General features: G+C 66.8%; 40 protein-coding genes and 5 pseudogenes. 15 read left to right on the top strand and 30 right to left on the bottom strand.

What is annotated here, in order from left to right:
- Positions 1–342 (top strand): transposase (locus IE277_RS42465; RefSeq protein ID WP_189959052.1); only part of this gene is annotated, 342 nt, incomplete at its 5' end.
- Between the two features lie 268 nt (positions 343–610).
- Here IE277_RS42465 and IE277_RS42460 read toward each other — a convergent pair.
- The 5 genes and pseudogenes from IE277_RS42460 to IE277_RS42440 all read right to left on the bottom strand — a co-directional run.
- Positions 611–1,852 (bottom strand): annotated as a pseudogene (locus tag IE277_RS42460) (IS1380 family transposase); the annotation flags it as partial.
- Positions 1,853–1,981: 129 nt separating this feature from the next.
- Positions 1,982–3,007 (bottom strand): hypothetical protein, encoded by a 1,026-nt coding sequence (locus IE277_RS42455; protein WP_189959051.1) that lies wholly within the window; start codon positions 3,005–3,007, stop codon positions 1,982–1,984.
- Between the two features lie 190 nt (positions 3,008–3,197).
- Positions 3,198–4,463, bottom strand: coding sequence for an ATP-grasp domain-containing protein (locus IE277_RS42450; RefSeq protein ID WP_189959050.1), 1,266 nt, complete (start codon positions 4,461–4,463; stop codon positions 3,198–3,200).
- A gap of 167 nt (positions 4,464–4,630) precedes the next feature.
- On the bottom strand, positions 4,631–4,969 hold the full coding sequence (locus tag IE277_RS42445) for a hypothetical protein (RefSeq protein WP_229882438.1): 339 nt from the start codon (positions 4,967–4,969) through the stop codon (positions 4,631–4,633).
- Positions 4,970–5,535: 566 nt separating this feature from the next.
- On the bottom strand, positions 5,536–6,261 hold the full coding sequence (locus tag IE277_RS42440; protein WP_189959058.1) for a transposase family protein: 726 nt from the start codon (positions 6,259–6,261) through the stop codon (positions 5,536–5,538).
- 2 nt (positions 6,262–6,263) lie between these two features.
- Between IE277_RS42440 and IE277_RS42435 the strand changes: the two are divergent.
- Positions 6,264–6,746 (top strand): annotated as a pseudogene (locus IE277_RS42435) (transposase); the annotation flags it as partial.
- Entirely contained in the window at positions 6,743–7,147 is a 405-nt protein-coding gene (locus tag IE277_RS42430; RefSeq protein WP_189959049.1) for a type IV toxin-antitoxin system AbiEi family antitoxin domain-containing protein, read from the top strand. The pseudogene IE277_RS42435 and the gene IE277_RS42430, both read left to right, overlap by 4 nt.
- 8 nt (positions 7,148–7,155) lie before the next feature.
- Here IE277_RS42430 and IE277_RS42425 read toward each other — a convergent pair whose 3' ends face one another.
- The gene (locus tag IE277_RS42425; RefSeq protein ID WP_189959057.1) at positions 7,156–7,728 is read right to left on the bottom strand and encodes a GNAT family N-acetyltransferase; all 573 of its coding nucleotides are present in this window, start codon (positions 7,726–7,728) and stop codon (positions 7,156–7,158) included.
- A 135-nt stretch (positions 7,729–7,863) separates the two neighbouring features.
- Between IE277_RS42425 and IE277_RS42420 the strand changes: the two genes are divergently transcribed.
- The 4 genes from IE277_RS42420 (at position 7,864) to IE277_RS42405 (ending at position 11,288) form a co-directional block, all read left to right on the top strand.
- A complete protein-coding gene (locus IE277_RS42420) occupies positions 7,864–8,613 on the top strand; it encodes a transposase family protein (RefSeq protein WP_189959048.1) in 750 nt (249 codons plus the stop codon).
- 586 nt (positions 8,614–9,199) lie between these two features.
- Complete coding sequence (locus tag IE277_RS42415) at positions 9,200–9,805, top strand: hypothetical protein (protein ID WP_189959047.1); 606 nt, start codon at positions 9,200–9,202, stop codon at positions 9,803–9,805.
- Complete coding sequence (locus IE277_RS42410) at positions 9,802–10,104, top strand: hypothetical protein (RefSeq protein WP_189959046.1); 303 nt, start codon at positions 9,802–9,804, stop codon at positions 10,102–10,104. Before IE277_RS42415 ends, IE277_RS42410 begins: the two co-directional genes overlap by 4 nt.
- Positions 10,101–11,288 (top strand): DUF6545 domain-containing protein, encoded by a 1,188-nt coding sequence (locus IE277_RS42405; protein WP_189959045.1) that lies wholly within the window; start codon positions 10,101–10,103, stop codon positions 11,286–11,288. Before IE277_RS42410 ends, IE277_RS42405 begins: the two co-directional genes overlap by 4 nt.
- 162 nt (positions 11,289–11,450) lie before the next feature.
- On the opposite strand, the pseudogene IE277_RS42400 reads toward IE277_RS42405, so the two are convergent.
- The 5 genes and pseudogenes from IE277_RS42400 to IE277_RS42380 form a co-directional block, all read right to left on the bottom strand.
- A pseudogene (locus IE277_RS42400) lies at positions 11,451–12,645 on the bottom strand (IS256 family transposase).
- A gap of 158 nt (positions 12,646–12,803) precedes the next feature.
- Positions 12,804–14,204 (bottom strand): FAD-dependent monooxygenase, encoded by a 1,401-nt coding sequence (locus IE277_RS42395; RefSeq protein WP_189959044.1) that lies wholly within the window; start codon positions 14,202–14,204, stop codon positions 12,804–12,806.
- Positions 14,197–15,405 carry an MAB_1171c family putative transporter gene (locus tag IE277_RS42390; protein WP_189959043.1) on the bottom strand — a complete coding sequence of 403 codons (1,209 nt, stop codon included), beginning with the start codon at positions 15,403–15,405 and terminating at the stop codon, positions 14,197–14,199. Before IE277_RS42390 ends, IE277_RS42395 begins: the two co-directional genes overlap by 8 nt.
- Entirely contained in the window at positions 15,406–16,014 is a 609-nt protein-coding gene (locus tag IE277_RS42385; protein WP_189959042.1) for a toxin, read from the bottom strand.
- Positions 16,014–16,577 (bottom strand): hypothetical protein, encoded by a 564-nt coding sequence (locus IE277_RS42380; protein WP_229882440.1) that lies wholly within the window; start codon positions 16,575–16,577, stop codon positions 16,014–16,016. Before IE277_RS42380 ends, IE277_RS42385 begins: the two co-directional genes overlap by 1 nt.
- A 432-nt stretch (positions 16,578–17,009) precedes the next feature.
- Here IE277_RS42380 and IE277_RS42375 point away from each other — a divergent pair, with 432 nt between their 5' ends.
- The 3 genes from IE277_RS42375 (at position 17,010) to IE277_RS42365 (ending at position 20,561) form a co-directional block, all read left to right on the top strand.
- A complete protein-coding gene (locus IE277_RS42375; RefSeq protein WP_189959040.1) occupies positions 17,010–18,431 on the top strand; it encodes an NAD(P)/FAD-dependent oxidoreductase in 1,422 nt (473 codons plus the stop codon).
- Between the two features lie 710 nt (positions 18,432–19,141).
- On the top strand, positions 19,142–19,762 hold the full coding sequence (locus IE277_RS42370) for a YceI family protein (protein ID WP_229882437.1): 621 nt from the start codon (positions 19,142–19,144) through the stop codon (positions 19,760–19,762).
- A gap of 118 nt (positions 19,763–19,880) precedes the next feature.
- Positions 19,881–20,561, top strand: coding sequence for an alpha/beta fold hydrolase (locus tag IE277_RS42365; protein WP_189959039.1), 681 nt, complete (start codon positions 19,881–19,883; stop codon positions 20,559–20,561).
- Here IE277_RS42365 and IE277_RS50220 read toward each other — a convergent pair.
- The 16 genes and pseudogenes from IE277_RS50220 to IE277_RS42285 form a co-directional block, all read right to left on the bottom strand.
- Entirely contained in the window at positions 20,536–20,769 is a 234-nt protein-coding gene (locus tag IE277_RS50220; protein WP_189959038.1) for a hypothetical protein, read from the bottom strand. The two genes, IE277_RS42365 and IE277_RS50220, sit on opposite strands and share 26 nt — an antisense overlap.
- Positions 20,769–20,996, bottom strand: a complete 228-nt coding sequence (locus IE277_RS42355) for a hypothetical protein (RefSeq protein WP_189959037.1) — start codon at positions 20,994–20,996, stop codon at positions 20,769–20,771. Before IE277_RS42355 ends, IE277_RS50220 begins: the two co-directional genes overlap by 1 nt.
- Positions 20,993–22,405 carry a nitrosuccinate lyase gene (locus IE277_RS42350; protein ID WP_189959036.1) on the bottom strand — a complete coding sequence of 471 codons (1,413 nt, stop codon included), beginning with the start codon at positions 22,403–22,405 and terminating at the stop codon, positions 20,993–20,995. Before IE277_RS42350 ends, IE277_RS42355 begins: the two co-directional genes overlap by 4 nt.
- The gene (locus IE277_RS42345; RefSeq protein ID WP_189959035.1) at positions 22,402–24,360 is read right to left on the bottom strand and encodes an FAD/NAD(P)-binding protein; all 1,959 of its coding nucleotides are present in this window, start codon (positions 24,358–24,360) and stop codon (positions 22,402–22,404) included. Before IE277_RS42345 ends, IE277_RS42350 begins: the two co-directional genes overlap by 4 nt.
- 196 nt (positions 24,361–24,556) lie before the next feature.
- Positions 24,557–25,090 (bottom strand): NADPH-dependent FMN reductase, encoded by a 534-nt coding sequence (gene ssuE, locus IE277_RS42340; protein WP_189959055.1) that lies wholly within the window; start codon positions 25,088–25,090, stop codon positions 24,557–24,559.
- A 79-nt stretch (positions 25,091–25,169) separates the two neighbouring features.
- Complete coding sequence (locus IE277_RS42335; RefSeq protein WP_189959034.1) at positions 25,170–26,030, bottom strand: nitrogen regulation protein NR(II); 861 nt, start codon at positions 26,028–26,030, stop codon at positions 25,170–25,172.
- Positions 26,031–26,077: 47 nt separating this feature from the next.
- Positions 26,078–26,791 (bottom strand): thioesterase II family protein, encoded by a 714-nt coding sequence (locus IE277_RS42330; protein WP_189959033.1) that lies wholly within the window; start codon positions 26,789–26,791, stop codon positions 26,078–26,080.
- A 34-nt stretch (positions 26,792–26,825) separates the two neighbouring features.
- The gene (locus IE277_RS42325) at positions 26,826–27,065 is read right to left on the bottom strand and encodes an acyl carrier protein (RefSeq protein ID WP_189959032.1); all 240 of its coding nucleotides are present in this window, start codon (positions 27,063–27,065) and stop codon (positions 26,826–26,828) included.
- Positions 27,065–27,637 (bottom strand): GAF domain-containing protein, encoded by a 573-nt coding sequence (locus IE277_RS42320; protein WP_189959031.1) that lies wholly within the window; start codon positions 27,635–27,637, stop codon positions 27,065–27,067. The genes IE277_RS42325 and IE277_RS42320 overlap by 1 nt, the downstream gene beginning before the upstream one ends.
- A gap of 177 nt (positions 27,638–27,814) precedes the next feature.
- Complete coding sequence (locus IE277_RS42315; protein WP_229882435.1) at positions 27,815–29,029, bottom strand: acyl-CoA dehydrogenase family protein; 1,215 nt, start codon at positions 29,027–29,029, stop codon at positions 27,815–27,817.
- Positions 29,026–30,699, bottom strand: coding sequence for an amino acid adenylation domain-containing protein (locus IE277_RS42310; protein WP_189959030.1), 1,674 nt, complete (start codon positions 30,697–30,699; stop codon positions 29,026–29,028). The genes IE277_RS42315 and IE277_RS42310 overlap by 4 nt, the downstream gene beginning before the upstream one ends.
- Positions 30,696–31,757, bottom strand: coding sequence for a 2,3-diaminopropionate biosynthesis protein SbnB (sbnB, locus tag IE277_RS42305; protein ID WP_189959029.1), 1,062 nt, complete (start codon positions 31,755–31,757; stop codon positions 30,696–30,698). Before sbnB ends, IE277_RS42310 begins: the two co-directional genes overlap by 4 nt.
- Positions 31,754–32,728: a 2,3-diaminopropionate biosynthesis protein SbnA gene (sbnA, locus tag IE277_RS42300; protein WP_189959028.1), complete on the bottom strand. Its 975-nt coding sequence runs from the start codon at positions 32,726–32,728 to the stop codon at positions 31,754–31,756. Before sbnA ends, sbnB begins: the two co-directional genes overlap by 4 nt.
- 559 nt (positions 32,729–33,287) lie before the next feature.
- Positions 33,288–33,515: pseudogene (locus tag IE277_RS42295) on the bottom strand (IS5/IS1182 family transposase); the annotation flags it as partial.
- Positions 33,516–33,564: 49 nt separating this feature from the next.
- Positions 33,565–34,437, bottom strand: a complete 873-nt coding sequence (locus tag IE277_RS42290) for an AfsR/SARP family transcriptional regulator (RefSeq protein WP_189959027.1) — start codon at positions 34,435–34,437, stop codon at positions 33,565–33,567.
- Positions 34,438–35,030: 593 nt separating this feature from the next.
- On the bottom strand, positions 35,031–36,239 hold the full coding sequence (locus tag IE277_RS42285) for an MFS transporter (RefSeq protein ID WP_189959053.1): 1,209 nt from the start codon (positions 36,237–36,239) through the stop codon (positions 35,031–35,033).
- A 54-nt stretch (positions 36,240–36,293) separates the two neighbouring features.
- Here IE277_RS42285 and IE277_RS42280 point away from each other — a divergent pair, with 54 nt between their 5' ends.
- Complete coding sequence (locus tag IE277_RS42280; protein ID WP_189959026.1) at positions 36,294–37,031, top strand: AraC family transcriptional regulator; 738 nt, start codon at positions 36,294–36,296, stop codon at positions 37,029–37,031.
- Positions 37,032–37,431: 400 nt separating this feature from the next.
- Positions 37,432–37,683 (top strand): hypothetical protein, encoded by a 252-nt coding sequence (locus IE277_RS42275; protein ID WP_189959025.1) that lies wholly within the window; start codon positions 37,432–37,434, stop codon positions 37,681–37,683.
- Between the two features lie 33 nt (positions 37,684–37,716).
- Here the strand turns inward: IE277_RS42275 and IE277_RS49935 are convergent.
- The 3 genes and pseudogenes from IE277_RS49935 to IE277_RS42260 all read right to left on the bottom strand — a co-directional run.
- Positions 37,717–37,962: pseudogene (locus IE277_RS49935) on the bottom strand (ISKra4 family transposase); the annotation flags it as partial.
- A gap of 368 nt (positions 37,963–38,330) precedes the next feature.
- On the bottom strand, positions 38,331–38,717 hold the full coding sequence (locus tag IE277_RS42265; protein WP_189959023.1) for a DUF6009 family protein: 387 nt from the start codon (positions 38,715–38,717) through the stop codon (positions 38,331–38,333).
- Positions 38,718–38,847: 130 nt separating this feature from the next.
- Complete coding sequence (locus tag IE277_RS42260; protein WP_189959022.1) at positions 38,848–40,401, bottom strand: DNA primase family protein; 1,554 nt, start codon at positions 40,399–40,401, stop codon at positions 38,848–38,850.
- 1,793 nt (positions 40,402–42,194) lie between these two features.
- Here IE277_RS42260 and IE277_RS42255 point away from each other — a divergent pair.
- The 3 genes from IE277_RS42255 to IE277_RS42245 all read left to right on the top strand — a co-directional run.
- Entirely contained in the window at positions 42,195–43,079 is an 885-nt protein-coding gene (locus IE277_RS42255; RefSeq protein ID WP_189959021.1) for an aromatic prenyltransferase, read from the top strand.
- 239 nt (positions 43,080–43,318) lie between these two features.
- Entirely contained in the window at positions 43,319–43,804 is a 486-nt protein-coding gene (locus IE277_RS42250; protein ID WP_189959020.1) for a hypothetical protein, read from the top strand.
- Between the two features lie 115 nt (positions 43,805–43,919).
- A partial coding sequence (locus IE277_RS42245; protein WP_189959019.1) for a hypothetical protein occupies positions 43,920–44,114 on the top strand: 195 nt, incomplete at its 3' end.

Raw genomic sequence — 44,114 nt, 5'->3', positions numbered from 1 at the left:
ATCCGGCCCGCCGGACGCGAGATCCGCAAGGCCGCCGACGGCCCGGAACTGCCGGTGCGCCGGCTGCTGGCCGAATGGCCCGCCACCGAGCCCGAACCCGTCCAGTTCTGGCTGTCCAACCTGCCCGCCGACACCCCGCTGGCCACCCTCGTACGCACCGCGAAACTGCGCTGGCGCATCGAGCACGACTACCGCGAGATGAAACAGGCCCTGGGCCTGACGCACTTCGAAGGCCGCACCTGGCGAGGCTGGCACCACCACGTCACCCTCGTCTCCGTCGCACACGCCTTCTGCACCCTCCAGCGACTGACCCGATCCCCAAAAGAGACGGCGCTGGCCTGAGCCTCTACGGAGTCGCCCGCGAACTCCAGACACTCCTCGCGGTCTGGACCGGCGCCTGCCCCACCTGTCACCGCAACATGCCAGAGCCGATACGAACCTGACCAAGCCCTACTAGCCTCGCTGTTTCGGTTGCGATGACGAGACGTCTCTGATCATCAACTGCTGGACGTTCGAGGCGCCTTCTGTCTCTTGGGCATGGCGAAGTCCCGGCGCGGTGGTCGGGTTCTCCGTGGTCCGTCAGGTCGTGGGTGGATAGGAGGGGTAGCCGTCAGCTGGCTGGGCGGGGCAGGGCGGCGAGCCGGTGGAAGGCCGTGGTCAGTTCGTGTCTCCAGGGCCAGGTCGCGGAGATTCGCAGTCGTAGGCGGCGGCCGCCGCGGGTGAGGCGAGCTGCGACATGCAGGATCCGGTAGCGCAGTTTTCTAGGCTCGGCGCCGGCCAGTTCACCGTCCAGCAGCAGGATCCTCGTCCAGGCGAGCAGGTCGGTCGCGGTCAGCGACAGTTCTAGCCAGGCGGCGTTGATCTGGAAGCGACGAGAGGGGAAGCGGTCGAAGCCGGTGGTCTTGCCTGTCCGAATGTGGTCCTCGACGGTGGCGTGTCCACGGTGGCGGACCTCCAGGAACTGGGCCGAGCCGCCGCTGGAGAACAGGGTGTCGGTGAGGAGGACCTGGTGACGCAGTCCCTCGTCCTGGTCGAACAGGGACAGTTGAGCGCCGGGATGCGGGCGCTCGCGTCGCACGATCATGCGGGTGCCCGTCGGGTAGCCCGGCAGGTCGACCATGCCGGTCAGCTCGGCGACCTCGGCCCCTGGCCGCAGACTGCCGTCCTGGTCGAGGGCCGGGTGCCATAGCCGGTCGGGGATGGCCCGGATCGCGCGGCGGACCGGTTCGGTAATCGCGTAGCCGACAGAGAAGTACGTTCTCATTCCTCTGTCGCGCAGGCTGCGGACGTGGGCGAGGAAGGTCTTGGCGCATCCGGCGCTGTCCGCGCGGATGAGGAGGTCGGTGCCGTACCGGTGGGCGTCAGGGACCTGGGTGAGGGCATCGTCCAGGACCGCTATGTGATCACTGGCGGTGTTCGCTCCGGCGTTCCCGGGCCGGAGTCGCCCCGCCAGGGCTTCGCCGGCATTGGCCAGGAAGCACAGCAGCGGATGGTAGCCGAAGCCGCCCTGGTAGGTCGGCGCGGCCTGCTCCTTTTCGGAGTGGCAGGTGATCAGCGTGGCGTCGATGTCCAGGACCAGACCGGGCAGTTCGCGTCCTCCAGCCCGTGCGGTGGGTATGCCCCCGCTCGTCTCGACGGCCTGCAGCCACGCGGTCTCCCGGGCACGAGAACGTGCCGATCGCAGCCGGGCCAGCACCCTCTCGTCGGCGTCGGCGAGCAGTCGCCACGCGGTGGGCGTGGAGGCCACTGGCCCGAACACCTCGCCCTGGTCCCGCAGCACGGCCAAGTCGGTGATGGTCTCGCCGCCGTTGGCGAGCGTCACCGCCAGATCGACGGCGACCCGGCCGGGGTCGCCTCAGATCTCGAGCCAGATCTTGTTCTGTGCGGTGTGGTGCAGGGGGAGGTTGCGCAGGCCGGTGGACCGGGCGGCCCGGATCCGGTCCTCCGCCCGGGCCCGCAGCCGGTGACAGCCAGGGGCGGCTCACAGGCCTGTCTGGACGACGTGCGGGTGGCAGCGCGGGCACTTCTGCCCCGAGCCCACGGAACCAAGAGTACGGAACCGCGGATTGAGACGCGCGGCCGGAGTACTCTCGCCGCACTGGCCGCACCACTCCGGCAAGCCGGGGCGGGACATCGGCCGGTGCCCATTGATCGGGACGGTAGACCGCTCGACATGCTGGACGAGATCAGACCAGCCGCGCCATGCCAGTTCTCGCGCTCGGTCGCACAGCCACCCCTCCGGCAGGCCCTGCGCCAGTAGCTCGGCGGCCTGACGCTTCAGCTTGGCCTGGGTGCCGTTCAGTACTGGTCGCGCGAGAGCAGCCGCGTACGCGTCCACGATCCGCTCCTCTGCTGCTGGCTGTTCTGACGGCTCTCGCTGTCTGTGCACCTCGGCCATTGAGGTCATCCGGCTTGGCTGGAGCGCAGCGATCGTGTCTCTCTCTCCAGCCGTGCCGACCTTGTCCAGAGCGGGCGCACCCTCCCTGTTCTGAGAGAGAGAGTCTTCTTCACCCCCGGAGGGGGAGGAACCCCCTCCGGGGGTGTTGTTCTTATGCGGGCGATTTTCGAACGTTGGCTCGTCCAACCTAGGAGAACCGCATGTTGGCTCTGAGCTGGGAGTTCGTCCGTCGGCGTCCAGAGTGCGATTTTCGCATGTTGGCTCTGGCCTGCGGTCTTCCTTCAGGACGTCCCAGCCTGGAGACAGGATGATCGACAGCCCCTCCGGCATGTCGGTGATGTAGTACTCGGACTCGCCGAGACGACCGCGTTGGTCACGCTCACGCCGGCGCTGAAGGTAGCCGAGGGCGATCAACTCCTTCAGGCCAGTCCGGACGGCTGACAGCCCGTCCGTGGCGCACGCCGTGATCGACTCCTCTGAAACTCCGTATCCGTCCACGTGAGTGCTGATGAGCCCGAAGATTCCTTTGGCTTTAAAGCTCATTCGCGGATCGCGGAACACTGCGTTGTGGATCTGGGTGAACTGCCGCTGCAGGACGTCGGCGGCCATTGGGCCACGCTTGATCCGTCCGGGGAAGCTCATCGTGTCCCCCCTCGGATGACGTGCAGCGGCTCGACGTCACCTTCGCTCCCACCCCTGCTAAATGTTCTCTCGTTGACCGACACTGACTGCGAACATTGACATCTCCCCCAAGCGAAACACCTGTTCAACCCCTCTGACCGGCGAGTGGGCCAGCTTCTTATTTCGGCCGGCATGTCGCCTCGGCGCGTATAGGGGATGACGGCGCAACTGCAGTGTCTATGCACTGCCCGATCCGGTCCAACGTTCTGTGACAGCTCGGCCCATCGGGCCCACGTACCACGACGTGTCCGGTCTGGTCTTCCGCAGTCGCGTTCGGACCACGCGTGACGCGATTGCCGAGTTTTTGGGTGAAAACGATACGCTTGAGGAGCGATTGACTGTCTACTTGAGGGTTCACGGCCAGGCGGCGCACGTAGCCCGCCACCGGTGGATAGAGGAACTGAATAGCAGCTGCCTGTTGTCGGGTGGGCACGACATTTGTGGTACGGCCGGTTGACAAGTCAGCGGCGATGCCCGGCAGATCGATTCCAGTGGCCTCCAGCACCAACAGCGGAATGAGGTCGTCTGCGAGATGTGCGCTGACGTCGGTGATGCGCGGTCCTCCCGGCGTCAGCGTCATTTGAACGTGGAGCACGCCGCGTGTGACGCCGAGTGCCCGGACGGTACGCATGACGATCTGTCTTAGCACAGGGTTGTGCAGCAGCGGATCGTGCGCAAAGATGCAATGTCGTTTCACCTGGCCAGAAAGCGCACCAGCTGCAGTGCGGGTGATGGCAGCGATTCGTATGTCTGCTTCATCGAGAACGACCGTTTCGGCGGAGACTTGGTGTCCGTGTGAATTTTCCTCAATCAAAACGTCTTCGCGCTGAGCAACGGTGCACCCTGCGACTTGTTGGGTGACCAGTTCATATGCTGCGCTGACTTCTTCACGGTTGTGTGCCAGTAAGGCGAGCTCGCGTGCCTTCCTGGTCGGCTTGATCAGGATGGGGTATCCGAGTGACTCTGCATTAGCAACTGCCGATTTGGGATCGCATGCTACTGCCCAGCGAGGCTGTGGCACTCTGTGTCGTGTAAGTTGCCGGCGGAGCAGGGCAAGGTCGACACAGGGGAGTAGGGATTCCAGCGGGGCACTTGGTGTTTGGAGCAGTTCGGCGATCCGAGCCGTGGTACCGAGGTACTGCGGGACATAGGTGAGCGCTCCACGCAATTCATGACGGGACCAGTATCCTTTCACTGCCGCCAGGGCACTTGCAGGGTCTGCAAGGTCGGCCGCTATGTGGCTGGCCAGATATGGGCGCGCCCACACTGGCGCAACGGCATCAAGCAGTATTACCGGATGCGACGCAGCAATTTGCCCCAGGCGAAACTCGTTTCCGACGGCATTGAAATCTCCGGCCCCAACAAGGCACACTGGTTCAGGCATCCCTACCTCTGAGGAGACGTTCGTGCGATCCTGCTCTCGCGACTAAAGGGAAGCGGCCGCACTCCCTCAGTAACCCCGATACGTAACGTCAGCGGCTGCGAAGTGCAGAGATGTCACTAAAGCCCTGAAATCCTGAAGCTGGAACGCGACCCAACCACCCGCAATGACTAATGCGGCTGGCGCCGGGAGTGCTGGTACAAACGTTCACGTGCACGACCGGTGATCCTGCGCATGCCAGTGCGCGTCTGGTTGAGCTGTCGGGAAATGTGCGCGATCACCTGCATGGACTCCCCAAATTGCTCATGGAGTCCGATGTTGGACGGCACCCAATTCCCTTCGGGTGCATGTCGCTCCCCAACCGTCTTGCATGCGGTGAGGAGCGCCGTCATTAAGCGGTGGAACTCTGCCACCTCCTCCTTCGAGAAGTCACTCTCGGTCAGCTGAGGCGTATCCCGCATGGTCGGCACGCACATACTCAGGCCTCCAATCAACTGCTTGGCATCCACACCGATGGCTTGGAACTGACAACACGCGTGACAGCGGCTGTCTGGACAGCCGTATCGCAGGATCGTGCTACGACCGAACATCGCTGTCAACGATCATTTTCAGCAAAGAAACGATCGTTATGGTGAGCAAGTACGTGCCAGGAGCGGTGCTGGGAGATCTGGCCCAACTGCGCTCGGAGGGCACGAAACGGTGGAGCACCAGGTCGGCCCGATGGAGGCGCCGGCCGCCAAGAATCAGCGCACCGCCGGGCGGCCGACAGCCGCCGCACGCACCTTCGCGAGGGGCCGAGGGGCGACAGCACCGGCAGACGAGACACAGGTCAGGGTGTGGCTGAACACAAGCCTGCCCCTTGAGTTCAGGCAAAGCACAGCGGCACGCCACGCCGTTCGAAGATTGAGTCCAAGGGCCCCTGCGGAGACGGCACGGGGCGTAGGAAACCAGCCTCTCTGTCATTGATATCGATCGTTGCTGGCCGGAAAACGATCGTTGAACATCGCTCTTACTGGTTGGATGCCGCCGTCCGCGCTGACGGAACGGACGGATGTTGACAGTCACTGAGCCTCTTTCATCCTGAGTATTGGCAGGTCAAGAGGGTGTGCACGGCTGCCACAGTCCTGCCGATGCGGTTGGTTGAGCAGCGCGCTCGCCGTAGCAGTCGCCAGGATTTGAGGCGGGCGAAGGCGCGTTCGCCAGGAGCGCGTAGGCCGGCGTGGTCGCGGTTGTACTGCTGGTAGTGCTCGGGCAGGTCGCGGTGGCCGTAGTACGGGGTGCGGACAGTGGCGCCGGCGCCCTGGTAGGCGCGGTCGGCCAGGACGAGGATCTGGCGAGTGAGGCAGGCCTGGACGATGCCGTGGCCGCGGGCTGCGGTCAGGTCGTGGTTTCGGCCCGGCGTTGCCCGTGAGAACCACAGCGGTGTGCCGTCGGGACGTGCGATGACCTGGACGTTCATGCCGTGCTTCTTGTGTTTCTGCGAGTAGTACGGCTCGTCCGCCTTGATGCGGTCGGTGGGGATGAGCGTGCCGTCGAGGATGACGAAGTCGCCTTCGCCCAGACCGACGAGGGCCTCGTGCAGTCCCGGTGCCCACGAGGCGAGGACCTCGACGGTCTCGTGCACATACCGCCACGCGGTGGCCTCGGAAACTCCGAACCCGGCACCGACCTGCGTCAACGTCTCGTTCTTCCGCAGGTGTGCCAGAACCAGCAGGGCCTGCTTGAAGCAGCTCAACCTCCGCCAGACGGAGCGAAGTTCACGCCTTCGGGCGTAGATGAGCCATGAGACATGCTCGACCAGCTCGTGAGACGACGGGACTGGACGCGAACAAGAAGACGCCTGGCAGGAAGCGCGGGCTCGCCGTGGACGTTTTGGGCCTGATCATCGGTGTGGTGGTGCTGCCCGCGAGCACACACGACAACGAGGCCGGCATCGCCCTGCTGGACCAGGCGGCGGAGCGGTGCGGGATGCGTCTGGAGAAGGTCCTGGTCGACCAGGGCTTCAAGGACGCCGTGATCATTCACGGGGCGGTGAACGACATCACCGTCGAGGTGGTCCGCCGCAACCCCGACGACCAGGGCAAAGGCTTCGTTCCGCAACGGAAACGGTGGGTGGTCGAGCAGGTCAACGGCACCCTCATGCTGCACCGGCGCCTCGCCCGCGACTACGACCACCGGCCCGACAACGCTGCCTCCCGCATCTACTGGGCCGCCACTGCCGGCATGCTCCGCCGTCTCACCGCCCCCAGCCCCGCCTGGCGCGACGAGATGGAGCTGGCCGCGTGAACGTCTCTGAACTCCTGCGGCTGCTGCAGGCCGAACACGACGAGACCGCCGCCCGCACCGATCAACTGCGCGAACCGATCGAGCAGTTCACCACCGCCCTCGCCGAAACCGAGGCCCGCCTGGCCGAACTCATCGCCACACGCAAGGTCATCGACAGCCTCGCCCCGCCCGACCACGCACCGACCGTCGCGGATCCCGCCACCGCCACCGTCTATCAGCGCATCGTGACGGCGTTCAACGAGCACCCCGGAAAGGTGTTCCGCGTCCGCGATCTACACGAGCAACTGGGCCTGCCCACCGACAAGCCCTCGATCAACGTCACCCGCTCCCGCCTGGGACGACTCGTCCGCCAGGGACTCCTCGAGCAACCCGGACGCGGCCAATACCAGAAACGGATGTAACACCGCTTTTAGCGGGCTGGCATCGGCATGGTCGACGGCCGCCACTCTCGCCTGAGCAACCCGAATACCCACGAGTCGGATACCTCACCGTTCACGACGCAATCTTCCCGCAACGTCCCTTCCCGCACGAATCCGATCTTCTCCAGAACCCGGCCAGATGCCGCGTTACGCGTATCCGCCTCGGCCTGAACTCGATTCAGATCCAATGTGTCGAATGCCCACTGCAGCAAGGCACGCGCGGCTTCCGTCGCGTAGCCGTGGCCCCACATGGCAGGGTCGAGGCAATAGCCCAGCGACGCGCTGCGGTTGTCCGGGTCCCAATTGGTCAGACCACACCAACCGACGAAGGCCCCGTCAGAAGCACGGTCGATGGCCACCCGCGCCCCCGTGCCTTCGTCGGCGATCCTTCCGCACATCGCGATGAAGCGTTCAGCACGAGCCCGGTCCTTCCACGGCGCGGAGTCCCAGTAGCGCATCACATGGGTGCTGCTGTGCAGCGCGAAGAGGAGGTCCGCGTCGGCCTCGGTGAACGGCCGCAGTCGCAGGCGAGTGGTGCGCAGGATGGGAGTAGCCAAGGTCATGCGAACCATCTTGTGTCCTCATGGGGTGGGCAGAACACCGAATATCCCGTCCCGGACCGCTCCTGGCCCACCTGAACAAGTCCACTACCAGAAGCGGGCTTAACGCCCTCTCAACCCACAGGCACAGGAGCCGCGTTGGTTCCGTATCCTGCCGCACTCGGCCTGCCGCACGCCCTGGTCGAGTGGGTAACCATGCTCATCGTCACGCGCGAGGGTGACCGACGCTGCAAACTCCCGCCGCACCAGCGTGCGTTGGTCGGCCTGATGTACCTGCGCCGCCATGACACCCTGGCCCAACTCGCGGCAGGCTTCGGTATCTCCGTCGGAACCGCGCACGCCTACACTGCAGCCGTCATCAGCCTGCTCGCCGACCGCGCACCCGGGCTCCTGCGGAGCCTGCGCGAAGCCGACCCCGACTACGTCCTGCTGGACGGCACACTCGCGGAGTGCGACCGGGTAGGTGACAGTCGGGCCGATTTCTCCCAAAAACACCGACGTCACGGCGTGAACGTGCAGGTGGCGACCGATCGGGCCGGACGACTGCTGTGGATCTCGCCCGCACTGCCCGGCCGCGCGCACGACCTGACCGCGGCCCGCACTCACCGGATCATCCGAATCTGCGAACGCCAGGGCATCCCGATCCTCGCCGACCGCGCCTACATCGGAGCCGGCCCATGGGTGACAACACCACGCAGACGCCCACCAGGCCGCGGCCTCACACCAACCCAGCAAACCGTCAACCGCGCGCTGTCGGCAGCACGCGCCCCGGTCGAGCGCGGCGTCGCACAACTGAAGTCCTGGCGGATCTTCCGCAAAGCCCGGTGCAGTCCCAACCGCATGTCGTCAGTCGCAGCCGCCATCCTCACCCTGGAACGGCACCGCTGAAAAGGCTCACTCGCCGCGTGGCCCCTGGCGCCCTGTCGTTCGCGGTCGACGGACTGGGGTGACGTTCGGTGCCTTCACGCCATCCCCCTGGGAGGAATCGGCCATCGCCCGCGCCCGGTCCCTCTTGCCTGCCGACCGCAGCTTTTTCCGCAGCACCGGCTGCAGTTGGTGTCCTACGCGCCTGCCTCGTTCCTGGCGGCCAGGCGCCGCTGGCATGTCATCACCAGGCCAAAGCCCAGTCCCCGAGCCAGGTGCCCCTCTGGATCCCGGTCTGCCGCACGTACAGGAGACCGCACAGAGCCTGCCGGTCCGGACCCGTGGCCGGCCGCGCCAGCCGCTCCGGTTCGGGCTGCCGCTCGACAAGCAAGCACAGTTCGTCCGATGCAATCTACGGCCGCGACTGATGCTTTTCCTCGACCATGCCAGGCTCGAACCAGCCGGCAGTCGCGCGGCCAACGACTTCCATCAGGACCAGCAACTGCAGCCGCTTGCGGCTGGCCGGCGCAGAAAACGATCGTTGTGCAGCAGGTCAGCTCCCCGTAGGGTGCGGTGCACTAGTGGTCTCGACGTGCCCGGAGGTACAGCGGTGGGGAGCCCTCTCCAGGGGACACTTGAGCGCGTCAACAGATGCATCGAGGAGCAGAATCTCAGCAGAGCCGACCTGCTGGACCCAGGGAGCCTTGCGGTCAGGTCAGCGCTGCCGGAGTCGACAGTCGTTGCGCTCTTACGGGGCGAAGACGTGGCTGCTGGAACCATCGAAGAACGCGTCACCACGCGGATAAAGACCCTGGCTTTCGCCCGTCACAGAGGAGACAAGGCAAGGTTGGCCGACCTGGCCGACGAGATGGTCAACACGTTAGGCCTCTCAGCCCCGTGGGCACGCAGCGTTCTCAAAGGGGACAAGATGCCCGACGTGCGCCTGCTCCACGACTTGGCCGATTTCTTCGATGTCGATGGGGGTGAGGAATTCTTTACGGGGACTCCGGAAGAGTCTCTCGACCGTGTCCTTGTACCCATCTTGGAGAGGTGGGAAAAGCCACATTCACAGGACCCGACCCTGGAACTCATGAAGCGATACGGCATAGTTGGCACGGACCTTCGCCGTCACGGCACCATGACGCCTGAACAGCTTGATCGGCTCATTCGCGGCGCCCTGAAGCCCCTGGCTTCGGAGGAGGATGAGCAATCGTGAGCAGGATCGTCATGAAGATACACCTAACCGAACTTAGTAACGAGACGAAGAAGCAGATCACTCTGCCGATAGCCCCTCAAACCGTTATGAAGACGTTCTGCGGTTCACTTTTCACCTTCGATGCTCACGCCGACTCCCCCGACACCCAACACGTCGAGATGGACTCGCTCGACTTGGTCTTCGGCAGCAAGGCAAACATTTGGATGACTGGCCCGTACGCACAAATGCCAGCCATTACTGAGAGCCTCAGGTGCCGCAACAGCCTCTCCATGACCAGCTGGGGCGGTCACTCACTATGAATCTCACGGTCCTGTACCTGCCCTACGCCGTTCCCATCGCACTGCTCGTAGTTGCGCTGGTCCTCAAGTCGCCGACGATCGTGCGGTCGTGGAAAGATCCCAATGCGCGGGCAACATGGTTCGTCTTGCTGTTCGCCTTAGCAGTTTTCGTCTCCGTCACACACATCCACGGGATCAACGTCATCACCGGCATGCCGAACTTCGCGGCGCCGTGGACCTATTCCATGATCGAGGCGTTCTGTGGTGCATGTCTGACCATGATCATCACGTGGCTGGAAGGACCTTCGTTACGACGCCGCCGCAGGATCTGCTGGGTATGGCGCATCTATGCTGGTGGCGTTGCTGCCCTGTGGGTGACGTTCCTCTTGGCCGACGTACCCGTCGAGCGGGTCTACGATTTCGATACCTACTACGCCAACTCTCCCTGGGTACGCGGGCACATCCTTCTCTACCTGCTCGGTTACCTGACATCAACACTCATCTCCGCCTGGATGATCTGGTCCTGGATCTCCCACGTCAGCGCCCGATGGCTGAAGGCCGGCCTCATCTGCCTTCAGGTCGGACACGCACTCGGACTGGTCTTCGTCTGCGCCAAGCTGACCGCGATCGGCGCGCGGTGGGCAGGGATGAACTGGGACTATCTGAACGTTACCGTTGCTCCTGCGTTCGCGATCCTGGGCGGGACTCTCGTCGCCACGGGCTTTCTCTTGCCTGTGTGTGGCCCGTTTTTGCAAACCTGGCCTCGCGAGCAAGCCGCGTACTGGACCCTTCGGCCGCTCACCCGAGCGATCCGGCACGTGGCGCCCTCCGCAGCGAAGGCACGCATCGGCCGCTTCGCACCTCTTGACCTCCGGCTGATGCAACGGCAGCAGCAAGTCCTGGACGCGCTCTTGCGGCTCGCTCCGTACTACGACCGGACCTTGTATCTGCAAGCCTACGAGGCAGCCGCCACCTGCCGTAGCGAGACGAGGGCCCGCGGAATCGCAGGAGCTGTCGCGATCCGCGCCGCTCTCGACGCATACACCCGCCAGATCCCGCAAGCCGCCGGCGCCATGCCCCCGCAGATCGGCCGGGAAGTCACTGACCACATCCAGCCCATCTCAAGGGCCCTGCGCCGGCCTCGAAGCATCGACAGCCTCCTGCGAGCACTGAACAGCCCTGAGAATGCGACTGCACATGCCTGACGGCCTGCCATCACCAACCGGCTGAAGCGGTTCCTCGCTGCCGCGCAGCCGCTGGGCTGTGTCCGCGCTCGCCGAGTCACGGACGCCACGATGCCTGGCGAGCGACATCGTCCCCATGGGTCGGGTGTGTAAACTTAACGGCTGATCTTGGTTGTTGAGGTGTCAGTTGTTGCTCGGGGTCAGGCGGCCCTCGAAGGCGATCTGGAAGGCGTTGAGGGGTGCCTTCCAGCGCATGGTCCACCGCTTGCGGCCCTTCCCGGTCGGGTCCAGGCTCATCAGCGCCATGTAGACGCACTTGAGGGCGGCCGCCTCATTCGGGAAATGTCCGCGGGCGCGGACGGCCCTGCGGATGCGGGCGTTGACGCTCTCGATGGCGTTCGTGCTGCAGATGACCTTGCGTATCTCGACGTCGAAGGAGAGGAAGGGCACGAACTCGGCCCAGGCGTCCGACCACAGCTTCACGATCGCCGGATACTTGGTGCCCCAGGACTCCTGAACCGCTCCGTGGCCGCGTCCTCGCTGGGCGCGGTGTAGACGGGCTTGAGGGCCTTGGCGACCTTGTCCCAGTCCTGGCGGGCGGCATAGCGAAAGCTGTTCCGCAGGAGGTGAACCACGCACGTCTGGACGATCGTGCGAGGCCAGACGGTCTCCACCGCTTCGGGAAGGCCCTTGAGCCCGTCGCAGACCAGCATCAGTACGTCGTCGAGGCCGCGGTTCTTCAGCTCGGTGAACACGTGCAGCCAGTACTTGGCGCCCTCGCCTCCGTCGCCGGCCCAGATGCCGAGGATGTCGCAGGTGCCGTCCACGGTCACGGCCATCACCACGTAGATCGGACGGTTCGCGACCTTCCCGTCCCTGATCTTGACGTTGATGGCGTCGACGAACAGGACCGGGAAGCGCGATCGAGCGGCCGGTTCTGCCATTCGGCCATGCCGTCCATGACCTTGTCGGTGATGGTGGAGATGGTCTGCTTGGACACCTCCGCCCCGTAGACCTCGGCGAGATGAGCGGAGATCTCTCCGTGGGTGAGGCCCTTCGCCGAGAGCGACAGCACCATCTCATCGATGCCGGTCAGGCGGCGCTGCCGCTTCTTGACGATCTGCGGCTCGAAGGTGCCGGCGGTGTCGCGGGGCACCTTCACCTCCACCGGGCCGACGTCGGTGAGCACGGTCTTGGCCCGGGTGCCGTTGCGGCTGTTGCCGTTGTTCTTCCCGGCCGGGTCGTGCTTCTCGTAGCCGACGTGGTCGGTGATCTCGCCCTCCAGGGCGGATTCCAGCACCCTCTTGGTCAGCTGCTGCAACAGCCCGCCTTCGCCGGTCAGTTGCAGTCCCTCGCTCCGGGCCCGATCAACCAGCATCGCGACAAGCTGCTCGTCCGACACCGCACTCGACGGTGGCTGGACCACCGGCTCGGCTTGCTCGTTCTCCACGGCGGTCTCCGTCATCAGACGCGTCTCCTTGATCATCAGATCCGCCGTTGATTAGCGCCCCAGTGAGTCCGAGCGCCGTCGCGGAGTCAGGTGATGGTGGTCTTCCGCTCCGAATCAGTCAGGGGTGCTCCCGGCAGGCGAGGCCTTCGGGGGCCCAGGAGCATCGGGATGAGCATGTCTGGTGAGAAGAGTCTGGTGGGAGGCTTTTCCAGGCTCATGACGTCCAGTAGCGCACCCAGGGCGCGCGGGTTGCCGGCTCCGGTCTCAACGGCCCGGTCGACGTACCGGGCAAGGAATCGTTCGACGGCTGTGGGCCGTTTGTCGGTGGCGGCGGGGTAGAAAGCGTCCTGCCCCACGGCCAGGTCCCAGGCGGCGGAAACGGGGCGTGCCGCGGCGCGCTGGATGTGCTGGGCGGTGCCGGGGTCGGTGAGCCGGGCGGTGCGCAGAACGTTGCGAAGCGCCAGGGTGCACTGGGCGGCGACGGTGAGGCCGTGACCGTAGACGGGGTTGTAGCCGGCAATGGCGTCTCCGAGCACGGCGAAGCCGTCAGGCCAGCGCTTGGACTTTTCGTAGTATCGGCGGCGGTTGGCGGTGGACCGGGTGGTGGCAACGCTGCCAAGTGGTTCGGCGGTCTTGAGGAGTTCGCCGATGATCGGGTCGCCCAGGCCAAGGGCGAAGTCGATGAAGGCGTCGGGGTCGTTGGTGGGTTCGCCACCGCGTGTGCCGGAGAGGGTGACGATCCAGCGGTTGCCCTCGATCGGCAGGATGATGCCGCCCTGGCCGGGGGCCTTGGCGGGGTTGGCCTGCACATTGACGATCGGGAAGGCGGATTCTGCGGATCTGCCCGGCGCTTGGAAGAGGCGAGTTGCGTAGGCGACGCCGGCGTTGACCTCGCGTTCGGAGACTTGTGGCAGGCCGAGGTTCTCGAGCCATTGGGGTGTGCGGGATCCGCGGCCGGAGGCGTCGATGACGAAGTCAGCGGTCATCGTGACTTCGTCGTCACCGCTGCGGACGCGGATGCCGGTGACTCGATCGGCATCTCCCTGCAGACCGAGCACGGTCGTGTCCTGGCAGGTGGTGATGCGTTCGTGGGCCAGGACGCGGTCGCGCAGGGCGGAGTCCAGCAGATCGCGGGAGCAGACCAGGTTGCGGTGATGGGTGGCCAGGAAACGCCGGAACCAGATCTCGTTGGGGGCCCGGGAGACCATGTCGCCCATGATGTGGATCAGGCGGCCTCCCTGGGCAACGACGTCGTCGACGATGCCGGGCAGGAGTTCGTTGAAGGCGAGGACGCCACCGCTCCATATGAGGTGTGCGTGCCGGGCCTGGGGGACGCCTCGGCGGGGTTCGGGGCCTTCGGGCAGACGGTCCCTTTCGACGATGGTGACATCGGCGAATTCGGTCAGGGCGGCGGCGGCGAAGAGACCTGTAGCACCAGCGCCTATGACGATGACGGTGGGCCGACCGGTGATGCTTACCTCAGGCATGGGCGTCGGTGCTTTCTGTTCTGGTCATCCGCTTGTGGAAACTGTCGACGACGCGAGGATGGCGCAGTGCATCGGAGATGGCGTCGATGTGGTCGTGTATCTCAGAGCCGAACGGGGAAGGCGTCGGGCTGTCTGGACGGGCCGTGGCGTCCCCACCCGCCGCGTTGCCGTGATAGGTGCGGATGGCGGCTCTGATGGTGACAGCGCCGGCCAGAGCACGTGCCTGCTCCTCGTTAAGGGCAGCGGACGCCGCTTTCTCAGCTCGTTGATACAGGCTGTAGTCGAGGTAGGGAGCGAGCAGCCGCAGTGCGTCGTGGACGCGTTGCCGGCGCTGCATCAGACGCAGGTCCAGCGGTGCCCAGAGACCGAAGCGGGCCTTTGCCGAGGCTGGTGCCAGGATGCGCACCAGTCTCCACAGGCGGTACAGACGCCAGTAGTCGCTCTGGTCTCGGAGCCGCTTCTGCAGGAACGGCCCGGCTTGGGGCACGATGAAGCCGATGGCGACGAGGATGGCCTCCAGCAGTGCGAAAGGGGGCGCGGCCTGTGTGCTGAGGTTGTCCCAGTTGGTGCCGGACCAGCGGGCGCCGAGCGCGGCGAGTTTTGCGATGTCGAAGATGAGGCCTGAGGCGAAGCCGAGTTGCAGGCAGATGACGCCCGTTTTCAGCCAGGCGTTGGTGATCTCGGGGGACCACGTCCACAGCATGTAGGCGGCGACCAGGGACGACACCATGTGCGCGAGCAGGTAGAGCAGGATGTGTTCGCGCATCCACGGGGTGCTGGCGTAGTAGGTGTCGAGATCGTAGATCCGCGGAGTGGGCACGTGAGCCACCAGGAACGTTACCCAGAGGGCCACGATGATGCCCGAGTAGATCCAGTACACGCGACGCATCCGGCGTTGGCGCTGTGGCGATGGTTCCTCCCGCCACCGCATGATCATTGTCAGACCAGTGGCGCAGAACGCGGTCAGGAAGCTGTAGGCCCATGGTGACGCGATGTTCGGTATCCCCGTGAGGACATTGAGCCGTTCGATGTTGGCCGGCGTGATGACGACGAGCACGGCTGTGGCCCAGGTCAACAGCAGTGTGGTAGCCCGGACATCGGGATCTCGCCAGGCTCGCACAATGGTGGGCAACTTGAAAAGGAGTGCGGTCGCCAGCAGCACGGTGGGCACGGCGTAAGGGATGTGAAAATTGGGGTTCATTTACAGGATGTATCCGCCGCGGTTGAGGAGCGACAGATGGATACGTCCCTCAACAGTTGCAGCACTCACCGGTCCCTCCGCATACCGCCCCGTCATCCAGGTGCGGACTTCGCGGCCGAACAACAGTCCGAAGGTCTCTGCGTCCACCTCGTGGTCGTTGGCGGAGTCCGCTCGGGCCGCAACGGTGAGTATGGCCTCGCGTGGGACTTCGTCCGCAGTGAGGATTTGCGCCGCGGCCCGCTGGACGGCATCGGATGCCCGGTTCGCGGTGAGCGCGCGGGCGGCAGCGGGCAGGCCGGCTGTGTGGTGGCCGTTACAGCCTTCCTCCTCATGCCATAGTTCATGACCCAGGATGACCAGTTGGGCCTCGGGGGCGGTGGCTTCCTCAACCACGATGACGGACCGGTCCCCGCAGTCCAGTCGTAAGCCCGAGACAGGGATGTCCGGAGGGAAGGACCGAAACACGAGCTCGATGGGCCGGCCCACGCGAACGCTCATCGCCCGAGTGAACTCCTGCATGACAATCCGCGGTTCCGCCGGCCTCTGAATGGACCTCGCGGCTTCCCTCCCCAGGGCGCCCAGCAGTTCCTTCATCGCCTTGGTGCTCATTACTTGGGTTCTCCCTCCTCGGGCACCACCGACCGCAGCACGCCTTCCAGGACTCGCTCCAGTTGCTGTCGCGTCATGGAACCGTGCTGTCGCAGATCCGCGGCTTTCACTCCGTATCGGTCGAGCAGGGCACCCACGGGGTCCGTACCGGGGTTGTCCAGCTTCGCCAGGACCGACAGGAGGACACGATTGAGGGCTTCGTCGGCCGAAGCCGTGAAGAAGGACTCTCCGCCGTCCACGCCGAAAAATCCCACAAGGTGGTGGAGGAGTTCGATGTTGGGCGTCTTCTTGCCGTCGCAGACCTGGCGTGCCCAGACCTCCGAAACTCCCGACCGTAGAGACACTTCAGCGGCAAGATCCGACATGCGCTTGCCGGTGCGCGCGAGATAGTCATTGGAGAGCGTCTTGATCCGTGCACTGGCCCGCTCGCTCACCGTGTCGACCGGCGGTGCACCGCCATTGAGCAGGTGAGCGACGACGGTCTCCGGCTGGGCCGTTTGCACCGCAAGCTGCTTCGGATCGAGGACGTCCGAGCGCCTCAGACCGTGCTCATCGATGAGCACGTCCAACCGGCGAAGTGTCTCGGACAGAGATGCCTGCGACTCCAACGATGCGCTCCCTGCGATCCGGGGGGGGCGGCTAGTCCCACATGTGCATGGCACCCTACGCACATTCGACACTACTCACAACGATCGTTTATTGGCCAAGAGTGCACCACTTCGGGCCTGATGTGGCCTGGCCTGTTGGAGTCATCTCACTGGACAGATGATGCTCCAGACGCCCAAGGAGTCTTCTGCACTGCGACCACGACTAACGCAGCGATGATCCTGTCCTGGTCGCACGCAAGCGGCAGCGCAGAAACCCTCAACCACGAGACATCACCCCCGCGCCGGCACGACGCAGGCAGGACCAGGTTCCCCTGCCCCCGGCACTCACGCCTCCCCTACTGCCCAACCTACTGAATCACTCGGCGCCCCGAGAGAAAGCAGCCCGTCATGAGTACAGCTCCGCGCCGCAGCCCCGCCCGTGCAGTCGTCATCGGGGGCAGCATCGCCGGCATGCTCGCCGCGGCAGCAGTCAGGGACCACGTCGATTCCGTCGAGATCCTCGAGGCCCACGAGCTGCCCGAGGGACCAGAGCCTCGCACCGGTGTCCCCCAAGCGGTCCACATCCACTTCCTGCAGACCGGCGGCATCGAGGCAATCGAGAGCCTCCTTCCCGGCTCCGTCGACCTACTCCTGGCGGCAGGAGCACATCGGATTCCTGTAACGAGCAACATGGTCATCTGCTCACCGGAAGGCTGGTATCGCCGCTGGCAGCGCGCCACTCACTCCCTGATCACCGCAAGCCGTGACCTGACCGACTACATCGTCCGCGGGCAAGTCCTCAAGGATCCCCGGGTCACGGTGCGCACACACACCAGGGCCATCGAGCTACTCGGCGACCGCCGTACCGTCACGGGCGTCCGGATCCGCACCGACCACGGCCCGGAAGCCGAACTCCGCGCGGATCTGGTCATCGACGCCTCCGGCCGAGCCACGCGCACACCTCAGTGGCTCGCCCGATTGGGCATCACCGGCCTCGCCCAGGACCAGATCGACTCCGGCCTCGCCTATGCCAGCCGCTTCTACCTCGCCCCTGTCCCCACCCGCGGCTGGCCCGTGATCGGTGTGCAAGCCAGCCCTAGCCTTCCCGGACCCGCCAACGCAGGCGGCATCCTGCCGATCGAAGGCGACCGCTGGCACGTCAGCCTGATGGGCGCCCCCGGCGGGCACCCACCCCGTGACGCGGACGCTTTCGAACCCTTCGCCCGCACCCTGCGCCACCCCCTCCTGGCCGACCTCCTGACCCATGCCAAACCGCTCACCGACGTCCATGTCACCCACAGCACCGCCAACCGGCGCTACTACTACGAACGGCTCACTCACTGGCCAGACGGTCTCGTGGCACTCGGAGACTCGGTTGCCACCTTCAATCCCACGTACGCGCAAGGCATATCCGTGGCGGCACAAGGCGCCATCGACCTGCGCGAACTCCTCTCCCGCCCATGCGCCCCTGGGCTCACCCACCGCGCCCAGCGCGCCGTCGGCCGGCGCATCGACAATGCGTGGGCTTTGGCGACCGGGCAGGACATTCACTTCCCCACCACGAAGGGGAAGAGCCCGAATCTCGCCGACCGCCTCCTGCACCGCTACGTCAGCCGCCTGTCCCGCACCGCAACAGGCTCCTTCCACGCCGCGACGGCTCTGACCAACGTGCTTGCTCTTCAAGCCCCGCCCACCACACTCATAAGCCCCAGCACTCTCGTTGCAGCACTCCTCGGCCCCCTCCGCCCGCCACTCAAGGGCCCGCAGTTCGCACCAGCTGAGCGCAACCTGCTCAACGGCCTGGACAAGGTCGCCGAAGCGAGCGCATAGGCACATTCTTCAGGGGGTGCAGTTCCTTTGACGGGAAGTCCGAAGCGGCCAGGTGCCCCCAGCAGTCACTCTGGGGCGCTGACCTGGCCTGCTGACGGCGGGGCAAGGAGCCCAGCGAGGAGTGCGCCGAACCTCTCGGGCGCTTCCAGCATCACCATATGGCCCGTGCGGGGAAGCTCGGTGTAACTGGCTGCGGCGGACAGAGACCAGGCAGGCACATCCCACCCCGCACGTGAGCGGGCCCCGGCGACCAGATAGACCGGGATGTGCTCGAACATGCCCACAGCAGCAGCTGGTAGTCCGGTCCAGCGGTGTACTCGACGACAGTACGAGCCATGGCCTGGATGGTCGAAGCGGGCTGGTAGGCCAGGTCTTGTGTCACAGAGCGGAGCTGCCATGCTGCCCCGCGGCACTCTGCGGGCGCACGAGGAAGACCAACTCCTGAAGGTGCGGCTGGCCTGCCCCGACATCGCCCGGGCCTGCGACCTCGTCCGCACCTTCCACGACCTGCTCCAACACCGGTGCGGACACCAGCTGTTGGAGTGGGTACGCGAGGCAGAACGCGACGCACCGGCCCCCGTCCCCTCCTTCGCGCATAACCTCTGCCTCGACCTCGACGCCGTCACCGCCGGCCTCACCCTCCCGTGGAGCTCGGGCATCGTCGAAGGCCATGTCAACCGCATCATTCTGTGGAATCAGAATTGTCAAGCTTGTTGGGCTTTGCCCTGTCGAATGCCGAGGATCGGCAGAAGGATGGCGCTGGTCGGAACATCGAGCTGCCGGGGTGTTGGTCCGGCCGGGGTGGGTGTGTCAGCGAGTCTTGCGAGGAGGCGGTCGATCGCGGTCTGACCGTCGGCAACCGCTGCCTGTTCGTCGTCGGTGAGCGGGATCGACACAGCCATCCTTTGCAAGTTTTCTTTGGCTTCGAGGAGTTGGGATTTCGTGGAGTCTTTCGGGGTGTAGACGACGTGGCCGAGCCGCTGTCGGAATCGCGTCTGCGCGTGGAGATCGACGCAGCGAGCTTCAGCACAGGCAACGACCAGCGGGACGGCGACGTACCGTCGGCGAAGTTCCTGGACACCGACCGGAACCCGCTGATCACGTTCGTCTCCGAGCGGGTGGACGCCACGTCCGTCTCCGGCACGCTCACCGCGTGCGGGGTCCCCCGGTCCGCGAGCCTGTCGATAGTGCGCTCGCAGGTGCACACGAACTCGTTCACCGTCCGTGCCACCACCCGGGTCGACCGCACAGAGTTCGGTGTGACCGCGGCCCGCGGGATGGCCGGGCGCCATCTCGACCTGACGCTGGAGGTCACGTGTGTCCATGCCTGACGCCGCCGCAAGCGCACCGGGCGGCGGGTGACTGTCATGTCTAGTGCTCTGACCGGATAGGTTCGCCGGGCTCGGGCCGGGGCTGGTCTGGCGCCTGTGGAGCTGCGATCTTGTGGTCATGGGGACGCATGTTCTGGAGGCTGGCGAGATTGATCGTCCGGCGCTGATCTTGGTGCACGGTGCCGGGCAGGGCGGTCGGATGTGGCGACGTCAGCTGGACGCGTTGTCCGATGACTTTCACGTCGTTGCGCCTGATCTGCCTGGGTTCAGCAGCGCACCGGGACCGTTCAGCTTGACGGCGGCGGTCGAATCCGTCACCGGGATCGCCCGAGGGCTACGGCCGGTTCACCTGTGCGGCCACTCTCTCGGGGCGATCGTGGCCACGCGGGTCGCAGGTGAGAACCCGGACCTCGTTGCCCGGTTGATTCTGTCCGGGGGACCTGAGATCGCGCCGGGCACGACATCACAGCGTCGGCTTCGGATCGAACGGCATCGCCCCGGCTGGCTGGTCCGTGCGACCTCCGACCTGCCCGATCGCAACGGATGGATCGATATGCTGGACGCTCTGCAGACAAGCGACCTCTCCTACGTGCTTCCACAGATCACCGTTCCCACGCTTGTGCTGTGCGGAAAACGGGATCGCGCCAGTCTGCCGGACGCCCGACGGACCACGGCGGCCATCCCGGGAGCCCACCTGTCGGTGGTTCCGCACGCCGGGCATCTCCTGCCCGTGACGGCGCCGCATGCCTTCAATGCCATCGCCCGGGGATTCCTCAACCCGGAATGCCGGCAGACGTAGTCAGGGCATCGTGATCCGGTACTGCTTCATCATGCGGCTTTGAGTGACCGCCCGCCCCAGCGGATGCCCTTCTCGCTGCGGATCCGGGCGCGTTCGCGGCGTTGGGCTGCCAGTACGTCGGGGTGGCGGGCTCGTCCGACACCGCCTCCGCGGCCGACTCGACGACCGGCTCTTCCACGGTCCCGTGCTCGGTGATGGCCTCGCTCATCAGGCGTCTCCTTGATCATCGGATCCGCCGTTGATTAGCGCCTCCCCGAGTTGGATGCGGTGCTCCAAGAGCGACACCTTCGTGTTGAGCCCCGGCTCGGGAAGGGCCGTCGCGACGTAGTTCTCGACGCGCTCCACCACCTTGGTGAGTTCGGGGCGGATGGAGAGCGCCAAGTCGACAAGCCCGCCGCCGGATCCGGCCGCACCGGCGAGGGCACCCCGACTCATGCGTCCGCCTCGCGCAGGGCGTCGCGCACCAGCTCGTCGGCCGCGCCCGTGTAGGCGGCGGGGTCGAGCAGGTCCGCAAGGCGCGCGGCGTCCAGCGGCTCCTGCGCCGCGAGGGCCGACACGAGCGATCCGCCGCCGGCCGCCTCCGCGGCGGCCCGGCCGACGGCGGCCTTGGCGGCCGCCTTGCCGAGGGCCGGTGCCAGTGCCGCGGCCAGGCGCTCGGAGACGATGAGTCCTCCGGTCATGTCGACGTTGGCCCGCATGCGCTCGGGGAACACTTCAAGGCCTGCCACCAGTTCGCGGGCGGTGTGGGCGGCGCCGCCCGTGAGCCGCAGGCACTCCCGCAGTGGCTGCCATTCGGCGTGCCAGGCTCCGGCCGAGCGCTCGTCCTCACTGAGCAGGCACTGCGTCAGAATGCTGGCATGAGCGGGCACTTGCAGAGCGGCAGAGCGGATCAGGGTGGCCAGGGCCGGGTTCCGCTTCTGCGGCATGGCCGAGGACACTCCGCGGCCCTCCGCGGCCGGCTCGGCGAGCTCGGCGACCTCGGTCCGGGCCAGGGACTGCACATCCACCGCCGTTTTCCCCAATACGCCTGCAACCAGGGCGAGCTCACTGGCCAAGGCGGCGACAGGCGTACGGTGGCTGTGCCAGGGCAGCGCGGGCGCCCGCAGTCCCGTCTCCGCGGCGAACCGCTCGGTCAGCCGTCGCGCATAGCCCTCCGTCGGCGGCTCCCCCCGGTCCTCCCGGTCCTCCCGGTCCTCCCGGTCCTCCCGGTGGAGGTGCTCATAGGCGAGGTATCCGGCCAGGGTGCCGGCCGCTCCGCCGAGCTGGACGACGAGGCCCTGGGAGCGGAGCCGGTGCAGGCGGGCCGCGGCGGTGCGCACCGCGACCATCCAGCCGGCCGCTTTGAGTCCGAACGTCGTCGGCACCGCGTGCATCGCCAGCGTGCGGCCCGGCATGAGGGTGCCGGTGTGCTCGGCGGCCAGTGTGCGCAGGGAGTCGACGATGCCGTCCAGGTCGGCCAGTACGAGGTCCAAGGTGCGGGCCGATACCAGCATCAGCGCGGTGTCGAAGATGTCCTGGCTGGTGGAGCCGCGGTGCACGTAGTCGGCGGCCTCGGGCGCCTTGGCGGTGAGCAGTTCGGTGAGCTGCTGGACCAGAGCCACCACCGGGTTGGCCGCGCCCCTGCTGCGCCGGGCCAGTTCGGGCAGGTCGAAGTGGTCGGCGCGGGCCCAGTGCGTGATGGTCCGCGCGACCTGCTCCGGTACGTTGCCGAGGGCGGCCTGGGCGCGCACGAGCGCCGCCTCGGCGTCGAGCATCGCCTGCAGCCAGGCCTCGTCGGACGTCGCGGCCTCGGCGGCGGTGCCGGCCCGCACCGGGCTGAGCAGCCCGGCATCGATGATGCTCATCGCGTCAGTTCTCCGATCATCGGGCGGTCGTGCTGCGTACTTGCGTCGGCCAGGGCGAGCACGGCTCGGGCGATGGCGTCCGAGTCCTGCAGGGTCACCGAGCCGACTCCCGGGCGGATGCCGGCCGCCGTCGCCCAGTGCACGGCCTCGGTAGGCACACCGAAGGCGAAGCAGCCCGGGTGCACGTCTCCCTCGGCGTCGATCAGCCGGTAGGGCGTCTCGGAGACGGCGAGGCCTCCGGTCTCGTACGACTCCTCGCCGGGGCCCGGGATCTCGTAGCTGCGGCAGCGTCCGCTGCCCGACAGGTGCCGCAGCAACGGATCCGCGGTCACCCGCACATCCGTCTGCGGAAGCCGTGCCTCGATCAGCGTGGTGACCCTGGTCAGGGAACCGGGCACCGCCCCCGATTCGAGGGTGAACACGCCCTCCGACTCCTCCGCCGCGGCCCGGATGCCGGGACCGAGCACCCGCAGCACCCCGGCCTCGACAAGGGCGATGGCCTCCTCGATCCGCCGCGCGGGCGGGCCGATCGACAGGAACGCGTTGAGCGGGGTGTACCAGGAGTCGAGATCGCGCTGGTAGGAGCCGCCGGTGAGGCCGCCGTGATCGACCACGAGACGCACTTCGTTGCGCAGGTCGCGCAGCACGTCGAGCGCCGACTTGAGCGGGCCCGCCACGTTTCCCTCCCGCGCGGCGCTCAGGTCCGCGCGTAGGTGGTCGAGGAGCCAGCTGTGGAAGTCCTCGGGCGAGGCGAAGTCCCGGTCCGCGTACGGCCGGGCGATGCGGTCCCAGTCCCAGCGCCGGTCCGCGTCGATGCCGAACTCGCCCGGCAGGAGCCTTTCCTGAGCGCTCCCGGGCGGGGCTGCAAGGTAGCGGGTGCGCAGCTGCCGGGCGTCTGTCGGCCGGCCCTCGGCTGTCAGCAGCGCCGTGTAGTACACGGTCTCCACTTCCTTGGCCACGAGCGGCCACACGGTGGCGCGGAAGTCGATCCCGCCGTGTCGTCGAGCGCGCCGCTGAAGATCGCGGATCACCTCGGGGGTCAGCACGGCGGGCTCGTGCCGGCCGTGAGCGCCCTTCTGGTTCTCGCCTCGTGAGTGGAACGGCAGTCCGCGTCGCGAGCCCGCGACGAGCTGTGGCTCGCGCCCGGACGCCAGATAGCGCAGTCTCCCCTCGTGTTCCTCGAACCGCCCGCCACGGCCGAGTGTCAGCAGTGCCGTGTAGTCGAAGAAGTTGAGGCCGAGTCCGAGCAGTCCCACCGTCTCCCTGGGCCGCACTGCCGACAGGTCCACGTCCGCGGGGTTGGCGGGCAGGATGTAGCCCAGGCCGTGGGACCGGGCGAACCGCGTCCGTTCCCGCTGGCGGGCCGACGGCCGCACCGGGAGGTGGCCTTGTGCGAGGACCACGGCGTGCAGACCGGCGAGCAGCGTGTCGTCGTCGAGCAGGACGCACTGCGTACCGCCGGGCTCGTCGTCGAGCGCCACCGCCCGGGCCCGGTGCTCGATGACGGTCAGCGCGCCCGGGGCGGTCCTGACGACCCGCTGGAAGACCCATTCCAGATAGCGGCCGTAGAAGGAACGCGACGGATAGGAGTCCGGGCCGAGCGCTCTGGCCTCGGCGAGCACCGCCTCGTCGTAGGGCCGGTCGTCCAGCGGGCCGATCAGGGTGAGGAAGCGCGCCCACTCGTACAGGCTGGGCCCCGGCACCAGGGTCCCGTCGATCGTCACGCTCTCGTCGGTGAACATCGTGACCTGCGAGGCCACGGTGTTCATCAGCAGGTGCGCGGACTGGTCGGTGCGCCACACCTGGCCCGCCCCCGGCGGAAACGGGTCGATCACATGCACGGTGATCGCCACGTCGTCGGGCGTCGACACCGCGTTCGCGCACAGCCGTTCCAGGACCGAAAGCCCCCGGGGCCCGGCACCGATCAGGCAGACGTCGAGCCGTCGGCCGGTCATAGTCCCTCTCTCCACGAAGTCGAAATGCGTCTGAGTAGGTCGCATGCACCGGAGTTCATCCGGGTCGTAAGGCCGACGCGTTCTCGGCACTCTGCCCTGCAGCGGCTTTCAGCCCCACGTGGCGGTGCCTCTCAGGCTCCGACCGGGCGTGGTGCTGGGAGTTGTCTCAGGCGGGCGCGGTAGGACCGCAGGGCCATCAGAAGGGGGCGACCAGGGCTTTGCGGAACTGTTCGATGACGTCGTCCAGCATTCCGGTGCTCTCTGACCGAATGTGCAGGCCGCCGCTGTCCCGGGTCATGTGCTTGTCGAGCAGGAAGAAGCTCTGTACGACGTGCCGGGCGCCGAGGGAGTGGGCCACCGGCCGCAGCGCGTAGTCGAGTACCAGGACGTGTGCGGTGCTGCCGCCGGTGGCCAGTGGAAGCACGACCTTGTGCGTGAAGCCGTACTGGGGCAGCAGGTCGAGGAAGGTTTTCAGCAGTCCGGAGAAGCTTGCCTTGTATGTCGGTGTGGCCAGCACGATGCCGTCGGCCTGAGCGACCTGGTCCAGGGCCGTGGCGATCCGCGGATGCGCGGTGTCCGCGCGGAGCAGCGGCTCGGCCGGGAGGGCGCGCACTTTCAGGTGGCCAGCGTGCCATTCGTTCTCGGCCAGCCGCCGCGCTATGTAGTCACCGACGAGTTCGGTCTTGGATGTCGGGGAAGGGCTTCCCGAAATCACCAGCACCTTGGACACGGTCACCCCCAGGAAGGGTCGGGTCGGGGTCGTTAGGTAGGGAGCCCGGGACGGATCCGGGCTCCCTACCGTTGGGAGGTCAGGCCGGCCAGCCGAAGGCGCTGACGGTGTCACGGGCGCGCCGCGGCTCGGGGTCGTTGAAGACGAAGCAGCGCGTGTTGGAGACCTGGCCGCTGGCCGCCTGTGCCGTCGAGAAGATCAGCACCGGCCTGGGGGCACCGTCCCGGGTGACGAAGTTCGCACGGAAGTTGATGATCGGCGAGTCCTCGTCCCAGCGGGACAGGAAGTCGTCCAGCAGTCCCTGGTCCTCGTAGATCTTGCGGATGTGCTGGCCGACGTACTCGCCCGGTGTGGCGCTGTACTCGACGAGGGCGACGTCGGCCGGATTGGCGTGCATGACCTGTCCGTTGACTCCGATGAGGTGGATCGCGACCGGGGCCACCTCGTAGAACTCACGGAGTACCGAATCGTGCTCCTTGGTCGGCGTCAGGACGGGGTTGCTTCGCTCGTCGACCGCGCGGATCCAGGCGGCGGCGTCGGACGTGGGGTCCTCGGTGCTCGTGTTGGACACCGGCAGCCGTTCCCCGAGTTCCGGCCGGCTGACCCAGTGGATCCGGCTCTCGTCACCCGCGCCGGCGACTACGGCGTTCACCGCGGAGGCACGGTTCTGCGTGCCGTCGGCGCTCTGGTAGGTGACGCGGACGTTCTCGAGCCTGCCGTTCTTCTCGAGCTGCGCCAGCAGGTCCGTGAGCGCGTCCTTGCCGTCGACCAGGATCCGGCCACGGAGGTGGTCGGCCTCCCCGTGCATGAGGACGGACTGCGCCTTGTTGTGCAGCAGGACGGCACCGGAGCGGTCGGTGACCGTGATGCCGACCGAGCTGTTGCCGACGACGTCGATCAGCTGCTCGATGGTGGGCGTGCTCTGGTTGTCAACCGTCATGGCCGACTCCTTCATGTGTGGGTTCGGTCGGGGGTGCGCAAGGGACCTCAGCAACGTTCCACGAGGTCCGTGATGGTGGTGGCCACAGAGGCCCGGTCGGAGAGGTAGTAGTCGTGTCCGCCGGGAAAGGCGAACGTCCCGAGGAGCGGGCCTGTGGTGAAGGAGGCCCATTGCGCCATGTCGGCGGGCCGGGCGAAGGGGTCGCTGTCTCCGCAGAACAGCGCGAGCGGTGTGTGGATCGGCCGCTGGGTGACGCTGTGTTCCCGCCGCATCCTCAGATCCTGTGCCAGCCAGGTCCCCTCCGCGTCGTCCTCCTTGTCGGTGGTGGACTGGTTGCGGCGCAGCGCCTCGAAGGCCGCGGCCACGGCGGTGCGCGGGGTGCTGCCGGGGTCCCGGGCACCGGAGACGGACAGGCTGCCGATCGTGTACTGCGGACGGGCCTCGAGCCGGATCGCGAGCTCGTAAGCGAGCAGGGCCCCGAGGCTGTGTCCGAACAAGTGCAGTCGCCGGCCGCCCGGCAGTAGCGCGGTGAGATCGTCCGCCCAGCGGTCCGCGGCGGCGGACACGGACGAGGGTGCCGCGTCGTGCGCCAGCCGACCGCGGCCGGGCAGTTCGCAGTGGAGGGCGGGCAGGGTCTGCGGGAGATGGGCTCCCACTGGGAAGAAGGGAGAGGTGACACTGCCGGCGGGCGGCAGGAAGAGCACCGCATCGGTTGTTCCGTGCAGTTTTCCCTGCACCACGACAGCCTTTTCGTTCACCATACCGCCTCCTCACATTTCTTTCGACTGCCCACACCTATGGGGTGAGAAAATTCTGCTCGATATCCTTGAGGGTTCGGAAGGAGTCGAGGTCGACGTCCATCGACTGCATCATTTCGCCGCGCAGTTCCTCGATGAAGAGAACGAGTTCCACGAATTGCAGGGAATCGACGATCCGTGACTCGATGATGTCGGTTTCCGGATTCAGTTCATCCTCGGCGAGTTCGGGGTTGCGCTGAAGGATCCAGGAGCGCACGTCCTGCCAGGTCGCCGTCATCACAGAACTTCCGAGCCAGCCAGCTGCGTGACGAAGGCGTTGAACGCCGCGACCCGGTCGGCCACCTCGGAGATGAGCGCGAGGTCGCCGGGGCTGATCGGGCCGCGCCGGTGGCCGTCGCCGCGCAGCACGACCAGGTGGCCGCCGCGCAGCCCCCGGTAGGTCAGGGGCACGGCCACCGCCGAGCTGGCCCGCCACTGGCGCAGCAGCGGCAGGTGGCCCGGGTCGGTCTGCTTCAGCAGGCCCTCATGCTCGCTGATCACGAGCTTCTGGTCACCGGCTTCGGTGATGAGGCCCCGCACGCCCTCCAACGCCGTGGAGTACTCGGTGGGCGACTGGACAACGAGCTGCGAGTGGGTGGCGAGGGCGCCCAGGGAGACGGCGGAGGCGAGGAAGGGGACGCAGGCCTTGGCCACCGCTGGCACGACTTCCTTGAGCTGCGGGGCCTGCTGGATGGCGGTGCTGATGTGCACGAGAAATCCGAGAGATTCCTCGGCGGCCTTGCGTCCTGCGATATAACGCAGGGCAGCGCTCCAGTTCTCGGTCGAGCCATTCTGGCCGCTTTCAGACATAAAGAGTCCTCGGTGGTTACGGAGGGAATTTCCCACAAGCTAGCAGTCGATTTACGGCGAGGCAATAGCACTTCGGCATTCTTGCCCCTTCGAGAAAAAGGGTCGCCAAAGAAAGCACGCAATTCAGGAAGGCGATCAGGCTGTTAGCCGGTTTTTGCGGAGGGTGGCCCGTCGCGGTCAGGTGAAGCGGACGTCTGGGTCGAGCAGGCACAGCCGCCCGTCGGCGAGGTGGAGCCGGTCGTTGCTGTAGTTGAGTGCGGCAGACCGCAGGTCACGCAGGGTCTTTTCCAGCCGGGTAGGCGAGTTCTGGAGATAGCCGTGCCGGAGACCGACGGCGTCGATCAGTTCGTCGACGGCGCGGTAGCACTCCTCGGCAGCGGTGATCTTCAGGCTGTTCAGCAGGAGTTGACTGCTCGTGTCGGCGAGGTCGGCGCCGCTCGCCACGAGGGCCTCGGTGCGGCGCAGCAGGGCGTGGACTGTGTCGAGTCGCTGTCTGGCCCGGGAGAGCCGGGTCATCAGCAGCTGCGAGCCCAGGTCGAAGCTCTTGCGGCCGGCCGGGTCACGCAGCAGTCGCAGAACACGGGAAAGAGCTCCGGCCGCTGTGCCCAGCCATGCTGCCGACCAGCCGAGATGGGCAAGCGGTCCGAATACGGACTGGGCGATGTGGTGGAAGGCGCCGTGCTCGCCGATCACCTGGTGTCCGGGAATGGTGCCTGCGAAGGTGAGGGGAAGGCTGTGACTGGCGCGCATGCCCATCGGACACCAGGCACCGCTGCCTTCGACACGCAGTTGGTGCCGGTGTGCGTAGACCAGGGAGACGTGGTGGTCGGCAGTCGCGTGCGGGCTGCGCATGGTGATGAGGAAACCGTCCGCCGCGGTGCCGCCCGTCACGATCGGTGCGACTCGGTCGACCTCCAGGGTGTCGTCGGCCTCGCGTAAGGGGGCGTACGAGCGGAACAGGTGACCGCCTTTGCCCGGTTCTGTGGTCACCGAGGCCAGGTACAGGTCGCCGGCGGCGAGTTGGGAGAGCAGCTCCTCCCGGAGCGGTGAGGCGGCGTACCGGATGATCGCCTCGGACTGCTGGCAGTGCATGGCGAAGATCATCGCCACGGACATGTCGACGCGGCCGAGGGCCATGGCGGCGTCGACGAGATCGGTGAGGGTGCCTCCGCACCCTCCGTGCTCGGCCGGTACGAGCAGCCCGAGCAGACCGGTGCGGCGCATCTCCGCGAGAGCGTGCTCAGGGAAGACGGCGTCGCGGTCGGTTCGCTCCAGATGCTCTTCAGCCACCCGGGCCACAGAGGCGACGCGCTCGGCGATGCCGGTCGCCGTCATCTCGCGCGCCGACGCGGACGACTCCGGTGGTGCGGTCTTCGCTGTGGTGGTCGTCACGAGGCCTCATTCCGGTGGACGGCGGACGTGTGCAGCGAGCGGTGGTCGATCTTTCCGTTGTGTGTCAGGGGCAGCGTGTCCCATTCCTGCCAGCGCCGGGGCACCATCGCGGTCGGCAGTGCCGTGCTCAGCGCGTCCTGCAGCACCGACGAGGGCACCCGGGTCCGCAGACTGTAGTGAGCGACGAGTTCGCCGTGTTCGCCCTCGCCGGAGACGACGACCGCGCACTGTTCCACGGCCGGGTGCCGGCTCAGGACGACCTCGATCTCGCCGAGTTCCATGCGGACGCCGGACACCTTGACCTGCCGGTCGCTGCGGCCGAGGTAATACAGGAGTCCGTTGTCGACCCGGGCCAGGTCTCCGGTCCGGTACAGGCGGCCGGTGGCGGAGTCCGGGGCGAAGGGGTCACGGAAGAAGGCCCGGTCGGTGGTGGCGGGGTCGTTGAGGTAGCCGAGCCCCACGCCCGTGCCGCCGACGAACAGCTCACCGCTCTCCCCCGGTTCTGCCGCCCGCCACGGGCCTGCGTTCGCGTCCTGGACCAGGACGTACAGCGTGGTGTTGGCGATCGGGCTGCCCACAGGCAACCGGGAGCCGGCCAGGTCGGCGGGCGTCACCACGTGGTGCGTCACGTCGTCGGAGCACTCGGTGGGGCCGTAGGCGTTGACCAGGGACACGTGCGGCAGGGTGTGCGGCACACGCTCCGCGACGGCCGGATACAACTCCTCTCCGGTGGAAAGGAGCCAGCGCAGCGAGGGGAGTCCGCCTCCGCTGCGGCGGGCCAGGTCGTTGACGAGCCATCCGATGACGGTAGGGACGAGTTCCACGACCGTGACGGCTCCAACGTCGAGGACACCGATGAGCCAGCGGGGAAGCCGCATGGCGTCGTCGCCGACCACGACCACGCGTCCGCCGACGAGCAGCGGGCACAGCATCTGCCAGACGGAGATGTCGAAGACCAGCGGGGCGGTAAACGCGACCGCGTCGTCCGGCCCCAGTGCCAGGTCGGTCGCCTTGGCCCAGAGATGGTTGAGCATGCCCTGATGTTCGACCGTGGCGCCCTTTGGACGGCCGGTGGTGCCCGAGGTGAAGATCGTGTACCGGACCTCGTGGGAACGGTCGCCGCTGCGGTCCAGGGGCGCGGCGCCCTCGCTCCCGCCAGGTACGGGCAGGACCGCTGTCTCCGTGTCGGCGGCTGCCGCCCTCGCGGCGTGTGCGGTGCCGCCGTCGCCGCAGTAGTCCAGAAGCAGCCTGGCCCGGCTGCGGTCGAGCACATCCCGGACCCTGACTTCCGGCCAGTTCGGGTCGATTGGCAGGTAGGAGGCGCCCAAGGCCTCCAGGGCGAGGAAGACGGCTGGGGTCTCGGCGCTGCGGACACCGACCGCGGAGACGACGTCACCGGCCCCCACTCCGGCAGCGCGCAGGGCGTCCCGGATGACCGCGATACGGCCGAGCAGGTCCCGGTAGCTCAGGGTCCGCTCGCCGTCGACGACGGCCGGCCGGTCCGGGTCGCGTTCGGCGTGGCCGATGACGTGGTCGAGCAGGGCGGTCGCGTTGTCGTGTGCACGGACATGGCGCAGGGCGAGTTCCCGGGCCCGGGCTACGGCGCCAGGGGCCAGCGGCAGTCCGGCACGCACCGTCGCCGGGCTCGTGTCAGAAGGGACGGTCGTCATCGCTGCCCCCTCTCCGGCAGCGGGGTGCTGTGCCGGTCCAGGTCGTGGAAGAACCCGTCGACCGGTGTCAGCCAGCCGTTCTCGCGGGCGCGGGCGTGCACGTGCTCACCGACCGTCAGGTCGAGGACGCCGAGCCCGAACGGGGAGAAGACCACCGTGCGGTCGGACGGTGCCTTCACAGCGCCGGTGAGTACGTCGTACAGGGTGCCGTCCAGGAAGTCGCGCCCGCCGGTGTGCTGTTCGGCGAGGTGGACCGAGGTGTTCGCCTTGAGGACATGCTCGATGTCGTCCACCACGTTGCAGCTGTCGAGGATGACGTCCGTGCCCAGGTCACGCAGCGACACGTGCAGGACCAGCGGGTGGTGGGCAAACCAGGCCGGTTCGAGCAGGTGCGGGGTGGCCGCCGTGGTGGCACAGACGATGACGTCGCAGGAGCGGACCAGTTCCTCCGCCGAGTCCAGGACGCGGACCGGTGCACCATCCGGCTGCTGGTTCAGGTGGTCTGCGAAGGCGCGCGCGTACTCGGCGGACGTGTCGTGGACGGCGACCTCCTGTGAGGTCTGGTCCAGTGCGGAGAGATAGGAGTGCACGTACCGTGCGATGAGGCCGGTGCCGAGATAGCCGATGCGCCGGGGCGCGGGCCGGTCGACGCCGAGCGCGCGGGCCGCGACCGCGGCGGAGGCGGCCGTACGCACGGCGCTGATGATCGAGCTCTCCAGGCAGGCGTACGGATAGCCAGTGACGGGGTCGTTGAGGATCAGCACCGCGGAGGCACGGGGAATGCCGCGGTCGAGGTTGGTGGGGAAGCTGGAGATCCACTTGATGCCGTCGACCGGCCGGCTGCCGCCGACCGAGGCGGGCAGCGCGATGATGCGGGCGCTGGGCCGGTCGGGGAACCGCAGGAAGTAGGAGGGGGGATTGATCGTGCGGCCTTCCCCGTGCAGGCGGTAGGCGTCTTCGACGAGGTCGATGACCTCTCGCTGCCGCCCGTCCAGCACCTGGTGCACGCTGCTGCCCGGGATGACGCAGAACTGGGGGATGCTGGCCTGATCGCTCAAGATGTCTCCAGGATCTTGTGCAGGTCGTCCTGCTGACCGTAGTGATGGCTGACCCAGGTGTCGTTGTAGATCGTGTTGAGGTAGCGCTCTCCTAGATCCGGCGCGATGGCCACGGCCGTGTGCACGGTGCCACCGTGCTGGGCGAACCACTGTGCGGCGGCGCTGATCACCGTTCCGGAGGAGCCTCCGAGGAGGAGACCGCAGGCGGCGAGCCTGCGACAGGTGTGAATGGTGTCGACCTCGTGGATACGGATGACCTCGTCGACGAGGCCGGGGTCGATCAACGGCATCGGCGCGCTGGCACCGAGCCCGGGGATGTGACGTGGTCCGGGAGTGCCGGCGAAGCTGACGGAGCCCACGCTGTCGACCGCGATGATGCGGGTCCCCGGCCGGTGTTCACGGAAGTAGCGCGCGCAGCCCATCAGGGTGCCGCCGGTCCCCGCTCCGACGAAGAGGACGTCGAGGTCGGGGAAGTCCTTGGCGATGACGGCCGCGGTGGTCTCGTAGTGCGCGATCCAGTTCGCGGGGTTCTCGTACTGATTGAGCCACACGTAGTTCGGGTTCTGCGCGCAGCTGTTGGCGACGTACGCCTTGCGGGCGGCGAGGTAGCCGCCGGAGGCGTCGGGTTCGTCCACGACGACGACCTCGCCGCCGAGGGCCCGGATCAGCGCTGTGGTGGCCGGGTTGCAGTTGGGATCGGTGACGCAGATGAAGCTGAGCCCCTTGGACGCCGCGATCACGGCGAGCGCCACCCCGAGGTTGCCGGAGGACGACTCGATCAAGACGGAGTTCGGCCCGATCAGGCCGTCGCGGTGGGCGGCATCGACCATCTGAGCGGCAGGCTGGATCTTGATCGAGCCTGCGAAGTTGAAGCCTTCGCACTTGAGATGCAGCGGGAGCCCCAGGCTGGCCCGCAGATCGATGTACACGTCGCTGTCGAGGAGTTCGTGCGCCGCGGTGATGACGGTCATGAGTTGTCTTCGCTTCCGTTCATCAGCGTGGACCGACACCGATCCGCGCTGAGGGGGTTCGGGACCGACGGAGCGGGTGGTGCAGCGATGCGCCAGTGATGGTTCCTCGTAGATCGGCTCCGTACCGGCGACGCGAGGGACGGTGCCGCAGAGGTACGAGAACGCGCCGCTGGTGCCGGCCGATTGCGGGGAACTTGTGTCGGGCCGGTCGGACGTTCCCTCCAGCCAACCATGTGCGTCCCTTCGAACAGGTAGACCCGGTCGGCAAGGACCGGGCTGGCGCCCGCTCCGGCCGCGTGGGTGCTGCGGGGGCGTGGTGCGTGAGGTGCCTGACCTCTGCACATTCACAGTCGCATCGGCCTGTCGAGACTGATGACGAGAAACACTCAAGATCCTGGTGGCACTGCTCCAACGGTTGCGCGACCATCCGGAGAAGGGCCTGCCCCAGTCCAGGAGAGCAGACCCTTTGAGATCCCAGTGATTGCACCGGCGCCGTCGCCGAAGGCTTGTCCCGTAAATGATCTCCGACGTGCCTGTTGGCCTGATCGTTTCTCCGACATCCGGCCAGCGTGAGATTGTGGAGGCGGACGATGCCGAGCATGGCGTGGTGAACGCCGTCGCCTTTCACACGGCGGTCGCGGAGGATCTGACTCGAAAATGGCCGTGCGAGGGCATGCCCGACGCGGGCGCGGACCTTGCGATGGGAGGCGTTGTGTTCCTCCTTCGAGTCCGGTAGTTCGCTCTGCCCGCGATCGCGGCGGTGCGGGATGACCAGCCCGGTGGGCTGCCGCGCACCACGGGATATTCGCCCACGCATGCCGACGGGCGGGAAATCATCAGCTACCAGAAAGTGAAGCGTCCGTCGCTGTATGCGAGTTCAGAATTTTGTGCTGGAGTTGATGCAGCGGATAGCCCGGCTCGATTCCGATTTCCTCTATCAAGCGAGAGCGCAGACGGGCGAACACCTCAAGCGCTCCGGCACGGCGTCCACTGAGTGCAAGGGCCCGCATGTACTGGGCATGCAGTCCTTCGTGAAATGGGTGCTCGCTGGTTAATGAGGCCAGTTCGGCGGTCACCTGCTGGTGCAGACCGGCCTCTATCCGGGCATCGATCAGCGCCTCGATTGTATCCAGTCGGCGCTCCTCCAGCATCAGCCTGCGCCCCTCCAGCACCATGCCAGTGGGTACATCCGAAAGGCCGCTGCCGCGCCACATGCCCAGCGCTTCCTCCAGTCCCCGGATCCCGGTGTGGCTGTCCCCGGCCCGCAGGCTCGCGCGGCCGTGGTCGGCCAGTTGCAGGAAGTCCAGCCAGTCCAGTCGCAGGTCGGAATTGCGCAGGCTGTAGCCGCTGCCCTGGGTGACCAGTATCTGGTCCGTGATGTCCGCCGGCTTGAGGCCGGTGGCCTTGGACAGCAGTTTGCGAATATTGAGGATGTACGTCTGCAGGGTCCGCAAAGCAGTCACCGGAGGCTGCTCGGACCAGAGTTCGCGGGTCAGCACGGAGACCGGCACCACCTGGTCCGGGTGCATGCACAGCATCGCGAGTACCGTACGTATTTTAGGTGCGACGCTTACGGGTTCGTCCAGTTCGTTAGACGTAAGGCGTAAGGGGCCCAGCAGTCCGAGCTTCGCCCGGACTGACTTCCGAGTGTCACTCACCTTGGCTGAGACATCGTACAACTGGCCTGCCGCACACGTGCTGACGCGCATACCGCCCCCTCAGGTTGTCGACCGTCCTGCAAACGATGCGCATATGCATCTTGGTTGCATCGACAACATAAGCACCTGACATCTTCCGTAACCAGATAGAAATCAAGCCGCCTGGCCGTTTCTCATCTGTAACCAACAGGCCGGAAGCGCGGAGAAGGCGCTGCAGACATGCAAAAGTGACGACTCTGAACCTGGATATCGGTCCAGAGTCATCAACGTGCACCTGTCATGGCCTACAGTGGCGGAACCTCTCGCGTAGCGAGATCTCCGAGTGTGGTAATTTGAATGTTCAAACAAGTGCGAGCGTATCGGCTGAGTCCCGCGCTTTTCACGGCCTTCGCTGAGTACGGTCGGGCGGAAGGCCGGTGAGAGCGGTTACTTCGCCCTGCCAGAGCAACACAATGGCATTGCAGTCACACTTGCAGTACTCGACCTCGCCGCAGGAGGTCGAGTGCGCGGACAGCAGGCGCCACCTCGGTCCGTCGATGGAGGCCGTGCAGCCCCAGGCGCGCAGTGGGCAACACTCCTCCTGGCGCGCCGAGTCCTCCAGGCCGCCGGCGCCAGCGTCCGGGCGAGTGCCGGATTCCGGCTCGTCAGCGGGGATCGGGCTGAACGGGAGAGTGTGCGACATCGGCGTCTTCTCCCTTCGGTGCCGCGTCCACGGACTGCGGCACAGCGGGTTCGGGCAGCGTACGGAACAACAGCCAGCTGAGTGCGGGCATGAGGATCAGCGGGGCCAGAGCGGTCTGCAGCGAGGTCTTGTCGGCGACACTGCCGATGAGCGGGCTGACGAGACCGCCCACGCTCACGGTGAGGCCGAGCGTGATTCCGCTGGCGGTGCCGACACGGGAGGGCAGATAGTCCTGGCCGAGCGTGACCTGCAGTGAGAACGGGATGTACAGGCCGGCCGAGGTCAGCATGACGAACAGATAGAGGGCCGGGCCGGGTATGAACACCAAGCCGGCAACCGATCCGGCGGTCAGCAGATAGGACCAGCGGGACACGGTGACCCGGTCCCAGCGGTTGGCCAGCGAACCGCCCAGCACGCTGCCCACTGCGCCGCCGAGGTACAGCAGGAACAGTGCGGCCGTGCCCGCGGCCTTGCTGCCGTCCATCCGCTGGGTCGTATACAACGAGACGAACGTACTCAGGCCGATGAAGACGATGGAGCGGCACACCACGGCGAGCGACAGCCGTATGAACGACGAGGTGTCGTCCTCGCCCTTAACCGTCTTGCCGGCCGTACTGGCCTGCTGTGCCCCCAGTGCCCTCAGCACGGGCAGGCACAGTGCGGCGCCGATGGCTGCCGGGATCACGAGCAACGGTGTCAGGCGCAGTCCTCCGGTCGCGACCACGCAGGCCACCAGGACCGGAGCCAACGCGAAGCCGAGGTTGCCGCCCAGTGAGAACCATCCCATCGCACTGTGACTGCCGTTGCTCGCAAGCCGGGCCACCCGGGCGGACTCCGGATGGTAGGCGGCGACGCCCACCCCGGACAGCGCGACGACGGCCAGCGTCAGCGTGTAGGAGTCACTCACTCCGCTCAGCGCGATGCCCACGCCTCCCAGCAGAGTGCTGAGGGGCAGGAGCCACGGCATGGCCCAGCGGTCGGTCAGCACACCGAACACCGGTTGCACCACCGACGAGAGCAAGGAGGCCGCGAGCACGATGCCCGAGACGGCGGCGTAGCTATAGGCGCGCTCGGCGACGAAGTACGGTACGAGGGAGGCCACAGCACCCTGATAGATGTCGACGCAGGCATGACCGACGGACAGCAGTGTGATCGAGGAGTTTCTTCGCACCTCGATATCGTCGGCGCTCTCCACCGGGTCGCGCTTCCGATAAACTGCCAGACAATGACTGAAGTCCGCCACGAGCCCATAGCACCAACCCGCACACAGCAACTGGCGTCCGGTGCGGAGATCGAAGCTCACCGGCACGACGAGCATCAGATCGTGTACGCGGGCCGGGGCGTCCTGTCTGTCACCACCAGCACCGGTTCCTGGGTCGCTCCGGCAACCCGCGCCATCTGGGTCCCGGCCGGCACCGTCCACGCCCACCAGGCGCACGGCGACCTCGAACTGCACCTGATGGGGCTGCCCGCGTGGGAGAACCCCCTGCGCCTGGATGCCCCCGCCGTGCTCGCGGTGAGTCCGCTACTGCGCGAGTTGATCATCACCTACACCCGCACCGAGGACAACAGCCCGGAACGGATGCGCTTGCGTGCCGTGCTCCTCGACCAGCTGCGGATCGCAGTACAACAGCCCATGCACCTGCCCACACCAAACAGCCCCCTGCTGCGGACGGTCTGCGACCTCCTGCGGTCCGACCCGTCGGACAACCGCACACTCCCCGAACTCGGGCGGGAGGTCGGGGCGAGTGACCGCACGCTCTCCCGGTTGTTCAGCAACGACCTCGGCATGACGTTCCCCCAGTGGCGCACCCAGCTACGGCTCCACCACGCACTGGTCCTGCTGGCCGAAAAGGCCCCTGTGACCAAGGTCGCGAACCAGTGCGGCTGGTCGTCCACCAGCGCCTTCATCGATGTGTTCCGCCGTGCGTTCGGCCATACACCGGGTACGCACTCCCGATGACTGCGCCGCGCCGCCTCCGGCGGCCGCCGGCTCCTGTCCTGGCGTCTGGGCATGTCATTCGCCTGCATGGAGCCTCTTCAGAACGGCCACCGATCGGGTGGCGCGCAGGGTCGCGGTCCGGGCCGGCACGGCGATAGTCGCCCTGCTCACCGACATCGTCAACGCCCAGTGGTTCCTCACTCGCCCGCGGGGCGGCTGAAGAAGCTCATTGATCACCAAGTGCTGCTGGCCGACACCTGCCGGCAGCGCCATCACCTTCAACGCATGCACGTCACACCGGCCGGATTGCTCCCCATCCCGGGAAGCTGCACCAACCTGGACGGGGCCGTCGGACGCCGGGGATCGCGTTCGCGCTGCGGAGCGGATCTGACCAAGACCGGCCCTCCCCGACGATCACCCCGTGCTGCGGGCACAGCACCTCATCCTCGAATCCGTACACAACGGCACGGCGGACTTCGGGCCCTACACGCACAAGCCGGTCGCCGACTTCCTCCCCAACGTCCGGACCCTGAGCAGGATCATCCCCACCCACCCCGACCACCAGGAGCTGGCCCGCCAGTTCCAACGGACATCGCGGACGCCTTCGCCCGCGCAACCGTCCACTCCGAACCCGCTGCACCCGTCTCCTGCTCCGTTTTGCCGCACCGCGTGACCCGGTGATGGTCGCGGACTGGGTCAGCTTCAGGGTGATGTCCAGGCGGTCGCTGATCAAGTGGCGGCAGGCACTCTCGATCGCTCCCGTGGCGATCGACCAGCCACGGGCCAGAGCGGTGTCGTAGCCGAGTTGGTCGAGGTGGCTGGTCAGTTAGCGGACGCAGGCGTCGGTGGCCTCGCGTTTGGCGCCGCGCAGGCGGGCCCGCTCGGCCTGCACGGTGGTCTCGTCGGCGGCGCGGGATGCCTGGCCGTGCAGGATCGTGGTGAGGTGGCCGGCGACCTAGCTTCGGTCAACCGAGGACGGCAGGCGCCCGGGTCACGTCAGCCGTCGGTCGGCTGGTTCGGTGTCGACGACACGTTCGCGCCGAACCGCCTCACCCAGGGAGGCAAACAAGTGAGGACATGCTCGTTCTTCAGTCCCGTCAGTCCCGTGGATGCCGCCAGAGTGCCCTGAGTGTCGAGGGAGTCAGCTCGATGAAGGTTGGAAATGGACAGGTCAGGCACGCTTTCCACACCGTCACGGGACTGACGGGACTGAGATGTAAGCATGCTCGACTGAGGCCAGCGCGTTCCTACGGTCCGCTTAGTGCCCACTCGACGGGGCAGTGCCGTCAGTCCCGTCCCACGCGGTCATACTGACGTGGCCTACCGGCCCGCTGGTGCTATCTCCGCAGCCTGAGACCTCTGGGAGCGCGGTGTTTTGGCGCCAACTCTGCCCGGTTGGATGGTGCTGGGGTCGACGGCTTCGCCGGGGGCGCCTACGGAGTAGGGCCCGTGAGGCTGCTGGTCACGGTCGTGGGGCAGGAGGAAGAACGCGCGCCGGGGGAAGAGACCGGAGTCTGGATCACTGACGGCGCCCGGCTGCAGGTTGGTGTAGCCGACAAGGCGGCCATCGCGCGAGTAGCGTGGTTTGCCCTTACGGGTGGGCACCTTGTCCAGGGCCTGCCGGACGTAGTCGAGGTTTTCCGGGTCCTCGAGCCAGACCACTTCGGCTTCGTCGGTGAGCTGGCTGTCTTCCAGCATCGAGCTCATGGCCGTAGACCCTCCTGTCCCGTAGGCCGGCCTCTGGCCGGATCGTGCGGCGCGCTCACCGCTGGTCGTCTGGTTCTGGCAATTATCGCAGGAGTCCTGGGCAGGGGGCTGTCGCACTTCGTCCGGAGCGTCATCCGTCGGGCTCTGTGCCGGCGTCGGCGAGGAGCGCCAGGCCGGGGTAGAGCTTGCGGTCGTTGTTCTTGATCATCTCTGCTGGGGAGGCCAGGCCGAGTTCTTGGCGGATGCGGCCGGCGAAGGCGCGGCTCGTTGCCGGGCGGATCCCTTCCTCGGAGCACCAGCGTCCGTAGGTCTCGTAGAGGAGTTTCTGCTCGACGCGTAGTTCGGGATTGGACTGTGCGCTCTCACCCTTGGTGCATCGATCAGTGAGGAACCGGCCGATGTGGTCCTCGGTCTTCTCATAGGCTTCGGTGGCCAGTCGTACGCTGGCCGGTCCGTGGAGTGGGTCCCTGGTGGCGAGGTATTTTTGGGCACCCTCGACGAGCCAGTTCAGGATGCCAGGGCCTTCATCCTGGACGAGTTCCTGGGCGAGATTGTCGATTTTGAGTTCGTCGGGGACTTTCCGCTCGAACGGGATGATCCTCATCCGGCGCCAGAATGCGTAGCCTCCGGTGCCTACTTCGGGCCGGTGGTTTCCCAGAAGCCACAGTTTGTGCGTGGGCCTGAAGGTGAAGAAATCCTGGCGCATGCGGCGGGCCGTGATGGTGTCGCCGCCGGTCAGCAGCTTGACTCGCGCCTCGTTGAACTTGTCGTTGGGCTTGAGTTCGGAGCACACGACGATGCGCCGGCCGTGCAGCTCGGTCAGCTCGGTGCTGTGCTCGGTGAATTTCCCCTTCTCCATCAGGAAGCCGGGCGGCGCCGCGTTGGCGTAGTCACCGAGGATCTGCATCATCACTTCGAGCAGCACGGACTTGCCGTTGGCTCCGGAGCCGTAGAGGAACGGCAGGATCTGGGCGCCCACGTCACCGGTGACGGAGTAGCCGAGCAGCAGGTGCAGGAACGCGATCGTTTCCCGGCCCTTGGCGTCGTCGCCGAAGGTATCGCGTAGGAAGCTGCGCCACCGGGGCAAAGGCATGTCCTCCGGGCCGACGGTGGTGGCGCGTGAGTGCATGTCCGTTAGAGGGTCGGGCTTGCGCAAGTAGCCAGTCCGCAGGTCGATGACGCCGCCCGGAGTGCACAGGGCGTACGTGTCCCCGTCCATGGAGTCAGGGTCGAGACTGAGTCCCGGGGCGGCCTGCGCCTGCAGAAGCAGGGCTTTGACCCCTGAGGTCGACTGAGTGCGGCGCCTGTGCGCTGCCACTTCGCGGTCGCTGAAGAGCCCTTGCGGGTCGGCGCGTGGCATCTGTTCGGCCATGTCGCCGGCAGCCCACATCGCGCCCTTCTCGCCGCCGGTGCGCTTCCACCGGTACTGGTCCCACGAGTACCAGCCCAGGCCTTCGACATGCCGGAACCTGTCGCTGTACAGACGGGCGAACAGCTTGGCGTTTCCCCGGTCGGTCAGCTCGTCCGGCAGCAGGCCTGCCTGAACAGCGCGACGGGGCCCTTCGCTCACGGCCTGCGTGGGCAGAATCGCCTGACTTCCGGGCAGGCCGAGGTCGAGGCTGGTCTGACGGATCTGTTCTGCGGCGGCCGCGGCGTCGAAGCGTGCCGGCTCGGCGCTGCTCATGAGCGTCCCTTGTGAAGGCCGGGGTGGAAGAGACCAGTAGAAGAAGCGGTACCGGTACGAATGGCGCTGTGGGGCTCGTGCATGCCACGAACCGAGCGGACACCTCGGGGTCCTGACGAGCCTGCCGGAACCTGCCCGGGCACTGAAAGTCCTTGTCGTAGCTGATCTTCTTCGTCTACGGCGTCAACCCCACAGGCACCGTGTCCGTCACTCCGAGGCGGGACCAACGGGACTGACGGGACTGAAGTTTCCGCTCGTGATCAGAGGCTAGCGCACACCCGGCCGGGGCGGCACATGCGGCGGCCGCGTGTCGAACATTCAGTCCCGTCAGCCCCGTACCAACAGTCCCTCTGGAGGCCGCAGGAGAGACCAGGACCAAGACCGCGCTTCGGTCCCGCTTCAGTCCCGCACGCAAAAGAGCAGGTCAGAGGACACGATGCATAGTCCACGGGACTGACGGGACTCACAGGTCCATATATGAGCTACACGGCACAGGTAGTACTACAGAAGTACGTACGCGCGCATACGAGCGTGCCTGATCACCATAACTTGTCCATTGAGTCCCGTCAGTCCCGTAAGGTCAGCCAGTAAGCCTCTGACCAGCAACTTTCACTACGGGACTGAAGCGGGACTCACTTCGGCACTCAGTCCCCTGAGTGGTCAGCCCATGGTCCGGGCGACGACGAGACCGGTGCTCGCCGGGAAACAGGAGGACAGAGTGGTGGCAGGTGCCAGCTGCCGGATACGCCCAATGCGTTGACTCGGACCTTGAGCACTCCCCCGCCCTTTCGACCGGTACCACCGAAAGTCCGCTACCACGATGCGGGCAGTCGGCGTAGCAGGCGCGCGTATGTCGCAGCAACCCCATCCCGGTCTCAGCCACGCCTCCCGTAGTGAATACCTCTCCGGACCCGACTGCCGCCTGGGGCGAACGACCACACAGGCGGGGCACCGCAAGCCCGCCAGGGCTGAGGAGCAGCCGACCCAGCGCGCCCATGTCCGCATCTCGGCAAACGCCGTTGATCTTGAGCTGGCTGACTCCTCGCGGCACTCGGTCCTACTCGAAGGCTGGCACCCACGGCTCCGCGCGGTTGGTGGCGCGCAGTTGCGCGAGCAGTTCGGACGGGGCTCCCGGGCAGGCGCGTACGGCGCGATGGGTGCCTGGTCGGAAGGCGGGTGATCACCCGGACGATTCACCACGCGGGGTGGCGGGAGATCACGGTGACCAGAGCATTCGGGGAGGCTGTACCCGGCGTCGTCGACTCCGCCGTGGACTTCGTCGGCGATTCCTTCCAAGTCCGCAGTCCGGACGCCGGCTGACTCCATCGGCAACAATGCACGCCGCCCTGGACGACGGCGCTGCATGCAGCAGCTGTGCATGTATCTCGTGCATAACGTCGCAGAACTGCGACGTTATGCAGCCGCTGCGGCGCCACCGAGACCCGCGGAAGAGCAGCAACGGCGCGCAGCGCGGCCCGTGCAGCAGGTGTCCGCCGGCCTCGCTGCTGCACAGCGGGGCTGGCCTGCTATCCGTGCAGCACTCGTGTGTCACCTGGCCCATGCAAATGTTGTGCTGCACCGGACGGCACCCGCAGCAGCTACCCGACAACCACCACCAGGAGGACGCCAAGCAGCACGCGCTGCACATCTCACCGGCGAGCAGCACGACCGCGAGCAGCGCTGTCCGGTGCCACTGACGTTGGCTGGCGAGGCGGGCTCGCCAGTGTTTCTCGGGGCCAGCTCTCGGGGAGGCCGTCTGAGGACCTCAGACGCGAGAAATTCGAGGGTGAGTGATGACTGGTGACGGGTTACGAGAACTGGATCTGACCCGACTGTCCGAGGACCTTCGGCAGTACGCGCGGATCGCGCAGGTCCGCTTCAACGCAGCGGTGGTGGACAAGGTCATCGACACCCTGGCGGACCTGCTCCCACTGGGATGGATCGGTGTCCGCACGACCACCCTGCCGCCGGCACGGCGCGATGTGAACCTGCGGCTCTGCTACCGCTCCCCCGTTCCGCCCGTGCCCCGGCTACGCCAGGCCGGACTGCTCACCTTCACCGGTCATCCGATCGAGACGCTGCTCGACGAGGTCGCCGAGCGCCACGAACCGTGGTGGGGCGTGGACGCTTCCGTCAACGGACCGGCGGACAAGATCTGGATGATCTTCGACAGAGGCATCCCTCTCGAGGAACTCACAGAACTCCCCAGCATCCCGGCGGCCGTTCGCACCGCCCGACCCCACTTCCACGACTCGGGGATGGACCGCGCGGGGCTGTTGGCCCTCGACTTCTCCCGGCGCACGATCAACGTCTACTCCCCGGTCTTCACACCCGGAACACTCAGCCCGGAAGCAGCGGCCACCATGCTGACACGGCTGGGCTTCCCCGCCCCGGAAGGCGACCTCAGGCACACCAACGGCCAGGCGTTCGACTTCTACCAAACCTTCGGATGGGACCACCCCGGACTGCTGCGCCTCTGCTTTCCGGTGCGCTGCTCCGCCGAGGAGTTCCCGGTCCACCACCACCCGCTGCTCCGGGATTTCGTCGAGCAAGCGCCGTTCGCTGCCGCGGAGCGGAACTTCGTCTTCTACACCACGTACGGCCCCCGCGGCGGGTACTTCAAGGTCCAGTCCGACTACACCGGCAACCACAGGCAGACCTTCGCAGCCACGACATAGCAAGCCGCCGGAGACGACACGGGCATGCACAGGTGAAGGGCGCAGACTTCACCTCACACCCTCACAGCGCACTCTGTTGACCTGGGAAAACAGGGTATTTGACTCATAACAGCAGTCTGGCGGCAGCGGTCACAGGACGGTGCCAAGAGGGCTGTGGGCGGTCGCCGGACATCGCGTAGCGGCGGGCGGCGAGGCCGTGGTCGAGAGGCTCGCCGATCTCCTCGCACAGCAGCGCCAGGATGCGGGTTGCTTCGGCGTCGCCCCGCCAGGGCACGGCCGCCCGCTACGCGCAGGTGAGCCAGCTGGGCGGTGCCCCGCGGTTCACCACGGCCGCCGGGCACAACGCCACCGTCTCCGTCCTGCCCGAGACGGTGGCGCTGGCCGAGCAGCTGTCCGCGGTCGACGAGGTGATGGTGATGCGGCGCGACACCCGCCTCCTGTACCGCAACCACCTCACCGACCAAGGACATTGGGACCGAAACCCCGCCGGCGACCTCGCCGTGATCGGGGAGCACTACCGCCCCTACACCGCCCAAGAGGCCGCACAGTTCTGGGCAGGCCAGCGCCGGCTGCACGCGGCGATGCCGCAGTACCGCGACGACCTCGTGGCGATCGCCGCGCTGGCCTGCCCGCTGATGCCCGCCCAACGGCCGCACCAGCTCGACATGCCCGCCCCCGCGGCCGCACTGCCCGTGCCCGCCGAGGTTCTGTCTCTCCGGCCATGACCGGAGAGACAGAACCTCGGCGCCCAAGCGGATGGCCGATTCCGGGCTAACGACCGCGACAGCCGCCTCCTACTCTCGCTTCGGCCACACGCCTGCCACACAACAAGGGGGACTCATGCGGATACGAAGGAGCCTTGCCACCGCCGCGACGGCGATAGCACTCTGCGGCATCGGAATGTCGGCGCCGGCCGCCAACGCTGCCGCCCGCCCCATGGCGGAATGCAACGCGCCGTGGAACGACGTCGGCGCCCCGGGGAACCTGTACGGCTACGGCTTCTACTACGGCAAGTGGACGTACGCCGGGCAGGTC

Origin of the sequence: Streptomyces alanosinicus, from assembly GCF_014650595.1 — a bacterium.
Classification (GTDB): domain Bacteria; phylum Actinomycetota; class Actinomycetes; order Streptomycetales; family Streptomycetaceae; genus Streptomyces; species Streptomyces alanosinicus.
Note: the sequence above shows the minus strand (reverse complement) of the source record. Positions and strands in the feature narration are given on the sequence as shown.

Coding starts and splice junctions, on each gene's coding strand:
- IE277_RS42455 (WP_189959051.1), bottom strand. CDS start 3,007: ATGGCCGCCGACGTCCTGCAGCGGCAGTTCACCCAGATCCACAACGCA.
- IE277_RS42450 (WP_189959050.1), bottom strand. CDS start 4,463: ATGCCTGAACCAGTGTGCCTTGTTGGGGCCGGAGATTTCAATGCCGTC.
- IE277_RS42425 (WP_189959057.1), bottom strand. CDS start 7,728: ATGACCTTGGCTACTCCCATCCTGCGCACCACTCGCCTGCGACTGCGG.
- IE277_RS42405 (WP_189959045.1), top strand. CDS start 10,101: ATGAATCTCACGGTCCTGTACCTGCCCTACGCCGTTCCCATCGCACTG.
- IE277_RS42395 (WP_189959044.1), bottom strand. CDS start 14,204: ATGCCTGAGGTAAGCATCACCGGTCGGCCCACCGTCATCGTCATAGGC.
- IE277_RS42390 (WP_189959043.1), bottom strand. CDS start 15,405: ATGAACCCCAATTTTCACATCCCTTACGCCGTGCCCACCGTGCTGCTG.
- IE277_RS42385 (WP_189959042.1), bottom strand. CDS start 16,014: ATGAGCACCAAGGCGATGAAGGAACTGCTGGGCGCCCTGGGGAGGGAA.
- IE277_RS42375 (WP_189959040.1), top strand. CDS start 17,010: ATGAGTACAGCTCCGCGCCGCAGCCCCGCCCGTGCAGTCGTCATCGGG.
- IE277_RS42365 (WP_189959039.1), top strand. CDS start 19,881: ATGGGGACGCATGTTCTGGAGGCTGGCGAGATTGATCGTCCGGCGCTG.
- IE277_RS50220 (WP_189959038.1), bottom strand. CDS start 20,769: ATGAGCGAGGCCATCACCGAGCACGGGACCGTGGAAGAGCCGGTCGTC.
- IE277_RS42355 (WP_189959037.1), bottom strand. CDS start 20,996: ATGAGTCGGGGTGCCCTCGCCGGTGCGGCCGGATCCGGCGGCGGGCTT.
- IE277_RS42350 (WP_189959036.1), bottom strand. CDS start 22,405: ATGAGCATCATCGATGCCGGGCTGCTCAGCCCGGTGCGGGCCGGCACC.
- IE277_RS42345 (WP_189959035.1), bottom strand. CDS start 24,360: ATGACCGGCCGACGGCTCGACGTCTGCCTGATCGGTGCCGGGCCCCGG.
- IE277_RS42335 (WP_189959034.1), bottom strand. CDS start 26,030: ATGACGGTTGACAACCAGAGCACGCCCACCATCGAGCAGCTGATCGAC.
- IE277_RS42330 (WP_189959033.1), bottom strand. CDS start 26,791: ATGGTGAACGAAAAGGCTGTCGTGGTGCAGGGAAAACTGCACGGAACA.
- IE277_RS42325 (WP_189959032.1), bottom strand. CDS start 27,065: ATGACGGCGACCTGGCAGGACGTGCGCTCCTGGATCCTTCAGCGCAAC.
- IE277_RS42320 (WP_189959031.1), bottom strand. CDS start 27,637: ATGTCTGAAAGCGGCCAGAATGGCTCGACCGAGAACTGGAGCGCTGCC.
- IE277_RS42310 (WP_189959030.1), bottom strand. CDS start 30,699: ATGACGACCGTCCCTTCTGACACGAGCCCGGCGACGGTGCGTGCCGGA.
- sbnA (WP_189959028.1), bottom strand. CDS start 32,728: ATGACCGTCATCACCGCGGCGCACGAACTCCTCGACAGCGACGTGTAC.
- IE277_RS42290 (WP_189959027.1), bottom strand. CDS start 34,437: ATGCGCGTCAGCACGTGTGCGGCAGGCCAGTTGTACGATGTCTCAGCC.
- IE277_RS42280 (WP_189959026.1), top strand. CDS start 36,294: ATGACTGAAGTCCGCCACGAGCCCATAGCACCAACCCGCACACAGCAA.
- IE277_RS42265 (WP_189959023.1), bottom strand. CDS start 38,717: ATGAGCTCGATGCTGGAAGACAGCCAGCTCACCGACGAAGCCGAAGTG.
- IE277_RS42260 (WP_189959022.1), bottom strand. CDS start 40,401: ATGAGCAGCGCCGAGCCGGCACGCTTCGACGCCGCGGCCGCCGCAGAA.
- IE277_RS42255 (WP_189959021.1), top strand. CDS start 42,195: ATGACTGGTGACGGGTTACGAGAACTGGATCTGACCCGACTGTCCGAG.
- IE277_RS42250 (WP_189959020.1), top strand. CDS start 43,319: ATGCGGGTTGCTTCGGCGTCGCCCCGCCAGGGCACGGCCGCCCGCTAC.